Source organism: Natronobacterium haloterrestre, from assembly GCF_900112205.1.
Classification (GTDB): Archaea; Halobacteriota; Halobacteria; order Halobacteriales; family Natrialbaceae; genus Natronobacterium; species Natronobacterium haloterrestre.
The window spans coordinates 170,361-225,484 of record NZ_FOKW01000001.1 but is presented as its reverse complement, the minus strand read 5'-3'; the positions used below and the strand labels follow the sequence as shown (position 1 = coordinate 225,484).

The following is a 55,124-nucleotide window of genomic DNA, read 5'->3' as shown; positions in this document are numbered from 1 at the left end:
GATCATACAGGCCGTAAAGTTGACGTTGAGGTCGCCGGTCAACGCACCGAGGGCGTCGGCCTCCGCAATGCCGGCCTCCTCGAGGGAGTGCTCCCGGGAGCCGTCACCCTCGACGACGGTAAACGCCTCGTTTCGGGCCCGCTGGACGCGTGGCTCGTCGCGTTCGACGAGCGTTACCTCGTGGCCTTCGTCGCGGAGAACGCGCGCCGTTCGCAGCCCGACCCGACCGGCGCCGATAATCACGAACCGCATGGCGAGGGATACGCTCCCACCCTCCAATAAGTTTGCCCCAGTGTACCACACCACAGGATCGGGCAAAGTCTTTAGTTATGTCAGAGAGTACCACACCCTCGAGATGGTACACGCGTTCATCATGGTGAAGACGACCGCCGGGAAATCCGAGGGGCTGCTCGCCGATATCAGGGGCCTCGAGAACGTCGCCGAGGCCCACATCGTCGCCGGGAATTACGATATCATCGCGGAGGTCAACGCGCCCGAGGTCTACGACATCCTGGAAACCGTCTCCTCGAGCATGCAGGCCCTCGACGGCGTGACGGATACGAAGACGTACATCGCGATGGACTAGTACCGTTCCAACCGTCGACTGATGGGTCGAACCGGCCCGCACGAGCGGATTCGACCCATCAGTTCAGGCTTGGGCCGCCACTAGTACTTTCCCAAGTGTTGAGTGACTAGTTCTCAGCCTCCTCGATAGCCGGATAGAGGCGGTGTAGTTTCGTTCGAGCGTCCTGATTTGTGAATTGCCAGTTGACCGTGACATCTAACTCATTGCGCTCGGCTTCCCACGCAGCGACCTCCGAACGGAGGCTCGCTGCGTCGGGAACGCGTCGGTTGAGACATTGGGTCTGGAGAGAACTCCAGACGAGTTCGGCCATATTCAGCCAACTGCCGTGCGTGGGCGTGTAGTAGAACTCCAGCCGATCGAGATACTCGCGTGCTTTCTCGGGCGGGAAGAATCGATAGAAAGCAGCGGGATTGTGCGTGCTGAGGTTGTCCAAGACTACCCGGATGCGGACTGCATCCGGGTAGTCGTCAGCGATCGCCTGCATACAGTCGACCCATTCACAGGTCCGCCGTCGTTCCGTCACATGGAGGCGACACCGACCAGTAACGGCTCAGTCGCTAGGTGAAGCATTCGCTTCCCATTGCGTTCGTAGTGGTGATCTGTTCGAGCGACCGCTCCCGGTGTCGCCGGGAGTGGGTCGCGGACGTGCTTGCGGAGTTCCTTGCTTAACTCGTCGAAACAGACGACTGGACGAGTCTGGTCGTATGGTTCTTCGTACAGAGAAAGGATCGTCGCTCATCCCGAGACATTGTAACATAGAAGTTTCTCGAACCAGCTGTCTGGTTCGTGGATCTTCAATACAACCAGATATATTCTGTACTTCCCAACTGGCGTTTTCGGCCGTGTTATCTTAGACATCCACCAGACGGCGTGATGTATATCGCTCAGGTGGTTTTGAGAACCAACGGTGACCTTACACGAATTGGATTTTTCGCTCATGATGACTATCACAGCATTCCCGATCGCACTTGGAGGATTCGCTGCTGGAACTGACCTATTCCTCGACTGAAATCGTAGGGTCCCGCATTGTGATGTTATAGTCACACGAACTGTTCTTGGCGGGGCTATCCTGCCCGTTAATCCAATTCTATTTTCCTCACTTAGTGAACATCCACTCATTCATTGAGTACAATATCAATATTCAAGGTATACACTCAACAATTAAATTAAAGTATACATGTATCTCATTGTTTAATGCAATGTCCGACCAAAATGATAATGGGCTCAATCGTCGAAGTGCATTGGCTTCCATTGCAGCTAGTACAGTGACTCTCCCTAGTTTAGCAGCCGCGGATGCAGAAACAAAAAGTGATTGGGACTGTAATTCAGATTGTCCACAAGAAGAGATAAAGGTAAAAGAGCTTTATCTTCCAGATCCTACTGGCAGCAACAAAGAACGTGAGGGATCAGTTGCTATCCATTGGAAATCATCTGGATACTCGACTGAACAAAGTGCGTGGATACACGTATTCTCTGTATCAGGAGGGGCAGCATCAACAAGCGAACTGGTCAGTGGTGGTTATATTTATGGACAACAGTATCGTCTAGAGTCATCTGGTGGCGATATTCAACCATCAACACAATCTAATCGACACGGTCAGTACCCATGTGACGATAATGACGAAACCATCCCTGGGTGGGGGCAACCCCTAGTAGAAGCAGCTATTGGGACGATAAGTGTCGGTGCGTCATGGTTCCTTGCTGTTAACGAAAGTCTCCGCGAAAAAATGGGGCACCGACCAGACGGTTTTGATATCTTCGCAGATGGATTTGAATACGGTGATATGGCCACTAGCCTGACTTCTCCAAGAGCATGGAGTGAATGTTCGTTCTTCCACCGTGCTGAATTTCAGACAACATCTCTAAGTTCATCTATAGACGTTACATTAGGGATCTGTACGCACGATAGTGCTGCGGCAACTACGTGGAAAAATCTCGAAGGTAGTCTGGAATTCTTTGCAGATGATGAACCAGAGTACACTCCAGACTCCGATCCGGACCCCCATCCAGAAGATCTCCCTCCAGAACTCGTGAGAAAGTATGGAATCAAAGAGGTGTCAGATAAAAACGTAACAATCAACGGAAGAGGGGAAGATGGTCAAGAAGAATATTCAATCGACTATGTCGCTACTAATTCACCCCTCTCAACAGCTGATTTCGAAGTAGTCACTAAAGAAGAGAAAGATATGGATGATCCAAACAGTGAACGCTACCGAGATAATCAAGGTGAAGATCCCCCTTCAGATTATTAATCAAAATCACTAAGAGAATTTAGAAATAGACATCACAAAAAGTACATGATTTCACTATTTAATCCAAAATAATGCACAAGGTATCTCGCCGGAAATGTATTTCAGTACTTTCAATCCCACTATTGACCGGATGTCTAAGTAATAACAAATCTCAACCAGGTTTAGGAGAAGTCTATATTCGGAATGAACAACTAACTGAATCAAATGTAGCGGTGACAATCTCAAAAAATGGAGAGGTTTTACATGAGAAAGAATACAAGCTATCCGGGACTGATAACGGATCATGGGGCGAAACCAGTATCAGAGAAAATTGGATGGGAGAATATGTCCCATATGAGGTAACCATAGAAGTCGATAACATAGGTGAAACATCCTACCATACAGAAGATTTTCTAAATATGGCTGGTGAAACTCAGAATATTGATTGTTTTGAACTTACTATTGTGATTGGTAAGGGAATAGTTGATTTTCGTCCTAATGCAGAAGAATCCTGCACTATTTAACCTCTCTATAGCTTTCAGCCGTTATTAACACCCCCTAACAGTAGTCGCTCATCCCGAGACATTGTAACATAGGAGTTTCTCGAACCAGCTGTCTGGTTCGTTGAGTTTCAGCTCAAGGAAATTGAGATATCGTTGGAGATGATGTTTTGAGACACCTCTGAACTTCGCCAGCCACTGGCGAAGGTAGCTGTGGCGGTTCTCACAGGTGTTCGTGTGGGCATCGGCAATGACGTAGGTATCGGAGTGGGTGACGGCCAGATGGCCGTCCACCCCCCCTCTCCTCGATCTCGTCGTAGATTGTGTAATCATCGGTACAGAGGATGACGCTTCCATCACCGTATTCAGCGATGTCTTCGTCGGCGTCTTGGAGATCCTTGCAGACGAGAAACCGAACTCGTCCGTTATCCCGACGGGCGAGTGTCAACACCGGTGGTTTGTCTGATTCGAATCGTCCTCATCCTTTTTTTGAGTCCGCGCTCGCGCGGACTCTCATCCTCGTCTTCGATCCCTTTCTCACCAGCTGTCACGTAGATTTCGTCAGCTTCACAAACATCGTACAGCTCAAATTTATCGATCTCCCCGCTCACGTCCTGGACTTTGTGAACGAAGTTGAGAACAGCTTCGTAGTCTCGGCCAAGGTCACGAGCGATCTGAGCGGTCGGCTCAGATCGCATCTCCTTGACGATGTAGAACATCTCTTCCAGTTCGAAGCGATGTTGCCCGAAGATCGTGTTCGTGAGGTCGTTGAAGTACGTCTTACACCTCTTGCACCAGTACCGCTGGGCGTCTTTTCCGGTTGTTCCGCGCTTGACACGTCGTCACTCTCGCAATGGATACACGTCACCGTCTCGCCGAAGCGGGCGAGACGGAGACGTTCGAAGCACCGCTCACGTGGTGGAAGGAACACTTGCGCAGACTTCTCGTCCATCTTGAAAGTCACTTGAAGAGGCACTGTCTAGATGAGAGTTTGAGGAATGAGCAGGTGGTGGCGGGAAGTGATCATGCAACTCGCCAACCTGCTCAGAGAGAGCTTAGACGTGGACTGTGATGAGGTTTGGGAGAACGAGCGCACCCCGACACCCGTCAGGGTGTTCGGGGTGCGGTTGCATTCGATGGGATTGTCGGTTCGGGAGGTCGTCTCGGTGCTCGAATTACTCGGCGTGGACCGCTCTCACGGCGCAATCTGGAACTGGACGCACGCGCTGTCAGAGGCCCAGAGCGACCCGCCGACGGTGAAGCCGTCGCGGGTCACGGTCGATGAGAAACAGATCGAAGTCGACGGCGAGAAAAAGTGGCTGTACGCCGCGATCGACACAGAATCGAAGCTCCTGCTAGAAATCGACGTTTTCGGCCGCCGCGGAACCGACCCCGCGGCGGCCTTCCTCTCGCGGCTTGAGGAGAAACACGATCTCGACGATGCAGCGTTTCTCGTCGATGCTGGTGGCTATCTGACTGCCCTTGCTCGTCGGAAATTGAGCGGTCAGCTCGACTACAGCGAGCGAAACATCGTCGAAAAGTGGTTTCAGACCGTTTCGATGCGGATTGACCGCTTTCACTCATTCTGGCGGGGCAGTCCAGCCAGCGCTCGCCGCTGGCTGAGGCGCTTCAGACACCATTACAACCACGATCGACCGAATCAGGCGCTAAATGGTCGAACTCCCGTTGAGGAAGTGCAGAACTAGACAGTGCTGAGATCGACAATGTACTTCTTCCGGTTCATTCCTATAGATAGGCGCTCAGAGGAAATAACCTAGCTGTCCACAATTGGAACGGTACTGAGTACCGTTTCAACCGTCGACTGATGAGTCGAACCGGCTCACACGAGCGGATTCGACCCCATCAGTTCAGGCTTGGACGGCCACTAGCGGCGAGCGCCGACCGTCGAACTCGGACTCGCTGCCCGACGTCGTCCCGTTTCGTTCGACAGCGGTCGACGGTCGATGGTCGACGGTCGACGGTCGACGGGTTCCCGCCCGAAAAATCACATCGGCATCCCGCCGCCTTCACCCGGCCCCTCGTCGGTCGCGCCCTCCGCGTTCTGCTGGGCGCTCTCGAGGAGCGTCGCCGCCGGGCCGCGGTAGTCGTAGCCGGGGATGATCCCCTGGGCGAATGTCCCTTCCACGAACTCGATGAGCGCCTTGGCGTCCTCGACCCCCTCCGTCGCGTTCCAGGCGACGTACTCGAGGTCGACGGTCACCTCGCGGGGGCCGCGTTCGACCGCCGGCTCCTCGTGGGTGCTCGTGTGGGCGACGGTGAACGCGTCCTCGAGTCGCCGCTCGAGGGTCTCGTACCAGCCGTCCTCGACGACCGGGGCGACCGTCTCGCCATCGACTGCCTCGTCGAGCGTCGGCAGCGTGACGGTGATCGAGAACCGGGCGTCGCGCTTTCCCTCGGCGTTCGTGGCGGTGACGACGGCGTCGAAGACCGTCGTCTCGAGTCGGTAGGCCGCGCTGTCGTCGCTCGCCTCGAACGCGTCGTGGGCCTCGAGGGCGCTCGCTGCGGCGTCGGGGATCTCGGTCATTATCGCCGTAAACGAGGGTGACGGAAAAGGATGTTACGTTGTCTCCTCTCGGCGATCGAACCGTTTCGCCCCGAAATCGGGTGCCGGCGACGGGATCGTTTCACGGTCGAAGTCGCTCGTTTCCCGCGGACACGCCCCGCATAACTACAACCGATATCGCCGTTTTCCGTCGGCATGACTCTCGACAGACACGCCGCCGAACGTCGCCGCTTCGCTCGCCTCCTCGGAACCGACGGAGAGGCCGGGTGCGGGCTTCCGATCGGCGAAGACTCGACGGGACGGTCGGAGCCGCGATCCGACACGGACGGCGACGCGAAACGAAGGGTAGAGGAGGAGCATCGCGGTGGATCGGTACGTGCGGACGAAGACGCCGCCCGCTCGCGCGGCACGGGTGACTCGAGCGCGGAGTAAGGGACGCGACGCTCCCGGGACGAAGGAGCCGACGCGAAACCGACGTCGACACGATCGCTTTCCTCGGGACCGTCAGGACACCGTTCGCTCCTCGAGGAACGAGTTGAGCGCCGTCGCGACTTCCTCGAAGTCCTTGACCGTGAGGCCGTCGGTCGTCGCGAAGACGCCTTCGCTCTCCGTCGTCACCCTGATCAGGAACCCGTTGTCGAAGACGCGGATCGTGTAGTTGTACTCGCCGAGTTCGGAACTCTCGTAGGCCGTCTGGGCCGTCTTGAACCCGCGCCACTCGTGGCCGATGAACGTCGAGAGATCGGCGTCGCGCTCGAGGTCCTCCCGCAGGTAGACCTGCTCGTAGTCGTCACGGGTGAAGTAGGTCACCGAGCGGAGGCTGTCGCCGATGGCCGTCCGGCAGGTGGTTACGATGCGATCCGCTGCCTCCGGGGTGAGCAACCCTGTTGCCATGTCGGCCGGTCGGACCGCGCCACCGTAACTTCAGGGGGCAGTTCTCAATCAGTTGAAGCGTCGCCCGACGCCCGACGGCTGATGGCCGACGGCGCGGCTCAGACCGCGTCGATCGCGCGATCCAGGTCCGCGATGACGTCCTCGACGTCCTCGATGCCGACCGAGAGGCGGACGAGGTCGTCGGTAACCCCGCTCGCGAGTTTCTCCTCCTCCGTGAGCTGCTGGTGGGTCGTGCTCGCCGGATGGATAATCAGCGTCTTCGCGTCGCCGACGTTCGCGAGCAGACTCGCGAGGTCGACCTCGTTACAGACGGTCTCGGCCGCGTCGTAGCCGCCCTCGAGGCCGAAGGTGATCATGCCGCCGAAACCGCCCTCGAGGTACTCCTTTGCGTTCTCGTGGGTCTCGTGGCTCTCGAGGCCGGGGTAGTTGACCCACTCGACCTCGGGGTGGTCCTCCAGATACTCCGCGACCGCCTGGGCGTTCTCGCAGTGTTTCTCCATGCGCAGCGGCAGGCTCTCGAGTTTCTGCAGCGTGACCCAGGCGTCGAACGGTGCCTGCTGGTTGCCCAGGTCGCGCAACCCGCGGGTGCGTGCGGCGATGGCGAACGCCTGCTCGCCGAACGTCTCGTAGAAGTTGACGCCGTGGTAGGCGGGGTTCGGCTCGGCGATCTCGGGGTAGTCGCCCTCGTCCCAGGGGAACGAACCGCCGTCGACGAGGACCCCGCCGACGGTCGAGCCCGCGCCGTGGATCCACTTCGTCGTCGAGTTCCAGACGAGGTCGGCGCCGTGCTCGAGCGGCCGGCAGAGGTACGGCGTCGCGAACGTGTTGTCGACGAACAGCGGGACGTCGTGGTCGTGGGCGATGTCCGCGATCCGTTCGATGTCCGGCGTCACCAGCGCGGGGTTGCCGATCGTCTCGAGGTGGACGAACGCGGTGTCGTCGTCGATGGCCTCCTCGTAGGCCTCGTAGTCGAGCGTGTCGACGAACTTCGTCTCGACGCCGCGTTTCTCGACGGTGTGGGTGAGGTAGGTGTAGGTCCCGCCGTACAGCGACGACGAGGAGACGATGTTGTCGCCCGCCTCGGCGAGGATGAACGTCGCGAGGTCGAACGCGGCCATCCCCGAGGAGGTCGCGAGCGCCCCGACGCCGCCCTCGAGCGTCGCGATACGCTCCTCGAGGGCGGCGTTCGTCGGGTTCATGATCCGCGAGTAGATGTTGCCGAACTGCTCGAGTCCGAACAGGTCGGCGGCGTGCTCGGTGTCCTCGAACTCGTAAGAAGTGGTCTGGTACAGCGGCGGCGCTCGCGCTCCCGTCGTCGGGTCGGGCTCGTACCCGGCGTGGATGCTGTCAGTGGCGAACCGGCGATCGTCGGTGTCCTCGCTCATACGTGCCGACACTCGCATCCGGGGAACCTAAAACCGCGAGTTGTCGCAAAAGACGCCGACGTCGAGGACGACGGCCGCTGAGCGCGACTGTCGAGAACTCGTCGGACCGTGACGCGGTCAGAGGAACGGGAACGGCGCGGTCAGCGCGAAGATCGACGCGAGCGGGTCCCGGAGCAGGACGAGCAACAGCCCCGCGCCGACCGCCGCGGCCGTCCAGACGATCATGATGAACAGCATCCGCTTGACCTCCGCTTTCCGTTCGCCGCCGGTCAACCCGTCGGATTCTCCGTGGCTCATTGGCGGCAGTCGTTCCGCCACGGACATAATTCTACCTCTCGAGACCGTCCCGGACGCGAAAACGACCGGCGGACGCTCACCGTCGACGCGTCCCCGGAACGAGCGCGACGACCGCGACCACAACCCCGAGCGCCACTGCGAGCGCGAGCAGGCCCGTGAATCCGGGCACCGGTTCCGAGTCGGTGTCGCCGGACTCCGACCCTGCTCCCGAACTGTTGGCCGGTGTCCCTTCGGAACCGGGATCGGTCGCATCCGAATCGGTTGCGGGCTCGCCGACCGTTACCGTCCCCGCACCGAACGTCGGATCGACTGCGCTGCCGCCGTCAGCGTCGACCTGCGCGTTCGACACCCGCAACTCCGTTTCCCCGGGGGCAACGCCGGTGACGGCGACTCGTGCCAGCGTGACGTTCGCCGCGCCGTCCGTAACCGCGTCGTCGAGGTCGACGGCCTCGAGGGTGACCGACCGCTCGTCCGCGCTCACGACCGGATCGGTGGTGATCCCGAACTGCTCCGGGTAGCTCGCGTCCGAAACCGTCGCGACCCCGGCCGACTCGAGTTCGAGTTCGAGCGTAAAGCCCGCGAGCCCGTTCGGCGCGTCGGTCAGCGCGACGCGGTGAATGCCTGGCTCCCCATCGGCGGGATCGCCGACCGTCGCGTCCGAGACGACGATTTCGGGGGCCTCGGTCGCGCTCGCCGCGGGTCCGACCGCGAGCGTCGCCACGAGCGCGAGGCAGGCCCCGGCCATGCCGAGCCCGACGAGAACGCTCCCGATCGACGGCCGCCGGAATCGCGACACGACTGCACGCCGGCAGGTTCGGATCGACGGTGTCCCGGTCACAGTTCGTCGTACAGCGCGACGACGTCGTCGTAGTCGATGCGGCCGTTCTCGTTGAAGTCGAACGCCTCGTCGTTTAGCTGCACGGCGTCGTCCTCGAGGTGCTCGAACAGGACGACGACGTCGTCGTAGTCGAGCCGGCCGTTGCCGTTGACGTCCTCGAACCTGCCGTCGCCGTCGGGATCGGTCGGCGCGTCGGTCGGCCCCGATCCGCCACCGCCGATCGGCGGCGGGCCGGTCACGACGACGCTCGGCCGGGACTGCGGGTCGATTGAGGCGGCATCATCGTCGTCCAGAGCGTGGACGTCGATCGTCAGATCGGTCGTTCCCGGTCCGGTTCCCTCGAGTTCGAGCGTCGCCAGCGTGACCTGCCGCCCGGAGCCGATCTCGTCCTCGAGGTCAGCGAAGCGGAACTCGACGCTCGAGCCGTCTCCGACGGTCGGACCGCTGGTGAGTTCGAGCCTGTCGTGGTAGCTGGCGTCGACGATTTCGGCAACCGCTGGGTGTTCGACGGACACCGTAACCCGACCGCCCGCGATGCCGTCCGGCACCGACGAAACCGTGAGATCGACCTCGCCCGTCGCGCCGTGGCTGACGGCGAGCGAGTCGACGGTGATCGTCGTCGGTGGCTCGTACACCCACAGCGCGTCGTTGGGATACGAGCGGCCGAAGCGACCCTTGTCCTCACAGAGGAGAACGCGGCCGTCGTCCATCACCATCACGTTGTCGAGGTTGATGAGCGAGACGTCCTGCAGCGATTCGGGATCGCTGGGATTCGGGCCGACGATGACCGGCTCGAGCCGGGAGACGTCGTAGTGCTCGTCGAGTTCACCCCGGTAGAGGAGGCCGGTGTCGACCTCGTCGAACTGAAGGTCACCCTGCTCGTCGGTCATCGAACCGCCCAGCGAGGAGATAGCGAAGTAGATGAAGTCGCCGGGTTCGGCCTCGTCGTGGGCGTCGATCCCTTCGGCCTTGTTGAACTCGACGGTAGCGCCGATCTCCTTCGCGGCCGCGCGAGTCTCGAGGAAGGGGACGCGACGAAGTTCCTCGTCGACGCCGTCGGGGCCGTACTCCTCGTACTGCCGGGCCCACTCGACGATCTCCTCGTCGGTGATGTAGTCCTGGTTGCCGTTGATCGCGACTTCCTCGTCGGCCTCGAGAAGCGCCTGCTCGAGGTCTTCCGCCCAGTCGGTTTCGGCGTGGGTCTCGAGGTAGTCGACCTGCGTGACGTCGTCGTACTCGGCGATCCAGGACTCGACCTCGGCGTTGCTGGCGGTTCCCAGCGGCAGCCACTCGACGTCGAGGTCGACCTCACCGACGGTTCCCGTGCCGACCTCGGTCGCTGCGATGGCATACAGGGTTCCGCGGACGTCCATCGGATCGTCGTACTCGGTGATCGGCTCGTCGGCCACGAACTTGTAGATGCCCTTCGCACCGCCGTCGGAGGCGCCGTAGACCGTCTTCTCGTCGGGCATGAACTCCGGACACTCCCAGGCTGCACGGCCCATAACCCAGTGTTTCACTGGCTGCTGGTTCTCGGGATCGTCAGCCGTGGGATTGGTGATCTCGACGAAGTACCCGTAGCGGTACCGGTTGGGGAAGACATCCCCGATGGGCCGCCTCGTGTTCTCCCCTTCCTCGCGGTCGACCGGTTCGGCCCCGAGATAGTACGCGAGTTTCTCGTTGCCGGAGAGCGCCCAGGCCCCCGATGGGTACCAGGCGTCGTCGCCGAAGTGCTCCTCGAGAGCGTCGGTCACGTTCGGTGCGTTCGGTCGGTTCCAGAACTCGCTGCCGCCGCGGATACCGACGCCGCTACCTTCCTCGGTGATATCGCTGACCGTGTGGGTGCCGCTGACCCTCGGATGGCCGTACTCTTCCTCGGCGGAGACCGGGGTCTCCCAGGGGGTCAGGTCGCCGTAACAGTTGATTTTCGTCCCGCCGAGTGCGCGGAAGGCGTCGGTGTTCTCGACCTGCAGCGCCCGCTCCAGATCGGCTTGCCAGTACCCGTCCTCGTCGCGGTATAGCGGCGTCCGGGAGATGCCGCCGGGGCGCGTCTCGTGGTTCGTGAAGAGATAGCCCTCCGTGCCGTCCTCGGTCGTCGACACGAAGAAGTTCATGTCGGTGACGTCGCCGACGCCGACGTAGCTCTCGTCGACGAGGTCCGCGACGTCTTCGCCGTCGGGCGTCTCCTGGTGCCCCCAGCGTTCGGTCCCGCCGTTGATCTCGTCACCAGCCCGGGCGAGCAACCGATACTCGCCCGTTGCGGTCTTGACTTTCCGCTGCTCTTCTTCGGTTCGCGGGGGTTCCATCTCCTCGAACTCGTCGTTTTTCCCGTTGAACGTGAACTGGAAGTCGTCGATGACGCCGACGCCACCCTCGTTCCACGGCTCCGGGTTGTCGGTGCTCGGGGCCTGGAGGCTGTACACCATTTCGCCGGTCTCGAAGACGAACGGGCCGGTGACCTCCGCGCCGAACGCCGTCGTCGAGAGTCGCTTCATCGACCCCTCGACGTACGGTGCTGCAGGCGTGTCGTGTTCGTCCGGCCGCTCCTGTGCACTTGCGCTCCCGACCGCGCTGACGCCGACCGCGGCGGCGACGGACGAGGCCATCAGGTTTCGCCTGGTAAATTCGACCATGCAGCCGGAGAATGCTGAAATTATCAAATAGCGCTTTATAATATGGGCCTATACGAATGAATAGATGACCTTTTGGCCGATAGAATTATATATTCCGCCAGGACGGCCGATAGAGTTATGTGCGTTGCTAGCCGCCTCATTCCGATCTCGAGTCCTATATAGCGATCCCTACGCCCGCAGTCGCGTCTCGTGAAGTGGGACCGGAGTTTGAACGCACCGTCGCGGCCCCGACTGGCCGGCGCCACGACGGCTGTCAGCGAAAAAGGAGTCGGTCAGCGGTTCTGCGGTCGCTCGCTACTCGAGGCCCTGATCCGCCGCCTCGCTTCGAATCTCGTCGGCGCGGCGCCGGACCCACGAGAGATACCGCTCGATTTCGGACGGATCCGCGCCGTAGAAGGAGCCGACCCAGTTCACGTCGCCCCAGGGGCAGGCGACGAGGTACGCAGCGAGCGTATCCTTCCCCCCTTGGACGACCTCCGGCGGAATCCCGCGGTCGCCGGTCCCTTCCTCGACGAAGCCGTTCACGTCGAAGTAGACGTCGGCGTAGAGCCGGGCATCCTCGAGGGAATCGAACGCGGTTTCGGCGTGATCGGGTGCCTCGAACCGGTAGCGCGGTTCGGCGTCGGCATCGGCATCGGCATCGGCGTCGGCGTCGGCGTCGGCGGATTCGGCTTCGGTTTCGACGATTCGAACGCCGAGGATGTACTCCTCGACGACTGCGTCGGCGGGTTCGGGGGAAGCATCGGAGGTTGACATGACCGGTCCTATCAGTACCCGAACTCGTCACGGTATTGAACGTATATATGAGGACTATATTCCGCTCGTGAACGACTTGGAACGCTACGTCGACATCGACACGCGAGCGATGACGCCCTCGCTACGAACCGGCCTTGACATCCTCCCACCCCTGAAGGGGTGGGCTTTCGCTCGCTATCTGTCAGTGGTTCCGCCGCCATCGGCACCCGATCCCTGCTCCGTGGCGGTGTCGCCACCGCTGCCGGTCGTCATCTCGAGGACTGCCTCGGCCTCGACCGGAAGCGTCGGCGACACGGATCAGGAACCGGTCTCCGTCGACGTGTCCCCCGCGACTCGAGGGAGGCAGCCGTGGAGCCGAACGAAAAGACGCCGTCCCTACTCGGACGGCGGACAGAGAGCGACGCCCCTACTCCAACAGCGGTTCGCCGGTCATCTCCGGCGGCCGCTCCAGGTCGATCAACTCGAGCAGCGTCGGCGCGATGTCGGCGAGCGTGCCGCCGTCGCGGACCGTTCTGCCGGCGTCGGTCCCGTCCGGTGCGAGGTAGATCAGCGGGACGTCGTTGTACGTGTGTGCCGTGTGGGGGTCGTCCTCGGTCCCCATGTTATCGGCGTTGCCGTGATCCGCCGTGATCAGAACGTGGGCGCCGTACTCCTCGAGGGTCGCCACCAGCCGCCCGAGCTGTTCGTCGACGGCCTCGACGGCCTCGATCGCGGCCTCGTAGTCGCCCGTGTGGCCGACCATGTCGGGGTTGGCGTAGTTGAGCACGAGCGTGTCCGGATCCTCGGACTCGATGACGTCGACGGCGGTGTCTGTCACCTCGGGCGCGCTCATCTCGGGCTGTTCGTCGTAGGTCGGCACGTCGGGGCTCTCGACGATCTCGCGGATCTCGCCGTCGAACTCGACCTCGCGGCCACCGTTCAGGAAGTAGGTGACGTGGGCGTACTTCTCGGACTCGGCGATCCGCAGTTGCGTCCGGCCCGCGTCGGCGAGCACCTCGCCCAGCACGTTCTCCGGCTGGGACGGCGGGTACGCGACGGGTAGGTCGAACGTCTTGTCGTACTGGGTCATCATGACGACCTCGGCGTCCGGCGGACTGGTCGCGACCTCGCCGGCCCAGTCCTCGGGCCGGATGTCGGCGAGCATCCGCGTCAACTGGCGGGCGCGGTCCGAGCGGAAGTTGAACCAGACGACCGAATCGCCGTCCTCGAGCGCCGGACGGTCGGACACGAGCGTCGGTTCGACGAACTCGTCGGTCACGTCCCGCTCGTAGGACTCCTCGACCGCCTCGAGGGCCGACTCGGCCTCGTGCTCGGCCCGACGGTTCACGATGGCGTCGTAGGCCCGCTTCGTCCGCTCCCAGTTCTGGTCGCGGTCCATCGCGTAGTAGCGGCCCGAGACCGTCGCGACGTGGCCCGTCCCGTGCTCGTCGATCACGTCCTCGAGGGTCGCGAGGTACTCCCGGCCGCCGGTCGGCGAGGTGTCCCGGCCGTCGGTGATCGCGTGGGTGACTGCCTCCACGTCCCGGTCGCCGGCCAGTTCGATCAGCGCGTGCAGGTGCTCGTGGTCGGAGTGGACGCCACCGTCGCTGACGAGACCGACGAAGTGGATCTTGCCATCGTTTGCGAGGGCGTTGTCGAACGCCGCGTTGATCGCGTCGTTTTCCCGGAAAGAGCCGTCCTCGATCGAATCGGAGATGCGCGTGTACTCCTGGTAGACGACCCGTCCCGCGCCGATGTTCAGGTGGCCGACCTCGCTGTTGCCCATCTGGCCCTCCGGGAGGCCGACCCGTCGCCCGGAGACCTCGAGGGTGCCGTACGCGCCGCTCTCGGCGAGTCGATCGAACGTCGGCGTCTCGGCGGCGGCGACGGCGTCGCGCCCCTCGTCGGTTCCGAGACCCCAGCCGTCGAGTACGATCAACGCAGCGTCCATGTGCGACGGATGTCCACCCTCGCGTAACTAGCTGTCGTTGTCCCCGACGTTTGCGTCGTGGCGATCCGGTGACCTGTCGGCGAGACACAAAGTATTTGTCGAGAAATTATATACAGTTGAAAGGACCCAGGCTCGAGTTCGCCGAACGGTCCGCTTCGGGCCCGATGCCGACCCTCCCCCCATGATACGCGACCGACTCCCCCTCCGACTCCCGCCGGCCGACGCCGTCCGCGCCGCGCTCGATCGACGGTTCGGAATCGATGCCCGCGCGCTGGCGGCGTTTCGCATCGCCCTCGGACTGACGCTGCTGTTCGACGCCCTCCATCGCTCGCGTAACCTGGTCGCCTTCTACACGGACCGGGGGGTCCTCCCCCGGGATCTGCACGCGACCCGGTCGTGGACGGCCGACTACTCGCTGCACATGCTGTCGGGAGAACCCTGGGCCCAGGCACTGCTGTTCGCCTGCACGGCCGTACTCGCCGTCGCGGTGATCGTCGGCTACCGGTCGCGATTTGCCCTCCTGCTGTCGCTCGTTCTCGTCGTCTCCGTCCAGTTTCGCAACCCGCTGGTGTTGAACGGGGCGGATCGACTCTTCCGCGAGATGCTGGTGCTCGCGCTGTTCCTGCCGCTCGGCTCGCGGTGGGGGATCGACGCCTGCGGTCGGGGTCGCGAATCAGGGGACACGGCCTCGAGGGACGAGCACAGCGGACCTGACGGAACCGACGGCCTCGTCCCCGATACCCTGATCGCGACCCCCGCGACCGCCGCCGCCCTCGTCTACGCCGTCACGCTGTTCGCCAACAACGCCTCGCTCAAACACGAGGGCGACACGTGGATGACCGGCGAGGCCCTGCTGTACGCGCTCCGGCAGGACCACATGACGATCCTCGTGGGTAACCACCTCGCGAACTACCCGCCGCTGCTCGAGGTCGGGGGCTACGTCTGGTTCTGGTTGCTGACGGCCTCGCCGCTGTTGCTCGTCGTCGCCGGCTGGGCCCGCCTCCTCTATGCCGGCGTCTTCCTCGCCACCGTCGCCGGGATGAGCGTGAGCGTGGCGGTCGGCCTCTTCCCCGCGTTGCTCGCAACGTTGCTCCTGTCGTTCCTCCCGACGCCGGTCTGGGACGGTCTCGAGCGCGGTGGCGGGGCCGTTCTCGAGCGGCTGGGCGTCCGCGACGGCCTTCGTCGGGCGGTTCGCCGGATCGACGCTCCCCCACGGCTCCGCTCGAGGCTGCCCGACTCGGCGCGTCGAACCTGGGCGGAACTCCGGTCGGTCGTGCTCGGGGCGGTCCTGATCTTCGTCGTCCTCTGGAGCATCGGCATGCTGGGCTACGTCGACACGTTCGAGCCGGTCGACTCGCTGGACCCCCGGGACCACCAGTGGGGGATGTTCGCGCCCGATCCCTCGACGAGTTACGGCTGGTACACCGTCGCCGCCGAAACCGGCGAAGGGCGGAAGGACGTCCTGCAGGACGCCGAACTGCAGTCCGGCACGCCGCCCGACGCCTCGGAGACGCTGCCGGACTTCCGGTGGCGGCGGTACATGAACTCGCTGTCGGAAAGCGACGAGCGCGCGGACCGGTTCGCCGAGTACATGTGCTCGCGGGCCGACGCGCAGTTCGACGCCGACGTCGAGCGGATCGACGTCACCTACACCCACCACCCGATCGAACTCGAGGGCGAGGCCTCGACGAGCGAGTACGACATCGCGGAGGCCTCTTGTACGTGAGAGAGTCGAACCGAGTCCGACCGGCGCTCGTCTCACCCCTCGAGGTTCACAATCGTGAACGCGACCGCGAACGCCGGCGAGCGCAACCCTGAACACCGTTCCGTCCCGCAACCCTGAACACCGTTCCGTCCCAATCGACCCTAATGAGCGACTCCGACGCCGACCCCGATCCCGATCCGGAGCCCACCCTCGAGGACCTTCCCGAGGACGCGCCGGTCGTGCTCTTCGACGGCGTCTGCAACCTCTGTAACGGGTTCGTCCAGTTTCTCGTTCCGAGGGATACCGAGGGCATGCTCTACTTCGCCTCGCTCCAGTCGGACGCGGCGACGGCGCTGCTGGCCGATCACGAACCCTCCCCCCACGACCTCGAGTCGGTCGTCCTCGTCGAGGGCGACGACTGTTACGTCAAATCCGATGCCGTCATCCGGATCGCCCGCCACCTCGGGGGGATCTACGCGCTCGCGGCGGTCGGCCGCCTCGTCCCGCGACGGCTCCGGGACTGGCTCTACGATTTCGTCGCGGCCAACCGCTACGACTGGTTCGGCAAGAGAGAGCAGTGCATGGTGCCGACCGGCGACGTACGGGAGCGGTTTCTCGGGTGAGGCCGCCGGTCGAGCGTCGTGGTCGAGGGTCACGCTGCATCGCCCGAGACGCCGTCCGCCCCGGGGTCGCTGCGTGAGGAACCGAGTAAACGACGGCTAGTCGGTAACGACGGTCTCGAGGGCGAGTGAAGCGACCTATTACGGCTCGAGAAACGGTCAGCGACGACGAGAATCGCCGACCACTAGACTTTTGCGGGTAGACCGGAAGCCAACTGTCATGACGCTCGATCCGGTCCACTTCGACGGCATCGCGCGGCTCGCGCGGCGGATCGACCACGGAGCCGACGAGCGCGACCGCCGTGCGTTCGCCGAAACCGTCTGGGAGGAGTTCCTCGACCCCTTGCGGGGGAACGACGGGCGGGCCGTCCTCGAGCCGGTCGACGAGCAGGCGCGTCGTCTCGTCGACTGCGAGGCCGTCGCGCTGCGGGAGCGGGAGTTCCCGACCGAACACGGACTCGACGCGGGGACGATCAACCCGACGACGTTCAAGAACGGCCTCGTCGTCGACATCGCCCAGGCCGCGATGAGTGCGACGCCGACCGACCTCGACCTGCACCGTTCCCGGACCGTCGTCGCCACGGTCCACTCGAACGACGAGACGATGACCGTCGACGACGCCTGGCGGAAGTTCGACGAGGGGTTCAGCCGGAGCCGCGTCGTGAAGGTCCCACCCCTGCCGCGGTTCGCCGAGGGCGTCGTCCACGCGCTGGCGCTGTACCTCGCCGAGAGCACCCACGCCCGTACCCACGCCGAGGACGTCGAGGACCTGCTGGTGCTGGACGGTCCGATCTACCCGCGCGGGCTGCTCCGATGGGCCGACCAGCACCCCGACCTCGCGGACTTCCTGCTCGAGGACCCCCGGCCGACGACGGTCCTGGAGAACTACGTCCGGCTGGTCGAGGAGTTCGTCGACCGGGACCGGCCGCTCGTGGGCTTCGTCAAGAATCCGGCGACACGGGCCATCACACGGACGCTGAAGCGCAACCGGGACGCCGACGTCAGCACGCCCTGGAACGACGACGCGGCGCTTTTCACGCGGCTCCTCGAGCGCGGCGAGTACGTCGACGACGTCGAGGGGACGCGGTGGAAACGGGACACGTCGGCGCTCTCTTACACGAACTGGTTTCGCTCCCGCGGGGGCGTCGACGCGCCGCTGTCGGCCGACGGCGACGCGCTCGGCGTCGACCGAAACCTCCCGCTCGAGAACTACGAGGTGACCTTCTTCGTCGTCTACGACCCGCGGGACGACCTGGTCTACCGGGTCGAGGCCCCCTACGCGTTCACCAGGGACCCCGACCGGCGCGAGCGGCTGACGATGCAGGTACTCCAGGACGTCGCAGTGGCACACGGCCCGCCGACGATCGTCGAGAAAGCCGACGAGTTGGCCCGGATCGACCGCTCGGAGAAGCGATCGCTGCGCGAATCCTTCGAGGAGGAGTTCGAGACGAGCCAGGACAGGACCTACGACGATCACCGCTGGGACGAGCCGGCGGGCTACTGACCGCTGTGGTTCAGGTTCGATCCGATCGTTCGACTTTCTCGACCTCGAGTTCGACGGCCTCCGGATCGACCCCGATCCGGGCGAACTGCGTGCGGACGTGTTCCTTGGCCCCCTCGACGGCCTGCTGTCGGGTGTCGAACCCCCGCGGCATCGGCGACTCGAAGGCGACGTGGACCTCCCGGTCGTCGATCCGCTGGACCGTTCCGCCGCTGTCGACCTCGTAGAACTCGTCGCAGACCCAGACGTACGCGGCGTTCCCGTCGGGTGCACCGCTGAAGGAGGGCGGGCGTTCACCGCGTTCGTACAGCGTGCCGGTGAGTTCCGTCCCACCGGCGCTGCCGCGTACCAGAAGCATTGGTGAAGATATGCGCCCTGAGGCCAAAAAGGGCGTGGAGACGAGACGAGACGAGACGGGTTCCCTTCCCGACGCGGCCGGTCGGCAAGTACGTGTCCGTTAGCGGATACGATTCGGCTTCTCCGACCGTCACGGAGCCGTGACTATTCCTCGTTCGTCCGTCTGTTGGCCGCTCGCTGAGTTATTCGATGATTACGGGAGTAATGCCCACATTCTTGACCCAAATCGTTTTGGAAACGGGCTTATCCCCCTAGCAGGGGTGTATCTCAGTAATGAGTTCGGACGCTCACCGCGGCGGCGCGACGGGGCACCACCCGCTGGACGACGTTCCGACGGAACACTACGAACTCCTTCGGGATCCACGGCGGGTTCGCCTCCTCGAGGTCCTCGAGGAGCGGTCCGAGGCGGGAGCGACGCCCTCGCCGACGGAACTCGCGGCGGCGCTGCTCGAGCGCGAGACCGACGAGACCGACGAGACCGACGAGACCGACGAGTCCGACGAGTCCGACGAACCCGTCGACGAGCGACGGCGAGACCTTCGCATCTCGCTCGTCCACGACCACCTGCCGCGGCTCGCCGACCACGGGATCGTCGACTGGGACCGCGACCGAAACGCCGTGGACCTCCGCGAAGAGACCCCGCTGCCGTCGGCGTCGCTGTCGGCGCTGGTCGAGACCGCCGAGGACGAGGCAGCCGTCCTCGAGCGTGTGACCGACCCGATCCGGCTCCGGCTGGTCGACGACCTCGCCGATAGCAGCCAGCCGCTGTCGGTCGAGCAACTCGCCGCTACCCTCGTCTCCCAGGACGGTACCGTCGGCATGGACCGTGCGAAGATCGCCCTGCACCACTCCCACCTGCCCGCCCTCGAGGAGGCCGGCGTCCTCGAGTACGACCTCGAGTCGGGTCTGGTATCGCTCGCGGACGACGTCCCGACGCTGTTCGGGTAGCGGCGATCCCGCCGCTCGGCGGTAGCCGTCCCGTTTTCTCCCCGACCGCCGCCCCCCGGTCTTCGGCGACCGGAGCTCGCGTCCACCCGTCTTCACGCCCGGCGGAGGGAAACGCGTTTTAGGAACCGGTCGGATGTAGTGAACATGACCGACCTGGGCGATTTCGGCGAGTTCGACGCCGACTCCGAGGCGAGCGACGGCGACTCGCAGGGGTCGACAGCCCCCGACGGGAGTCACGAACGGACGACCGAAAGCGGGACGACGACATCGACCTCGACCTCAAGCGCGAGCGCGAGCGCGAGTTCGGCGACCGACACGACCGACCAGGACGACGGGTTCGAAACTGCCGACGTCGAACCCCACGGCGAGGACGTCGGTATCGGCGCGATCTGTGTCTCACAGGGCTTGCGAATCGCCGAGGACGGCGACGAGACCACGCTCCGGGCGTACATCACCCGCGATAACCGCTCCGAGATCCGGATCGGAAGCTACCTCGTCGCCCCCTACCCCGACGGAGCGGCTGCCCCCGGCGGGAACGCGTCCGGCGAGACGCTGTTCTGTCGCATCACCGCCCTCGAGTACGCCCAGCAGTACCACGCCGACGACGCGACGGAGATCCACGCCCGACGGGCGATGCGCACCGACGAGGTCGAGGAGGCGGACTACAAGTTCGTGGCCGAACTCGAGCCGGTCGCGATCCTCTACGAGGACGGTGCGGAGCCACGCTCCGCAGAAGACGGTGCGGAGCCACGCTCCGCAGAAGACTCGAGCGGGCAAAGCCCGCGAGAGGGTGGAGAACTCAAACGCCGGATGACCGACCGCGTCCCGAAACCCCAGACCGTCGTCCGGCAGGCCACCGACTCCGAGCAGATCAAGACCGGCCTGAAGATGCCCGAGGAGGGCGTCTTCCTGGGACACCTCTCGGTCGGCGGCGAGAAGGTCAAGACCGCGGCCTCGCCGCCGACGATCGACTACCGGCTGAAAGACGACTACGACTCCGGCGACCCCCTCGTCTTCCGTCACACCCTGATCGCCGGCGGCACGGGGTCGGGGAAGACCCACGGCGCGAAGAACATCCTGCGCCAGTACCTCGCCGAAGAACGGACCTACCCGATGGAGGACGGCCGCTCCGTCCAGCCCGCGGTCGTCCAGTTCGACCCCCAGGACGAGTACGCCCAGATGCACGACGACAACCCGGACCTCGACGGCGAGTTCGCCCGCCGCCTCGAGCGCGAGGGCGTCGCCTACGGCGGGGTCGACGACACGACGGCGTTCGTGCCGAAGGTCGGGTCGGCGTCGTATTCGGCGGGCCACCACCGCGCGGAGCAGGTCGAGTTCACCATCCCGTTCTCGATGGTCCACGACAACCCCTGGCTGGTCGCCGGCAGCGGGCTGAACGACAACCAGTACGGCGCGCTGGTGAGCGTCCTCCTGCCGCGGTTCCGAAAGGAGTACGGCTCCGAGGCGACCTACGAGGAGTTCACCTCGTTCCTCGACGACCCGGCGCTGCGGGAGGAACTCGACGAGTCCGGCCGCGTTCACGAGGCGACGTTCGACGCCGTTCGCCGGCGCGTGCTCGGCTTCGATCACGTCTTCGACCAGGACGCGCGGCCGATCACCGACCTCGTTCACGATTTCGTCCGGCCGGGCGGGCTCTCGGTCGTCCCGACCTACCACATCACCGATACGCGGGCCGCCGAGACGGTCGTCCTCGCGCTCTCCTCGCTGCTGATCGACCAGAAGCTCTCGAACGATCCGACCTACGACCGGATCAAGGAGACGCCGCTCGTGCTCGGGATGGACGAGGCCCACAACTTCCTCACCGACGCCGACAGCGTCCAGGCCGGCAAGGTCATCACGAAGTTCACCGAGGCCGCAAAGCAGGGCCGCAAGGAGCGACTCGGCCTCTTCCTCATCACCCAGGACCCCCAGGACATCGACGACGCCGTCTTCAAGCAGATCAACACTACCGTCGTCCTCAACCTCGGCGACGAGGACGCCATCAAGAGCGTCAACATCCCCTCGAACCTCGAGTCGAAGGTCCCCTACATGGAGAAAGGGCAGATGGTCGTCTACTCGCCGGACAACTCCGAGCCCGTCGAGTTGATCGGCCTCCCGAAGTGTCTGACCCGACACGGGCGGGACTGACCCGTATTTTAGTTCCGAAACGCCGTCGACACACGATCCAACTCGAGACCTCGAAACCCCGAAAGCTCGAAGTTTCGATCGAGACGTCGAATTACCCCCGCGGATACCGCATCGCGAGGCTGTACATCTCGCCGACCGCCGCGTCGCCGATATCGGTCGCGAGCCGTTCGGCCCGGTCGAGAAGCGGCCCCGCGAGGTCGTCGGGCAGGCCCGCCGCGCGGTCCCGCACGACGTCGACGTGGGCCTCGAGGAGGTCCGACGTCCACGGCACGGGCTCGAGGATCGTCTCGGTCCGGTCGTGGGTCCAGCCGTGGCCGGTAAACAGCCGTCGCAGGCCCGTGGCAGGGTAGAACGTCAGTGCGGGGTCGCCGTCGGCCAGTTCCGCGACCGCGTTCTCGACGGCGAACAGTTCCCGGACCGGCGAATCGGGGATCGGCGCGTAGTCGTCGACGACGAGCGTCGCGCCGGGGGCGGCGACGCGGGTCAGTTCCCCGGCGATCGACTCGAGTTGCGCCGGCGCGAGGACGTTACACAGCGCGTGGGCGGTGACGACCTCGACGGAGTCGTCCGGGAGCGGGATCGACCGCAGGTCCGCCAGGTGGACCGTCGCGCGGTCGCCGTCGCCGCGGTCGGCGAGCCGGTCGCGGACCGCCGCCGCGTGGTCCGGATCGTTCGTGACGGCGTGGACCTCCCGTGCGCCGGCCTCGAGCAGTCCGGCTGTCGTGTTGCCGACGCCCGCGCCGGCCTCGAGGCAGCGCCGGCCGTCGATCGTCCGGTCCGCGAGCGCTCGCTCGACCGTACTCGGAGCTTCCATGAGACGGACTCTCGTGTCGCCCGTCCAATACGTTTCGGTACGCGTCTCGAGCGGTCACTCGAACAGCGTCGAGGCGAAGAACCCGGAGACGGCGTCGGCGATTTTCCGGTCCTGGCCGACGAAGAAGTGGTCTGCGGGGATCGCGACCACGTCGTCGCCGCGGTCGGTCGCGCGCTCGACGACCGGTTCCCAGTCGACGGTCTCGTCGCGCTCGCCGTACAGTACCTGGACCGGCCGGGAGGCCGACAGCGCATCCAGCGCCGCCGCGGCGTCGAGGTCGTCGGCCAACCGAACGGTCGGAGCCAGGGCAGCGACGGCGTCGACGGCCTCGAGTTCGCTCGCAACCACCAGTGAGAGCGTCGCGCCGAAGCTGTAGCCGAAGAGGCCGACGCGATCGTACCGCTCAGCGGCCCAGCGGACGGCGTTGCGCACGTCGGCCCGCTCACCGTCGCCTTCGTCCCAGTCGCCGTAGTCGAAGCGGAGACAGGCGATCCCCGCCTCGGCCGGGGCGTCGGCTGTCGACTCGAGATCCGTCAGCGCATCCGCGACGGCGACGAGACGGCCGTTGCTGCGCGAGCCGCCGTGTTGCGGGTGCGGCGGGCAGGCGACGACGACCGCGTCCGTCTCACCCTCGGGCTCCTCGAGCGTGCCACGGACGTCGCGTGCGCCGGGCACCAGAATATCGGTCATGCGCGTCCGTTGGGGGAGGCCGGTAACAGGCGTTGCGGAGGAGCGGCGGTCTCCCGGACCCTGCCACGGGACGGTCGGAACCGACCCTCGAGTCCGGGATATTTCGTCCGAAACCGGCTCACGGCGTCGATTCCGGCGGCGACTGTCGTCGAAGTGATGTTTTTAAGGATGCCGAGCGATACGTAGGAGTATGGGCATCCTCTCTCGGACCTCCTACGTCATCCGGTCGAAGATCAACTCGCTGCTCAACCGGGCGGAGGACCCGACCGAAACGCTGGACTACTCCTACGAGCAGATGCGCGACCAGCTCCAGGAGGTCAAACGTGGCATCGCCGACCTCACCACACAGAAGAAGCGCCTCGAGATGCAGAAACGTCGCCTCGAGGACAACGTCGAGAAGCACAACGAACAGGCCCGGACTGCCGTCCAGCAGGGCCGTGAGGACCTGGCGCGGCGCGCCCTCGAGAAGAAGAAGACGAAGATGAACCAGATCGAGGACCTCGAACGCCAGATTTCGGAACTACAGAGCCAGCAGGACAGCCTGATCGAGCAGAAAAACGACCTCCAGACCCGCATCGAGGAGTTCCGCACGAAGAAAGAGACGATGAAGGCCCGCTACGAGGCCGCCGAGGCGAGTTCGACCGTCTCCGAGGCGATGACCGCCACGGGCGAGGAGTTCGAGGACGTCGGCCGGGCAATCGAACGCGCCGAGGAACAGACCGAGGACATGGAGGCACGCGCCGCCGCGCTCGACGAACTCCACGAGTCCGGCGCGTTCGACGACGTCATGTCCGACAAGGACAGCATCGACCGCGAACTCGAGGAGATGACGGCCGACAGCGGCGTGGAGGCGGAACTCGAGACGCTCAAATCCGAGGTCGGCGAAGGCGAACCCGAACGCGAGAGGGCGGGGACCGAACCCGAACGCGAACGCGAACCCGAATCCGAACCGACCCCCGGAGCGAGCGACACGCCAGACGTCGACGAATCCGAACTCGAGGACCTCGAGGCCGACGTCGACGACGAGGAGATCGAGGCAGAACTGGCGGAACTCCAGGACGAGGAACGGGACTGAACCCCTCCTAGATCGGGTTTCGCGGAGATCCACGCGTTTTCGAACCGTCTGGCACGTTCCCCCGAGTGGCTGCCCCGACACTTCCTCCCCTCCCAGCCGGCCGGCTGGCGAACGTCGACGCGACAGCGATAGCGAGAGGGTGGGAATAGGGGTAACGATTACCAACCCCGACGTGGAAGCGGCGCGTATGGCCACCGAGCCAGCACCCGGGATCGACGCCATCTCCCAGCTCGAGCAGGCCGTTCTGCTCGGCGTCGTGATACTGCACCAGGCGGACGAAACGCCCGTCGACACCCACGAGATCGGACGTACCTGCCGGAAGGAGATCGCGGAGGGCTCCGACCGGCTCGGGACGATCCGCGAGGCGGACGTGATCCGATCGCTGTACCGCCTCGAGGACGAGGACCTGGTCGAGGAGATCGACGCGAACCGGACGTCGCCGACGGGGAAGGGACGGCCGGCGTACGAACTCGCCGTCGATCCGGACGCGGTGTACGAGGCGGTCGACGAGGCGCTACTCGGCGACTGACGCGCTACCCCGACCGGGAACTACGTCGGGGTACCGAGCGCCGTCACGTCGTAGCGAGCGATATCTCCGGGCGACTGCAGGACGACGACCTGGAACGACCAGCGAGCGCCGCCATCGAGGTCGCCGACGGTGGCGAGATAGCGGCCGAGTTGCGCGCCGGCGTCGTCGTAGACGCGAACCCGCACTTCGGCGAGTTCGATCCGATCGCTGCCCGTGTTTTCGACGGTTCCCTGGACGGTCGAGCCGCGATAGTCGTCCTCGAGGACGAACTCGTGATCGACGAGTTCGAGGACGTCGAGCGTCGTCACGCTCTCGGTGACCTCCTGTTCGGCGAGGGCCTCCGCCGCGGTCATCTCCTCGGCCGAACGGTTCTCCGCGTCGTCGCCGACGTCGACGGTTCCCTCCTCGTAGCGTGGATCGCCGTTGATCGCCAGGCCGTCGTCGCCGAGACAGCCGGCGATGGCGGTTGCGACGCCGGACCCGAGCGCGGCGAGCGCTCGGCGGCGGTCGAACGACGGTCGGCGCGCCATCGCGCCCCTGCGTCCGCGAGGACGACCGTCGTGGCTGTCCGAGCCGGTCATGGTGATATCGACAGCCCGGAGTCATTTCAGTGTGGACCCTGAACTGACTGACGAGACGGGTTCCGGACCACGCGATGGCGAGCTCGCCACACCCTCTGGCCGCTCGCCCCGACTCAGCCCTCAATTCCTGGAATTCCGGTTCCATGTGCAACGGAGGGGCTTATTGTCGGGACCGGCGAAGGGGTCCGCATGTCGTCCGAGAGCGACGAGGCGCTCGAGTCTCACGGGCCCGATATCGGGGATCCGGGCGGCCCCGTCGCGCGGTTCCGGGAGTGGGTGGTGGTCGAGGGCGACCGATTGACCGTCGCGACGGGCATCTCCGCGATCGTCTTCCTGCTCCTGCTTGCACTGAACGAAATCGGGTTCGTCGCGTTCGTCAACGACGACTCGATCACCCGCCTGGCCGGCGGGATGATCGCCGGGACGTTCTCGCTCGTCACGCTCGTCGTCTCGATCAACCAGCTGATCCTCTCACAGGAGTTCGCGTCCGCAGACGACGCACGCACGCAACTCGAGGGAGTGATTGATTTTCGCAACAACGTCGCGGACACGGCGAAGGTGCCGGCGTCGCCGGCCTCGCCCGCGGAACTGCTCGAACTCATCGTCGAATCGATCCGCCACAACGCTCGCACCCTCGAAGAGGAGGTGGCCCCGCGCGGCACCGACGACGAGTTCGGACGGCTGGTCGACGCGTACACGAACCGCGTCGAGGCGAGCACGGATCGGATCGACGACACCCTGGAGAAGACGAAGTTCGGTACCTTCGAGGCGGTGTCGGCCGCCGTCGCGTACAACTCCGCCTGGCAGCTATACGTCGCCAAGCAACTGCGGGGCCGCTACGGGGACGCCGAGTCGCCGTCGGAGGACGTGACCGCGGCCTTCGACGACCTGATCGACGCCCTGGAGCAGATGACGGTCGCCCAGGAACACTTCAAGACGACGTACCTCCAGCGGGAACTCACGCGGTTCTCGCAGTTGACCATCTACACCGGCGTCCCGGCGATCCTCTCGGCGATGCTCCTTGGGTTCGTGTACGCGGACCTCGGCGGGCCGACGATAAGCGCGATCTACCTCCCGTTTTTCGTGAGCGGGCTCATCGCAGTCGTCGTTTCCCCGCTCGCGTTGCTCGTATCGTACATCCTGCGGACCGCGACGGTGACCCGCCGGACGGCATCGGTCGGACCGATGATCCCCCAGAAGGAGCCGGAAGCCGGGCCGTTCGACGTGTCCTACGGGGAGACCGAGTCGACCGCCCAGGATTGACGCCGGCCGGCGGCCGGGCGGATCATTCCCACTCGATGTCCGACCCGCGATCCGTTTCCCGGAGGATGAACGGCCCCATCGACAGCGTCCACTTCGCGACGGTGACGATCCGGAGGATGTACGCCAGGAAGATCGAAAACGGCGTCACCCCGACCGCGAGCCCCAGGCCGACGACCAGCAGCCCGGTGTCGACGCCGGCGACCGAGCCCGCGACGTCGCCCGTCTCGAAGACCAGGATCATGTACGCGACGACGGACAGCGCGGGGAGCGAGACGTACACCAGCGCCCGCGAGATGTCGATGATCTCCCACCGGAAGTACAGCGTCTTGAAGTGTTCGCGGGCGGGCCCGAAGAACTCGAGGTCGGCGACGAGGTTCTCGAGGGCCTCGAGCGTCTCCTCGGAGAGTTCCGACGCGTGGCGGTTGCGAACGCGCCGGCCCGCGTAGATTTTCCAGGAGTAGTTGTACTCGAGCACCGACGCGACCACGTCGAACGTGCCGAACTGGCGGCCCTCGATTTTCGGCGTGATGCGCTCGGCGTCCGCCGCGACGCCCTCGGCGTACTCGCGGACGTCCTCGCGTGCCGCCGCGTCGAGGTCGGACTCGGCCTCGAGTCGCTCGAGAACGGTCGCCGCGTGGGCTCCGGTCGCCTCGACGAGGCCGCGCAGGAACGTGGAGGGTTCGGGTGGACTCGTCTCCCGCCCGACGGCGTCCTCGACGTCCCGCCGGAACGCCATCGCCTCCGCCATCCGTTCGCGCTGATCCCCGATGGGGCCGAGTTCCGCCGAGAGGACGAGCTGGTTGAACGTCAGGACGAGGCTGACGCCCATGATGATGCCGATGATAACCGGGGTGAACAGCGCGAAGAGCGGGTCGGGCTCGAACAGCCGCGTGATCGAACCCGGTCCGAACTGTCCGAGAAAGACGAGCACCGCGTACGCGACCGCGAGCAACACGCCGGCGACGGCAAACCGGTTTCCCGAGACCAGGAACCACACGACCGGTTTCCCGCCACGAACCCGGTCCTGGATCGTGTTCGCGGTCTCACCGGTACCCCCGGACTCGCTCATACGGGAAGACCACACCGCCGGCGCTGGTACCACTGTTGCCGTCGTTTGCACGCAGCAACCGATCGATCTCGGGCGATGCTGTCCGTCGACACTCCGTCACACCGGGCTGTGGAGACGGAATCCGCGCTCGAGGTTGGCTACCGGCGGCGGTCGCTCCGTTCGTCGTTCCGGCTTCCGGGTTCGAGCGCCGTCGATTCGTTCGTTCCCGGTCTCCTGTCCTCTGTCCCCTGTCCCGCGGACGAGTTTCGAAGAATGGCGGGGATTCACTCCCGGGAGGAACGCGATGAGTCCGATGCCTCCTCGAAGGGGGCCTCGGCCTCCCTCGCTTTCGGGGCCGTATCGGCGACCGCCGAGAACAACCCGCCGAGCAACAGGCCGTAGAGGAGGTGACCGAGGAGGCTCTCGAAGGCCAACACCGGGAACCCTGGCTCCTCGATTCCCCCGATCCCGGCCCAGGCCGGCACCACGATCAGGGGGAGTAACGCCCAGATCGCGAGCCCGTAGACCATGCCCGCCAGCGCGAAGCGGAGGCCGTTGCCCATCGATGCGAGGAACCCGGTCTCGACGTCGGCCGTCACCGTCCCGAGGATCGGGTCACGACTGATGAGCGCGCCGAAGACGACGCCGAGGACGAGCCCGTGGGCCAGGTGGAAGGTCCACCCGGCGGTGCCGGCCGGTTCGATCCCGTATATCGCCGGAATCGCCTCGGTGACGATCGTCGGATCGACGAGCCAGAGCACCAGGCCGAACAGCAACGATCCGACCGCGCCGCCGATCGCCCCGCCGAGCAGCCAGTTTCCGGTGCCGATCCCGTCGGACCCGGGAGCACTCTCAGCGCTCATGTCGTACGGGACTACGGGGACCGTCGGCAAAAGGCTGCGTTGACAGTCACGCCCCCGAGACCGTCGTTTCGACCGACGAGATCGCCCGTATCCGCTTTCGGGGCCGTCACCTCCCGGGCCCGGTCTTTTACTCGCCGCCGTCGTCGGATCCGATAGCCGATGAACGACTCGGGCGACTCGGAGTCGAACGAGGGGGGACGCACCGACGGAACCGACGCCGGCGATCGGCTCGGCGGACCGCGGTACTGGGTGTTGCTCCAGGTGAACCGGTGGGTGTTCACCGGCGCAGTCCTGACCGTCGTGTTCCTCGTCCTCGTCGCGGCCAGTCGGCTCGGACTCACGCCGCTCCGGCTGATCATCGAGGACCAGAACGGCCTCGAGTACCTCTTCTCGGCGTTCATCGGGGCGATCATCACAGGCACGTCGATCGTCGTGACGATCAACCAGCTCGTCCTCTCGCAGGAACTGGGCGCAGTCGGCCAACAGCGCGAGCGCATGGCCGAGGCGATGGATTTCCGGCAGAGCGTCGAAGATGCGATCGAGGAGGACGCGAGCCCGCCCGAACCCGCCGCCTTCCTCTTCGAACTCGTCGAGGGCGTCCAGAACCGGGCGAGGGAACTCGAGGCGGAGATGGAGACCGAACGCGACGAGGAGTTGCGGGCGAAGGTCGCCGACTACGTCGAGGACGTGACCGGAAACGCCCGCAGCGTCAAGGAGGGCCTCCGGGAGTCCCAGTTCGGTACGTTCGCGGTGATCTGGCACGCGCTCAACTTCAATTACTCGCGGAAGATCTACGACGCACGGCAGATCCGTGCGGATCACGCCGACGCGCTCTCGGCGGACGCCGAGGAGAAACTCGACCGGACGATCGAGACGTTGAAGCTGTTCGGGCCGGCCCGCGAGCACTTCAAGACGCTGTACTTTCAGTGGGAACTGATCAACCTCTCGCGGGCGTTGCTCTACATTTCGGTACCGGCACTGACCGTGGTGGCGATCATGCTCATGTACGTCGACGGTCGGGCGTTGCCCGGTACCTTCCTCGGCATCGACAACCTCGTGTGGGTCACGAGCGTGGGATTCGTGATCGGGATCTCGCCGTTCGTCGTCTTCATCACCTACATCCTCCGGATCGCGACGGTCGCGAAGCGAACGCTGGCGATGGGCCCGTTCATCCTGCGGGAGTCGGAACGCGACGAGGATCTGGGCTGATCCGCTGTCGCGGATCGAGCGAGTTCGGTCCGTGCGTCGCCTGCCGTACTTATTTCCGAACCACCGTGGTACCTCCGTCCTCGAGCGATGAGCGGCGACGGCTCCCAGCCCGACGATACGATGGCCCGGCGCAGCGAGTCCCCGACCTGGGTCCACCGGTTCCTGCTGGACGCCAACCGGTGGCTCGTCACGGGCGTCCTCGTCGTCGTCGTCTTCGTCGGCCTGCTGGTCGTCGCCCGACTCAGCCCGGTCTCGCTCAGGGCACTCGTGGGAACGAGCGACCCGGTCGAGACCCTCTTTCAGGCCCTTACCACCGCGCTAATCACCGGCGTCACGCTCGTGGTCACGATCAACTCGCTCGTGCTCTCCCAGGAACTCGGCGCCGTCGAGGACCAGCGTGAACGGCTCGAGGGCGCACTCGAGTTCCGCGGGACCGTCGAGGAGTCGATCGACGCGCCGATCAGCCCGCCGGAGCCGGCGTCGTTCCTGCAGGCTATCGTCGCCGCCTCCGCGGAGCGCGCGAGCGATTTCCGCGAGGCCGTCTCCGACAGCCGGGACGAGGACCTGATCGACCGCGTCGACGACTTCGCCGACAACCTCGCCACGCACGCCGACTCGATCCGCGACGAACTCGAGGACGCCCAGTTCGGCACGTACGAGGTCCTCAAAGCCGCGCTCGATTACAACTACTCCTGGAAGATCTTCCGGGCGCGCCGGATCGCAAACGCCCACGCCGATTCGTTCACCGACGAGACGCGGGAGGCCTACGACGAACTGCTCGAGTCGCTGAAGCTGTTCGGCCTGGCCCGCGAGCACTTCAAGACGCTGTACTTCCAGTGGGAGTTGATCAACCTCTCGCGGGCGATGATGTACGTCGCGGTCCCCGCGCTCGTGGTGACGATGTCGATGCTACTCTTTTTCGACGCCGGCGCGGTGACCGGGACCGTTCTGGGAGTCGACGTCCTGGTGTGGATCGTCGCGGCCGCCGCGACGGTCGCGGTCACCCCGTTCCTGCTGTTGATCGCGTTCGTCCTGCGGATCGCGACGATGGCGAAGCGAACGCTGGCCATCGGGCCGTTCATCCTCCGGGAATCGAGCCGCGGGGAGGAGATCGACTGGGAGTGAGGGCCGGTGTCGGTGCCGGTGCCGGTGTGCCGGTGTCGATACCGGAGCCGGTGTCGATACCGGAGCCGAAGTCAGCCCGACGGCGACGGTCGAACGCCGTACGCTTCCTCGAGCAGCGCCGCCGCCTTCGGGAACAGGACGTTGTTCTCCCGGTGGACGTGCATGTGGGTGTCCCGCTCGAGTTCCTCGAGGCGGCGGAGCATCTCGCGATAGCTCATGCACGCGTCCTCCGGGGGCTCGTAGCCGTCGGTGAGGTCGTGCAGCCGCTCGAGTCGGGCGGCCGTCTCGTCGTGGTCGTCCTCGAGGCTCTCGATCTCCGCGAGGAGGTCGTCGCGCTCGTCGGCAGTGAGTTCGGCGCCGGTATCGAGCTTCTTGACGATCGGGAACGCGATCCGTTCCTCCTCGTCGACGTGCTCTAAGATGTCGGCTTTCAACTCGCGGAACTCGGCCTCGACCTCACGGAGTTCCGGGTGGGAGTCTCCGTGCACGCGGGCAACCTTCTCGACGAGCGCCTCGAGATCCGGGAGGTCGGTACGCAGGGGTCGGTGATGTTCCCAGACGATGACGTTCGCCAGCTGGGTCAGCGAGTTCCACTCGGGCGCGGTGTCGTTCGCGTCGTCCGTCAGCGCCCCCTCGAGGCGTTCGCGGACCGCCTCGATCTCGAGGTCGTTTGCCTCGCAGGCCGCCGAGAGGGATTGAGTGCCGCCACAGCAGTAGTCGATGCCGAGCGATTCGAAGACGGGAGCGAATTCGGGGTTCGATTCGACGAGATCGCCGAGCGATGCGTCCGAGTCGATGGAGACGTTCGTCATTGTTGTCACCTCTGGAGTCCCGGCCGGCCTCCTCGAGTCGACGACCGACGCGGGGTATTTAGGCCAGCCTAAACGCGTGGCAGGGGCTACTGGCGGACGAGAGTAAGCTCCTGTCCCGAACATCATCCCGTCGCGAGGTGCGGGGAATCGTTCGGCCACCGGTGCTCGGCCGCGGACCGCCCTCCGAGAAGTGCCAGTCGTGATCGGTCGGGTCGACTCGAGCATGTATCGACCGGAAAAGTCGATTCAGCCCCGGCCGCCGGACGGCGGAGGCGACCGATCGTCGAGCGCCTACAGCGGCGCGCCGACCAAAAGCAGTTTCGCGCGTTCGTCCCCTCCGTTGCGGATCTGGCGGCGCTCCTCGGGATCGAGCCGGATCGCCTCGTCGGCCTCGAGCGTCACCGTCTCGGCGACCTCACCGTCGTCGAAGACGTCCACCGCGACCTCGCCCTCGAGGACGTAGTAGACTTCTTCCTGGCCGGTCTCGGCCTCGTTGTGCGGTTTCCCCTCGCCGCTGGGGGCGAGCTCGAGTACCGTGACGCCGACGTGGTCCGCATCGAGTTCCTCCTTGAGGAACCACATGCCGCCGAATTCGTCGGGGACGACCGATTCCGGGTCGGTTTTGGCTACGGTGTCGTAACCCATGTTCGATCGATTATAGGTTGAGCCATAAATATGGGACGCTACCGGCGATTCGAAAGCGGCGACAGGTGCGCGAACGAGTCCGGCCTGCGGTCGGGGACGACCTCCTCGGGGAGGACGTCCCAGCCGAGGTCGTCTTCGCCCGGTTCCGCGTCGGTCTCGAACCCGGGGTCGTCGGCCGGCGGGCGCTCCCGGTACTCCGGCGGCGGCCCGTCGTGGGCGTAGACGCCCTCGGGGTGGTCGACGATCCAGACGTGCATCATGCACGGCGTCCGGCAGGGGAACTCGGCGTCCGTGTCGACGGTCACGTCCCCGTCGGCGTACTCGCGTTCGTAGACCTGCTGGTAGAACCACCACGCGAACCGGCCCGGTGCCCCGGCGTGATAGTGCCAGGGAGCACAGCGTGTCGGATCGTCCGCTGGGGGTTTCCCGTGTCCGTTACCGTGTCCGGAGCCGCCGTGCTCATCGCCGTCGCTAACCGTACCGTCCGCGTCGTATATCGTCGGCGGTTCGACCCGCTCGCCGTTCCGGGTCGCAATGAACATCACGCCGATCGAGCGCCAGGAGTGGTTGTCCACGAGGACCGCTTCGGGCCGCTCGGGGTCGACCACCCCCTCGTCGCCGATGTGTTCCGGGCTCAGCCAGTGGGACCACCCTTCGCCCCCGCCGAGCACGTCGAAGTAGGGCTTGAACCCCGCGTCGACCAACGCGCCGACGTCCGGATACCGGGTCTCGAGCGACGTGCGGACGGCTCGCTGCAGTTCCACGGTCTCCGGGTGGTCGTCAGTACAGCCCGCCGTACTCGAGTCCGCACAGTACCCCATACTCGGTTGCAGCGTCGCGTCGGGACAGCGCCGGTCGAACAGCGCCTGCGTTTCCCCCCGGGTCGCGGTTGCGGCTCCGGACGCCCCGACCCGACCGCTGCCCGCGACGGACAGCGTGACCGTGCCGGACGCGGCCCGTAGCACCGTTCGGCGCGACAGCCTCGACTCGTCGGTCTCGCCTGAGTCGTTCATGCCGGGGACGTCTCCACCGACCACCGTTGTAAACACTGTTGACGGTCGACCTGACAGTGTCCGGAACTGACGCTCTCGGTGCACTCGGCACGGAAACGAGGACGGAACCGGGCCGCGTCGGTTCTCGCCCGTTAGCTCACTCGAGGACGGCCCCAGTACCGGTCCGGTCGAGCGACTCGAGGTCGATTCGGCCGCCCGGCATCGGGACCCCGTCGTAGGGATCGTCGGCGAGCAGCAGGGAGCCGTCCAGGTCGGCGTAATCCAGCAGCGGCGCGAGGTGACAGGCCGCCGCGATCGAGGCGTTCGACTCGTTCATACAGCCACACATCACCTGCAGGCCGTGGGCGCGGGCGGTGTGGACGATCCGCTTTGCCTCCCGGAGGCCGCCACACTTCATCAGCTTCAGGTTCGCGATGTCACAGCGGTCCGCAATCCGTGGCACGTCCTCGACCGTGATACAGGATTCGTCGGCCGCGATCGGCAGCGCAGCGCGCTCGTAGACGAACTTCAGCCCCTCCGGATCCTCGGCCGGAACCGGTTGTTCGACGAACTCGAGGTCGTAGGCCGCGAGGGCGTCGATCTTGCGGACCGCTTCCCGCGGGGTCCAGGCTTCGTTGGCGTCGACGTACAGGCGGACCTCGTCGGCCGGCGCGACATCCCGGATCGTCTCGACGATCTCGAGGTCGCGGTCCGTGCCGAGTTTGACTTTCAGCGTGGTGTAGCCGCGCTCGAGGGCCGTCTCGGTCTTCTCCCGCATCGTCTCGGTGTCGTCGATCCCGATGGTGTAGGACGATTCGACGGTGTCGGCGGGATCGAGCCCCCAGTACTCGTACAGCGGCACCTCGAGTCGCTTCGCGACGAGGTCGTGGAGGGCGATGCTGACGGCACACCGGGCGGCCGGATTGCGTTCGACGGTCTCGCGTAGCCGGCGCTCGATGCGGTCGAGCCGGTGAGGGTCGCCGACCTCCTCGACGGCCGCGAGCAGGTCCGGGAGGACGGCCTCGATGGTGTCTGCGGTTTCCCCGTAGTGTGCGGAGGGGCCGGCTCCTCCGACGCCGACCGTCCCGTCCTCGTCCTCGATCCGGACGGTCACGACCTCCGTCTCCGTGGTCGTCCCCCGGGAGATCGTGAAGGGGAACTCCAGTGGGAGCCGCCGCCGGGTGAACGACGTCTCGAGGCTCATTCGAACAGCACCTCGAGCACCTCGTCGGTGTCGTACCGGATGACGTCCGTCGCCGGCGCGTCGAGTTCCGCGGCGAACTCGTCGACGGCACGCTCGGCGGCTTCATCCTCGAGGTCGGACGTGTTGAGCACCCCGGCGACGACGGCGGCGTCGCTGATCGGCGCGGCGAGGCTCTCGTAGAGGTCGACGTAGGTCGGGATCGACGGGAGGTCGAACGACTCGTAGCCGTGGACGACCTCGCGGCCGGCGTCGTGACAGAGCACGAGTCGGTCGGCCATCGAGCCGTGCAGGATGCCGCAGGTGACCGCCGAGTATGCGGGGTGGACGATGCTGCCCTGTCCCTCGACGAGCAGGTAGTCGTGCTCGTCGCCCTTTTCGAGGATCATCTCCTCGACCGCGCCGGCCGTGAAGTCGCTGACGACCCGGTCGATCGGGTTCCCCCAGCCCTCGATCATGATCCCGGTCTGACCCGTCGGGATGACGCCGACGTCGTAGCCCGCTTCCCGAGCGTCGCGGGCCAGTTCCATCGTCGTCGTCATCTTGCCGACCGAGCAGTCGGTGCCGACGGTCAGAACGATCTCCGCGTCGACGTCGCCCGCGACGCCCTCGGCGACCGTCAGGTCGTCGTCGGGCTTGCGGACGTCCCGGAGTTCACAGCCGTACTCGTCGGCCAGTTCGACGAACTCCTCGTCCTGGGAGAGGAAGTAGTGGAGACCGGAGATGACGTCACAGCCGTTCTCGAGCGCCGTTCGGACGTCGTCGCGCCAGCTCTCGTCGAAGCCGCCCCCGATCGGCGCGATACCGATCAGCAGGGCGTCGACGGCGTCCGCCTCGAGGTCGTCCATCCCCTCGACGATCGGTGCGTCCTGGACGTCGCCGACGTAGTCGGCAACGCGATCGCCGGCAGCGTCCCGGTCGAGAACCGCGACGACGTCGTCGTCGGCGTACCGGAGCACGCCGAGGGCCGTCTTGGCCCGGTCGGGGAACTTCTCGTGAGCGAGTATCGCGATACGCATATCGGGCACAAGGATCAGGGGGTACTTAACAGCGCCGTCCGCGGATCGAAAGACCCGACGGCGCCGCGACGAAGGGCCGACGAGAGGGGCGAGCGGCGACCGGTCCGCGGGCTACAGCACCCGCAGTTCCGTCGTCCAGAACGACCGGTAGGCGTCCTCGAGCGCCGCCTCCGGATCGCCGGTCGCATCGACCGCGGCGGTCGCCGCGGGCGCGGGGTCGACCGTCGTCTCCTCGGCGAGGGTCTCGACGACGCCGCGCTGGCCGGCGAGATACAGCCGGTCGACGGCCCCGTCGCCGACGCGCTCGCGGAGCGCCTCGCGGCACCGCTCGAGGTGGTCGTCGATCTGCTCGTCGCGGATCCGCTCGAACCGGGCCTGGGAGAAGCCGCCCTTGGAGTGGCTCCCCTTCACGTCGCTCTCGAACCCGTGGGTCTCGAGTCGCTCCTCGTCCTCGTAGATCCCGACCGCGAACAGGTCGGTGCGGACGAGCGCGAGCGCGTGACGGCCGGTCGGGCGAAACCACTCCCGCTCGAGGTCGAACCGGTCGTCCCAGACGGGCTCGCGGTCGGGCAATACGGGCGGATCGAGCGTAACCGAGACGAGGCCGGCGTCGTCGACACAGAGCAGGCACGGCGCGGCGTCGTCGACCAGCGCCAGCCGTTCGCGACCGAGCACGTCCTCGAGGTCGCCGTCGATGGCCCCCAGATCCTCGACACCGGGGCCGTCCGGGCTCCCGACGACGGCCGTCAGGGCACCCTCGGAGGCCGTCCGGAGCGAACCCAGACGATCGAGTACCTCGGCGAGCCGAGCGCCCCGGAGCCGTTCCCGGCGTCGGACCTCGAGCCCGGAGCCGTCGCCGTCGCTCTCCAGGCGCTCGAGTTCGCCCTCGAGCTGGGCGATCCGGTCCTCGAGCCGGTTGACCCGCTGTTCGGCCTCCTGTCTGGCGGTCGCCGCCTCGGCGCGTCGGTCGGATTCGGCCTCGTACTGGGCCTGCAGCCGTTCGTTCTCCGCCTCGAGTTCGTCGATTCGCTCCTTCAACGACGCGCGTCCGAGCAACTCGTCGAGGTCGAGCATTCGGACGAAAAGGCGAAGCGCGACTACTTCTAGGTACCGGCGTTCGGGACGTCGTCGCCGCTCGACGGGTCGTCCGCCGATTCCACGCCCGGCGGCTGCCAGCCGCCGGCGAACGAGAGCAGTTGCTGTGCCCGCTCGCGACGCGCGAGGAAGACTTCGCGGAGGGAGGGCGGGTTCCGCACGTCCGTCTCCTCGAGCATCGACTCGGGGACGGCGAGCGTGTTCGCGGGGACGCTCTCGTCGCCGTGGACCGGGAAATGCCGGGACTCGAGTTTCATCACCAGCGGCGAATCGAGTCGCTCGAGTCCGTCGCCGGTGGCGTACACGTGCTCGTTGATGCGTTCGTGCTGGTCGCTGTGCATGAACGCACGGTCCTCGTCGGTCGGCGTCACGTAGAGGCGTCCGAGATAGTAGCTACGCGAGAACACCTCGAACATGGTAACTATACACATGGCCTCGAGCGGGATAACTATTTGCGAACAGATTTAAGCCGTATTGCATTCAGCGTCGTCCCGCGGCGCCCTCGCGCTCGAGTTTCGCAGTCATCGACGACGGGAACTCACGACCGACCCTCGACCCGAATCTGGACGAGCAGCGGGCGATTGTGAGGGAGGGTTAAACGCTCGGAACGGATCTCATACCGTAACGGATCGGAGTAAACTGTGCGAACGAATATTCGCATTTTTAGTGGGTTCGGGCGAAAGGACACGTGATGATCCCGACTCGGACGGTCGTCCTTCTCGCGGTCACCGTCGTCGGCCTCTCGATCGCCCCGGTTGCAGCCGGTGCGGTCGCGGGGGCGTTCGCCGACGTCGAGACCGAAACGGGGGCGGATGCGGCGCTGGCGTCGACGGATTCCGATACCGACCAGGCCGCCAATACGACAGTTGCGACGTTCATGCAGTCGAGCGCCGCCGACACCCAGCGGTCGGTCGAGGCCGAGATGTTCGACGCCGAGTACGAACGCTCCGACGACGAGGAGCGAGCCGAACTGATCGCCAACCGTACCGACGACCTCGAGGATCGTCTCGCCCAACTCGAGGCCGAGCGGGCCGAACTGCGAAACGGGAGCGACGAGAACCTCTCGACCGGCGAGTATCAGGCCCGGATGGGGGAACTGACGGCGGAAATCGCGGCGCTCGAGCGGGAGATCGAGCGCACGAAACCACGAGCCGAGGCGGCCGGCCTGGGAAGTGACCGTCTCGAGACCCTCGAGAAGAACGCCTCGGAACTCGCCGGCCCCGACGTCAACGCGACGGCACGGGGTCTCGGTCTGGGAGCGTCCGGCGATGCACCGGGTGGGGGGCCGTCCGGGACCACGGGTGAAGGGAACGGGACGCCACCGGGCCAGGCGGATAACTCGACGCCTGGTGCGGATCCTGGCGGCCCACAGAACGGGACGGACGACGGCTCGCCGCCGGGTCAATCCGGCGATGCCGGCGATGCTCCGGGCCAGAACGCAGCCGGAGGAACAGATCAGGACGGTCAGAACGAGGGCGATAATGGCAACGAAAACGGCCAGCCCGCTGCTCCGCCGGGACAGAGCGGCGACGAAGACGACAGCGACGGGTCCAATTCTGCTCCCGGACAGGGCGGCGGAGACGGCAGCGACGAGTCCGATTCTGCTCCCGGACAGAGCGGTGGAGGCGACAGCGACGAGTCCGATTCTGCTCCCGGACAGAGCGGTGGAGGCGACAGCGACGGGTCCGATTCTGCTCCCGGACAGAGCGGTGGAGGCGACAGCGACGGGTCCGATTCTTCACCCGGACAGAACGACGGCGGAGACGACAGCGAAGACGACAGCGACGACCAGTCCGGCTCTGCTCCCGGACAGAACGACGGCGGAAACGGCGGTACTCCCGGACAATAGCCGCTCCGCTCGCTCCCAGGACGTCGACACCGAACCGACCGGGTCGACCGCGACCGCGCTGTACGATCGGTCCTGATTCTCGAACACGACGGTAGACGAGCCGACGGTTGCCGGAACCCGCCGCGAACATTACCACCGACCCGGCTGCGTCGGGCGGGCCGTTTTAATCGATTCCCGGGACGAGCAGACACCCTTTTCAGCGCCGATACCATACCCGCTATCGATGGACTCCGCCGCGTTGCTGGACTTGTTGGGAAACGAGAACCGGAGACGGATCCTCCGACTGCTCGCCCGGAAGCCCTGTTACGTTACCGAGATTTCCGACTACCTCGGCGTGAGTCCAAAGGCGGTCATCGAACACCTGCGGAAACTCGAGGAGGCGGGCCTGATCGAGAGCCGGATCGACGACCAGCGTCGGAAGTACTTCCACATCGCGCGCAACGTCCGGCTCGAGGTCACCGTCTCTCCGTACGGGTTCGCAAGCAAGAGTGCCTATCCGGCAAACAGTAGCTTCGACATCACGACCTGTCGGCACCTCTCGCTGGACGTCTCCCTCGAGCAGACCGACGACCTCGACGAGTTGCTCGAGGTGCTCGACGACCTCGAACAGCTCGAGAACGAACTCTCGCTCGCCCAGCGGTGGGTCCAGGGGCGGCTCTGTGACGTCCTCGACCGGATCTCCGAGGCGGTCGACGCCGGCCCGGAGAGCCGAATCTACGCGGACCTGCTGGCGAGCGTTCGCTCGGAGCCCAAATCGGTCGGCGAGCTGAGCGAGGACATCGATGCGCCCCGCGAGGTCGTCGCGGAACTGCTCGAGGCGATGGCCGACAACGGCGTCGTTCGGCGGACCGAGCGGGGCTGGGAGCTGACCCGGGAGGGGACACGGTCCCAGCAGTCGTAAGCCCGGGTCGGCCGTCACTCCGTTCTCGAGTCCTCAGTCGACATCACGGGAGAGTCCTGCCCGCAGATCCCGCCCGAAGTAGTAGCCGACGACGGTCGTCGCCAGACCGGCCGTCGCGCCGACCGCGAGGAGGATTTGCGTGTTGCCAGCCACCGCGAGCAACGGGTCGGTCACGAGCGTTACCAGCCCGCTCGAGAGGACGCCGGCGGCGGCCATCTCGAGGTAGCGTCGCTTCGACGCTAGGAGGCCGACGAGGAACGCGACGGCGAACATCCCGATCAGCCGGCCGGCGACGGGAATAACCGTGCCGCCGGCGAGGAGGCCGGCCCCGATCAGGAGGACCAGAGCGAGAAAGGCCTTCGGCGAGAAGAGGTCGCCACGCGAGACCAGTCCCGGACGCGGGAGGCTCGGGACGAAACGGGAGAGGGTCGACGAATCGTCGGGATCGGAGTCGGAGTCAGCGTCGGTCTCCGCGGCCGACGGTCCGGGATCGAGTTCGGGGTCGGGTTGGGGTTCGGACCCGACTTCGGGTGTCGAGCCGAGCCCGGCAGTCGAGGAGTCGTCGACGCCGCTCGCGCCGCCCAGTTCCGTCTCGGCTCCCGTCCCCGATCCCGCCTCCGTCTCCTCGAGCAATCGTTCCGTTTCCTCGAGGAGGTCCTCCGTCGAGCGGGAATCCCCGGACTCCCGCTCGCGGCTCTCGGTCAGTTCGTCCGAGCGGTCGCTCATGATCGAACGGACGCCCGCCGGGATCATGGGCCTTTCCCCGGGGAGCCACTGCACGGGCCGTAGCCGCCGCGACGCTGGCCTCCTTCGCGTCGTGACGACGCGACCGGCGTTTTATGCCCGGTGGGCTGGTACGACCGACAGTGAGTACGGAACTGATCGTGTTGGGGGCCATCGTGAGCGCCATCGCCATCGGGATTCTCACCGGCGCACGACACCTCTACTCCCGGCTCGATCTCCACGAGGAATCGCTCACTTCCATCCGACTGCTGACGGCGCTGATCGCCGGATTACTGCTCCTGACCGGCCTCGGTCTCATCGTCGTCGGCTTCGCGACGTAGCCGCCCGGCGGACGGCGGCGAAAGCGTGCCTTCAAGTCCGATGGCGCGCAACCCTCGCGCATGCAACCAGGCGATCGCGTTCGCGTCGACCGGGACGATCGCACGTACGAAGGCGTCTTGCTGCCCTCGAGTTCGGACGATCACCTCGTGGTCAAACTCGAAGGAGGGTACAACGTCGGCATCGATCGCGACGAGGCCGACGCGACGGTGCTCGAGGAGGACGTCTACGAGATCGACGGCGCGAGCGGCGACGACGGCGCCTCGGAGATCGAGTTCGACGACGACCTGCCGACGATCTCGCTGATCTCGACGGGCGGCACGATCGCCTCGACGGTCGACTACCGGACCGGCGCGGTGACGGCCCAGTTCGACGCCGAGGACGTCCTGCGTGCAGTGCCGGACCTCGCGGGCCGGGCGAACTACCGCGGCCGCGTCGTCGCGAACATCCTCTCGGAGAACATGGAGCCGCCGATCTGGCAGGACCTCGCGGAGGCGGTCCGCGAGGAGATCGAAGCGGGCGCGGACGGCGTCGTCGTCATGCACGGCACCGACACGATGCAGTACTCCGCCTCGGCGCTCGCGTTCATGCTCGAGACGCCGGTCCCGATCGTCTTTACCGGGTCCCAGCGGTCCGCCGATCGCCCCTCCTCGGACAACGTGATGAACGCCGTCTGTGCCGTCGAGGCCGCGAAAAGCGATTGTGCGGAAGTGCTCGTCTGTATGCACGGCTCCGAGAGCGACGACCGCTGTGCCCTCCACCGGGGTACCCGCGTCCGGAAGAACCACACCTCGCGACGCGACGCCTTCGAGACGATCGGCGCGGACCCGCTCGGCGAGGTCGACTACGAGTCCGAGGACGTCAGGTTCCACCGGGAGCACCGAACCCGAGACGACGGCGACCTCGCGCTCGAGGCCGACCTCGCGGAGGACGTCGAACTGCTCAAGTTCACGCCGGGGATGGACCCCGCGTTCCTCGACGTCGTCGAGGGGGCCGACGGGCTGGTCCTCGAGGGGACCGGGCTCGGCCACATTCACACCGACCTCATCCCGCGGATCGAGGAACTCGTCGACGACGGGACGACCGTCGTGATGACCAGCCAGTGTCTCGAGGGTCGGGTCTGTGACCGCGTCTACGATACGGGCCGGGACCTGCTCGAGGCCGGCGTCATCGAGGCCGGCGACACCCTGCCCGGGACGGCGAAGGTCAAACTCATGTGGGCGCTCGAGAACGCCGACGACGTCGAGGAGGCGATGAGCACGTCCCTGGCGGGCGAACTGCAGGAACGATCCGTCCCCTGGGAGTGAGCGATCGATGAGTCCGAACCCTTCGATCGAAGCGGATAGCGTGACGGATAGCGACGCCGACGAAATCCGGATCCGGCGGGCGACCCACGACGACTACGAGGGCGTCCGCGCGTTCACCGAGGACATCTGGGACGACCGCGGCGGCGACTACATCCCCGAGATCTACCACGACTGGCTCGAGGACGAGGACGAACGCGACGAGAAGAAGACCTTCCTCGCGACGGTCGAGGAGACGCCGGTCGGCATCGTCCAGGCCGTGCTGCTCTCGCCCGACGAGGCCTGGTTCCAGGGGATCCGGGTGGCGGCCGACTACCGCGGACGGGGGATCAGCCGCCGGCTCAACGAGGCCTGCTTCGAGTGGGCCCGCGAGCGCGGGGCGACGGTCGGACGGATCCTGATCCACTCCTGGAACACCGCCTCCTTCGCGGCGGCCCGCTCGAGCGGGTTCGAGCCGGTCACGCAGTTCCGCTTTGCCGAACCGGACCCCGACCCGGACGCGGGCGTCGACCCCGGCGCGGGGCCGGCGCGGGTCACGAGCGACCCCCACGCCGCGTGGCGCTACTGGACCCACAGCGACGCCCGCGAGCGCCTCGAGGGCCTCGGAATGGCACCGGAAGAGACGTGGGCGCTGCGGGAACTGACGCGGGCCGACTTCGAACGACTCGCAGACGAAACTGCCGTCTTCGCCCTCGAGCGCGGGGACGGGCTGGCGGCGACGGCCTACCGGAACCGCACTTACGACCGCGAGAACGACGATGACGACGGCACCGAGACGACGTGGGCCGAGTACGGCGTCGCCGGCTGGGAGGACGCCGACGCGGCCCGGGCGCTGTTCGCGGCGATCTCTCGCGACGCCGCGGCGGTCGGCGCCGACGAGACCCGCGTGTTGATCCCCGAGACGACCCGCTTCGTCACGGACGCCGCCTACGCCGGGGCCGGTCTGGCGGAGGAGCCGGACTTCGTGCTCGGTATCGACCTGACAGCCCGTTAGCGTCTCCGGGTTTCGGCCGCCGGCGCCTCGAGCGCGAGTAGTTCTCCCCTTCTCGACGTTCCGTCCCGGTTCGTCGGCTACCGTCGGCAGGCAACGATACTTACCGCCAGCCGTGGTGGAGCGGGTATGGTCGCCGAGCACCCACGAGAAACCCGACACGAAGAGATCGACGCGATCGTGGAGGCGAAAGCCGGCGGTGTCAGTCCGGTTCGCGACGAGGCGGACAAGTACACCGTCGTCGGCGCCGCCGACCGGAGCACGTTCGCGGACTGGCTGACGCCGATAGAGGAACACTTCGTCTGCCACCGGAACGATATCCCGGATGTCGACGAGACTGCGTGGACCGTCTCGCTGGCCGGCCAGCTCGAGGGCAGCCTCACCATGTCGGCCCTCCGCGAGGAGTACCCGACCGTGGCGGTCGCCCATACGATGGAGTGTGCCGGCAACGGGCGCGGCCAGCACGAGCCCGAAACGGGCAGCGTCCAGTGGGGCTTCGACGCGGCGGCGACCGCAATCTGGACCGGCACGCCGGTCCGTTCGATCCTCCGGGACTTCGGGGTCGACGACGTCGAGGGCCGCTGGCTGACTGCCGTCGGCGGCGACCGGTCCGACGGCGACGACGTGTTCGCCCGGTCGATTCCGCTCGAGAAGGCATTCGAGGACGCCGTCCTCGCCTACGGGATGAACGGCGAGGCACTGCCCCGGGAGCACGGCTATCCGGTTCGGTTGATCGTCCCCGGCTGGTACGGCGTCAACAACGTCAAGTGGGTCGAAGAGCTGCGAGTCGCGGACGGGATGGTCGTCGACGGAGCGCTCGACCGTCCGGGCGATCACGCCGTCTGGCACCAGGAGTCCTATCGCATCCACCCCGAAGGAGTCGACCCGGAGGAGCGCGAGACAGTGCCCACGACCGACACCTGGGAGCAACTCGAGGGCGCGGTCGACCATCCCTACACCTTCGACGCGAACGTGATGTCGGTGATCGGCGCGCCGGACGGACGGTCAGCGGTGGCGCCGGACCCGGACGGGCGGGTCGAGATCGGGGGCGTCGCCTGGGCCGGCGACGACGCCGTCGAACGGGTCGAGGTGTCGACCGACGGCGGCGGGACGTGGGACGACGCGGAGCTGTTCGGTCCCGACTACGCCGGCGCGTGGCGACTGTTCCGGTACGACTGGGTGGCCGAACCCGGACCCGGTACTCACACGCTGCTGTCGCGGGCGACCGACGCGGAGGGGCGCAGACAGCCGGCTCGCATCTCCGAGCCTGACGCCTGGCGTGACGCGCTCGAGGACGACGCGTTCCCGTGGAACGAGGGCGGGTACGCCGCGAACGCGTACGAGCCGAACGGCCTGACGGTCGAGGTCCTTGCCCCGGAGGAGTGAGCCGTAGAGGGTTAGCCGCCGCTGACCGGCGGGAACAGCGCCAGTTCGTCGCCGTCCTCGAGTTCCGTCTCCAGCCCTTCCTCCTCGATCAGGACGTTCGTCCCGTTGCGGAGGACGTTGATCTGGGAGCGCAGGTCGCCCTCCTCGTCCAGGACGCGGTCCTCGAGGTCGGATCGATCCGCGAGCAGTTCCTCGAGGGCGTCGCCGACGGTGTCGCCGGCGGCGGCCTCGACGGTGACGCGTTTCTCCCCTGCGCGTTCGGCGAGGTCGGCGAACAGTTTCCACTCCGTGGCCATGAGTGGCGGTATCCGTGCCGGAGGCAAGTAGCTACCGCTCCCGGCGGATCGCTTCGTTCGCGTCCCCGATGCGATCCAGCGTTTCGGGTCGACCCAGCACGTAGACCGTATCGCCGGTCTGGAGCCTGGTTTCGTCGGACGGAACCGGAACGATAGGCCCGGATTCGGCTTCGCCTTCGTTCGTCGCCTCGCCGCCCCGCTGGAGGACCAGTACGAACCCCGGCAGGGAGCCGACGGTCGTCCCCGAAAGGGGATCGGTCGCGTCGACGGTGCGGGTCGTCACCGCCTCCTCGGCCGCCCGGAGCAGCGAGACGAGTTCCCGCTCGCCGCCGGGGGTACCGGGAAGCGTCACGAGCCGATAGTCGGCGTCGGCCTCGAGGGCGGCGGCGTCCTCCGCGTCGAGGGCGACGGTGGCAGTGTCGCCCGCGACTCCCCTGAGTTCCCCTTCGGCGAGCGGCCGTGTCGACCCGCCGTCCTGCGACCAGATTCCGACGGCATCGCCGGGGCTCGCGTCGGGCGCGGGGTCACCGCGGAGCGCGACCGCGACCGTCTCCGGGCCGAGCGTCGGCCCGATTCCCGTGGGCCGGCCGCCGACCGCCAGCGACGCGACGGTTCCGTCGTCGCCGATCTCGACCTCGACGTGTCCGACCCCGTAATCGTGCTCGAGACGGGCGATCAGGCGTTCGCGCAACTGCTCGGTCGAGAGACGGCGCGGGAGCAGAAACGTCTGCCCGGCCAGTTCGTCCGCCGTGGCGGGGTCGATCGGGTCGTAGCCGTCGACGTCGTCGATCTCGGCCGGGAGTTCGACGGCGACGACCCGCCCAGCCGTCCGGACGAGTTGTCCGACGTCGTCGATCGTCCGCGAACCGGCCATCCAGCGGACGTCCCGGGCGAGGTAGTCGCCGAGTCGGCGGCCGCCGTCGGCGGCGATCGCGCTGGCGACGAACGCGACGATCGTAAAGACGGCGGTCTCGGCGTCGAGCAGCGACGTCGACCCGATGATCGCGTCCTGCAACGCGCTCTGGGTGTTCAGCCAGATCGCAACCGGCGCGATGCCGACCAGGATCGCCACGCCCTCCGGGAGCGAATCCGCGCTGTACCACCGGAACGCGGCCGCCGCAGAAGTCGCCGTTGCGCCGGCCAGCAGCGTAAACGAGAACAGCCTGACGAGCGCATCGAACAGCACTTCCGAAGGGACCTGTCCCGGTATCGACGCGGCCTGCACGGCGATCATGGCTTCGTCGCCTCCTCGAACGTCGCTATCGAGTCCGACGGCCCCGTAACGAAGACCTCGTCCCCGGGATCGAGCCCGGACTCGAGGTCGGGCGCGAACGTCCACCCGCTCCTGTGACCGTCGGCAGTGACGTTCTGGCGACGAACCGCGAGGATCGTCACGTCGGTCGGAGTGGACTCGACGGTTTCGTCCGCAGTCGTCCCCGTGATTCTGCCGGCCGTGTCGACGGTGAGCCGGCGGATCGCGTACCCGGCCCGCTTGACCAGCGCGAGGGCCTCGAACTCCCGGCTCGTGCCCCGCGAACGGACGATCAGGCGCGGTCGATCCGCTTCGAGGAGTGGCCTGACGTCCCAGCGAGGGACGGCGACGGCCACCCGTCCGGGGCCGCCGACGGCTCCAGTCGACCGGCTCGGCTTCGTGGCCGGCGCGATCTCGCCCGTTTCCGTCTCCGTTCCACCGTCCCCGTCCGTCGCGGTCGCCTCGATCGCGTCCCCCGTTCCGACCGCCTCCGCCCCGTCCGCGTCCCCGTCGCTTCGGACGCTCAGAACGGTCCCCGTGATCGACCGACTGTCGAGGCGGATCGCAACCGAGTCGCCGCGAGCCAGGCCGGTCGGGACGAGCGTCGTCAGCGAGACCGCTTGCGCTCGCTCCGGGACCCGCCGCGAGAGGGTTCCCGTGGGGGGAGCCGCGGCGATCGTCGCCCCGGCCCGTTCGTCGATCCTCACCTCGACGTCCGTGAGGTCGTACTCGGTCCGCAACCGTTCCTCGAGTCGAACCTCGAGTTCCGACAGCGGAAGGTCGGCCGGAAGCCGCCAGGACCCGCTCTCGAGCGAGCGCCGAAGTTCGGGCGACAACGGCGGGTAGCCTTCCATGTCCCGGATCTCGCCGGTCGGTCGAACGGTCACTTGCCCCATCGAACCGACGAGTTCGACGACGTCGGCCGAAAGCGTCCGCTGGCGGAGCGCGGTCAGCGAGACCCGGTGGGGGAGTTCCGCGCCGAGTTTGTCGCCCTGGTTGTGGGCGTAGAGCGCGAGCATGAGTACGACGAGGACCGCGACCAGCAACCGCGGCGACTGCGCGATCGTCGGTTCCACGAGTCCGAGGAGGCCGCCCTGGATGCTGGCGATCGACAGCGCGAGCACGACGACGCCGAACCCGGGGAGTGTCACCCCGGTGAAATATCGGACCAGAAACCCGAGCGATCCGGAGACGAACGCCGGAACGATACCGGTGAGCAGGCCGAGATAGAGCCCGAGCAGTACTTCGACCGGAAGCGCCATTGTCGACGGGTCGTGCGGGATCCGTAAACGTGTACCGGAAGGAAGGTTCGAGCGGGAACGGCCGAAGAACGAAGACGTTTATAACGACGAGGCGGAGCGGAGAGTATGGCCGATTCCCGGTCGCCTCGAGCGGGAGCGGGGCTCCCCCGACGGATCCTCTCGGCACGTGCAGCCGTGCTGCTCGCGATGACGGTCGCCTTGCTCTCGGTCGCGACGGCCATCGTCAACATCGGGACCGATACCGTCTACGGGCCGCTCGCCCCGCTCCTGCCGGACGCCGTCCGGAACGCCGCGGGCTTTACCGGCGCGCTGACGGGCTTTCTGATGGTCGGGAGCGCGCTCGCGCTCCGGCGCGGGCTGCGGGCCGGCTGGTGGGCGACGCTGCTGTTGTTGCCCCTGACCGCGGCCCAGGGGCTGCTCCAGGCCAGCCCGTACTCGTTCCCGCTCGTGGTCGTCTCGCTGGTCGCGATTCCCCTCCTGCTGGTCACCCGAAACCGGTTCACCAGCTCGCTGTCGCTGTCGACCACCCAGGTAGCCGCCGGAGCCGCGCTGGTCGGCGTCCAGTTCTACGGCACCATCGGCGGCTACGCCCTGCGGGAGCACTTCGACGCCATCGATACCGTCCTCGATGCCTTCTACTTCACGCTGATCACCTCGAGCACGGTCGGTTACGGCGACGTAACGCCGAACCCGGACTCGACGGAGGCGATGCTGTTTACCATGTCGGTGCTGGTACTGGGGGTGGCCAGTTTCGGTATCGCGATCGGGGCGCTCGTCGGCCCCGCGATCCAGGCGAGAATCACGAAGACACTGGGAAAGATGACCGACTCCGAACTCGAACTGCTCGAGGATCACCTCCTCGTGCTGGGCTATAGCAAACTGACGGAACCGATCGTCGACGAACTCGCCGCGAGCGGTCGGCAGTTCGTCGTCGTAACGAACGATCACGACACGGCGGAGAAACTCGGCGAGCGCGATGTATCGGTGGTCACGGGCGATCCGAGCGACGAAGGGCCGCTCGAGCGTGCGAAGATCACCCGCGCGTCGGGGATCGTCGTCGCGACCGAGGAGGACGCACAGGACGCGCTGGCGATCCTGACGGCCCGGCAACTCGCGCCGGACGCACGAATCGTCGCGGCCGCGACCGACCGGGAGAACACGAAGAAACTCGAGCACGCGGGCGCGGACACCGTGATCAGTCCGTCGGTGCTGGGGGGACACCTGCTGATCCGTTCGGCGCTCGGCGACCACGACTCGGAACTGATCGAGCGGATCCTCGAGGGTGAAAAGAAGTAGCCGCGGTCCGATCGTTACCAGTAGATAGCAGCACGATTTCTGTATTCAGAATTCTATTCGAAACTGACTCGGGCCGTTCGGTCACTACGCAGGTGTAGTGAGCGGCTGGTTCAGCGATTCCGGCGCGAAAGAAACAGGGTTGCGGTGCTGCACTCCTGATTTAGATTCAGCACGCAGTTTCTGACAGATTCTGAGTACGACGTTCAATGTCTGCTGAATAGAGCGCGCGAATGCAGCACGAACCGAGTACCGATCTGCGAGAGTCCGAATCAGTCAGTACAGAGAACAAGTGAATATAAACGAATATTAAAACTTCATAGGCTAATCCCTATCCGTATTTTCGATGTTTTCGATGTTTTCGATATGCTCCGCAGCAACTCCAACACCCCCAAGCAATAATGCCAAAAACATTATTACTCCACTAGCCTCGTATGAGAAACCGGACAACTGCGGACGAACCGTATTGCTTACTTCGTGAAAACCGCCATACAGCATTAAAATTATAGCAAGACGCTGTACGGACGTACCAGTGACCATGATTCTCAGTATTCATTAAGCCGTAGACATAAATCTTCGGAGACTCTGTTCGCAGGTCAATTGGTTGTCTGATTCATCAAAGTTTGATTGGAATATAGAGGGGGCGGTTTACTGCATCCATGCTCTCTATTCAGCAGGTAGATTCTGATAGAATTGAAGTAGAACGTTCAGTCTCTGCTGAATATAGGGCGCGAATGTTGCACTCGGTAGAGCGCGATCCGCATAAAGGGTCGAAAGCTCAGTACAGAGCGCGAATGTGGCACGAACCGAAGGTGATCAACACCAAAGATCGGAAGTCAGTACAGCCGGTCCAACCGTCAATTTGCAGGGAGCCGTCTTGACAGCCAAGAAATAGTGGTTCCGATAATGTACCCCCCGGTTCCAAGGATGAGCGAATAGACGAAGCCAGATGTAACGCCCTGCTCGATTCCCCCAGTTAATTCTGCATATGCAGATGTATTTCCATAATCCAAGAGCCGGGGATACGTATATCGAGACGCCATTTCCCAGTTGCCAGTGAGATAGCCGATGAGCGGTGGAAAGACGAAATACCAGAAGGCGAACAGCCACAGCGCACCGATAGTCGGGAAGAGCCCCGCCTTCAGTACTCCCCCTGCAACGGCGATGACGAGTGCCACTCCGATCCAGCCAGGGGAGATATCGATGTCCAGCAATCCGAGGACGAACCCGGCTGAGAAGAGTAGTGCGAGGCCGATCACGGCCAGTAGGAGAAGACCTCTCTTCCGCTGTCTCCCAACAACGTGCGGCCAGAACTGGCCGAGATCACTCATTATAAGATGAGAGGAGATTGCCATCAATAATCTTTCTGGAGACGAGGGCTATCTCTCACTTCCAGCCTGTGGCTGGTTCCAATTCTGCGTGAAACAAACGCTGTTGCCAGGCTGTACTCTACTCTCTATTCAGCAGGCGGCTTTTAGCATAGTTCGGATAGATCGGTAACCGCTTCGATAACTGCTTGGCCTATACTTCCCCACGAGTTTCATGACCTACTCCGAATAACGAAACCGTATTACCAACTACTGTTACTCGTTCCCCGGCGCGGGCGCACCCTCGAGGATCGCGACCCCGCTCGAGGCTCCGATGCGTTCGGCCCCGGCGTCGATCATGGCCATCGCCTCGTCGTAGCTGCCGACGCCGCCGCTTGCCTTGACGGGGAGGTACTCGCTCATGAGTTCGACGTCCGGGACGGTCGCGCCGCCGTCGGCGAAGCCCGTGGCGGTCTTGACCATCGCGGCGTCCGCTTCTTCGGCGGCCTCGCAGGCCAGATGTTTCTCCTCGTCGGAGAGCAGCGCGGTCTCGATGATGACCTTGACGGGGATCGGCACGGCTGCGACGAGTTCGGCGAGTTCGTCCCTGACCGCGTCGGTGTCGCCCGCCTTGAGGCGGCCGACGTTGATCACCACGTCGAGTTCGTCCGCGCCGGCCTTCCAGGCCGCGACCCCTTCCCGTCGCTTGATCTCCGGGGCGTGCTGGCCGTGGGGGAAGCCGACGACGGTTGCAAGCGTCACGTCGGGGGCGTAGTCGGCCGCCTCCTCGATCGCGTAGGGCGGGATACAGGCGTTCATCCCGTGTTCCGCGGCCTCGTCGAGGAGCGAACGGACGTCCTCGAGGGTCGTTTCGGGGCCGAGTACCGTGTGATCGATCAGGGGCGCGAGTTCGCTGCGGTCCATAGCGGACCGATTCGCCGGATCGTGAAAAAGCCGTCCGATCCCTTTTGGTTCGGGGGCACCAACCGCTCCCCATGAACGAGAACCACCCCTCCGACGGGACCGTAGACGTCGACGCCGCGGTCGTCGATACCGCGGACGACATCGCCGAGATGCGGATCCGCGGGGCCGCGACCATCGCGGACGCGGCCGCCGAGGCGCTCGCGATCCAGGCCGAGCGCAGCGACGCCGACTCGCCCGGGGCGTTCCAGCGACAGCTTCGGACCGCCGCGAAGACCCTCTACGAGACGCGGCCGACCGCAGTCAGTCTCCCGAACGCGCTCCGGTACGTCCTCCGGGGGATGGAGGGCGAGACCGTCGCCGACCTGCGGGAGACGACGATCGCCCGCGCCGAGGAGTTCCGCACCGACCTCGAGCAGGCTCAGGTGACACTCGGCGAGATCGGCGCGAACCGGCTCCGGGACGGCGACGTGGTGATGACCCACTGCCACTCGACGGACGCCCTGTCCTGTATCGAGGCCGCGCTCGAGGACGGCAAGGAGATCGAGGCGATCGTCAAGGAGACCCGGCCACGAAAGCAGGGCCACATCACGGCCCGTCAGCTCCGCGAGTGGGGCGTCCCGGTGACCCTGGTCGTCGACAACGCGGCGCGGCGCTACCTCGACGAGGCCGACCACGTGCTGGTGGGCGCGGACAGCATCGCTGCCGACGGGAGCGTCATCAACAAGATCGGCACGAGCGGCCTCGCGGTCAATGCCCGAGAACGGGGCGTGCCAGTGATGGTCGCGGCCCAGACGATCAAGCTCCACCCGGACACGATGACGGGTCAGACGGTCGAGATCGAGATGCGCGCCGAAGAGGAGGTGTTGCCGCCGGAGGAGCGCGCGGACATCGTCGCCGACGCGCCGAACGACGACGGACTCTCCGTCGAGAACCCGGCGTTCGACGTCACCCCGCCCCGACACGTCGATGCGATCGTCACCGAGCGCGGCCAGTTCCCGCCGGAGAGCATCGTCACGCTGATGCGGGAGTTGTTCGGCGAGACGACCGGCGAGCCCTGGGAAGTCTGAGCCGGTCGTTCGGGGCCTCGGAGCGTCTGACGCACGGCTGACGAACACCGCATACGGACGCCCAACGGCCGGGTTCCCGACGGGTTCGATCGGAAAGTGTTTGTGACTGGTACGTACCAGTACGCATATGGTGTTACCAGAGGGGTTCGTGCTCCCGCCGTGGTACTTCCTCGTGGCGATCCTGGTGGTCCTCGGCGGCGTGCTGGCGATGCTGTGGGCGCTCGAGCCGCCGGTAACCGACCGGACGGTGGTCGCGTTCGTTCCCTGGATGATGTTCGGGTCGGCCCTGCACGTGCTGCACCAACTGGGCGCCTATCCGGACAGCATCTCGGTGCTGTTTACCTCGCCCGGCGTCTACCTGGTGACGGCGATCGTCGGGGGGCTTGCGTGGATCCTCGGGATTTTCCTCGAGGCAGCGGGGCTCCAGCGGTCGACCGAGCGGTTCGTCGGCGTCGTGGGGACCGGCTTTTTCGTCGTCTTCGCGATGTTCGCACTCCGGTTGGGGTGGGCTGCCGGTACCTTCGAGCCGTTCTGGCCCGTCATCGCCGTCGTCGTCTCGGGGATCGTCACCGCGCTCGCGTGGCTCGCCCTCGGGCTCTGGTTTACCGACGTCGCGGCGATCACCGGCATGACCGGCGTCGTCGTCGTCTTCGGGCACGTACTCGACGGCGTCTCCACTGCGGTCGGCTACGACGTCCTCGGCGCGGGCGAGAACGTTCCCCTCTCGCAACTGCTGCTCGAGGCGGGCGAGGCGCTCCCGACCGCCGAGTACGTCGGCGGCGGGTGGGTGTTCGTCGTGGTGAAGGCCGCCCTCGCGCTGGCGATCCTGGGCCTGTTCACGGAGTACGTCGAGGAACGTCCCGGAGAGGCGCGGACGATCCTCGCGCTCGTCGCTGCCGTCGGTCTCGGCCCGGGCACCCACAACGTCCTGCTGTTCCTCGTCGCCTAGACTTTTCCCCGCGGGCACCGACGTTCTACCGTCTACTATGGTCAAGGTCCTTACTGCCGGTCACGTCAACTGGGACGTGACGCTCCGTATCGACGATTTTCCCCGCCCTGACGGCGAAGCTGCGATCCGTTCTCAGCGCCAGTCCGGCGGCGGCAGCGCCGCCAACGTCGCCGCCGCGCTCTCCGGTCTCGAGGTCGAGACCGGCCTCATCGGCAGCGTCGGCGACGACGAAAACGGCGTCCTCGCCCGCCGCGACCTCGAGGACGCGGGCGTCTCCCTCGAGGGGGTGCGCGTGGTCGAGGACGCGGAGACGGCCGTCAAGTACCTGCTGGTCGACGACGACGGCGAGGTGGCGGTGCTTGGCAACGACGGCGTCAACGAGGCCGTCGGCCCGGACGACCTCGACCGCGACCGGATCCGGGCGGCCGACCACGTCCACCTGACCAGCCAGCGACCCGATACCGCAGCGGCGATCGCGACGACGGCGCGGGAAGGCGGTGCGACGGTCAGTTTCGACCCCGGCCGACGACTCGAGGAGCGCAGGCGCGAGTACGGCGACGCGCTCGCGGCCGCGGACGTCCTCTTCGCGAACGACCGGGAGATCGCCGCCCTGCTGGAGGACGAGTACGAGTACGTCGGCTCCGAGTTCGACGACCGGATCGTCGTCGTCAAATACGGCGGCGACGGGGCGAAGGTCCACACGCCCGAGGCGACCTACGAACACCCGGGGTTCGACGTCGACCCGGTCGACACCGCCGGCGCGGGCGACGCCTTCGCCGCAGGGTTCCTGGCGGTCGTACTCGAGGACGAGGGCCGGGGGGACGTCGAACGCGCCCTCGAGTACGCAAACGCCTGCGGCGCGATCACGGCGAGTCGGGAGGGAGCCCGTAGCGCACCGACTGCGGCGGAAGTGTCCGACTTCTTCGCGACCCGTTACTGAACGAGTCGCTTGCCGTGACCGTCGCGTTCTCATGAAATGTCGTCTGACGGAAACTATATACCCGGAGACGTTGGGGTATCCAGTAGAAGTCACGGTGACGTGACGGAGAGACATGACGGAAGGAAGGATACGCGAGTCCGGCGGCCGACAGTACCGTCGGTGCGTCCGCTACGAGCGAACGGAGGGGGAACCGCCGAGCGTCGCGACGGCGACGGCGTTGGCACGCTTTCGCGACGAAGACGTAACCAACACCAGCACCCGGCTCTACGACTACGTCGATCCGGAGGCGCTCGACGCGCTGTTCCGGACCGACGACGGCCTCGAGCGCGACCGGGGCGTGTCGCTCGTCTCGTTCGACGTCGACGGGGCGACCGTCCGCGTGTGGCCCGACCGGGTCGAGGTGTCGCCGCCGAACTGATGGTCCCGCGCTGACGAGCGATCGTGGGCAAGTCGATTCGTCACAGCGGTCGGTCCCGCCAGCCCGACCCGCCCGCGGGTCCGCTCTCGAACCTTTTTTCTCGTCACCGGGGGAAAGCGACGGTATGGCAACGCAACCGCACCTGCTAGTCGAGGAGGGCGACCTGAACGACGTCGCGCTGATCCCGGGCGATCCCGGCCGCGTCGATCGAATCGCGGACCACTGCGACGAGAGCGAGACGATCGCCAGGAACCGCGAGTACAAGGTCGTCAACGCCACCTACGAGGGGCGGGAGCTGACGATCTGTTCGACGGGAATCGGCTGTCCCTCCGCGGCGATCGCCATCGAGGAGATGGCGAACGTCGGGGTCGAGACGTTCATCCGCGTCGGGACGACCGGCGCGCTCCAGTCGGAGATCGAGATCGGCGACATGATCGTCGCGACCGGCGCGGCGAAAAACGAGGGGACCACGAAACGGTACGAGGCCGTCGAGTACCCCGCCGTTCCGGATTACGAGGTGCTCTCAGCGCTTGTCGATTCCGCGGAAGCGAACGATGAAGACGTTCACGTCGGCCCGATCGCCTCCGACGACGCCTACTACGCAGAGACCGACGAACACGTCCACGACTGGGAGGCCGCCGGGCTGCTCGCTGTCGAGATGGAGGCCGCCGCCGTCTTCTCGCTGGCCCGCCGCAAGGGACTGCGCGCCGGCGCGATCTGTACCGTCGACGGCAACCTCGTCGAGGGGACCCAGAAGGGCACTGACACCGAGGACGACGAACTCCCCGAGAAAGCCAAGAACAACGTCGGCCGCGCGATCGACATCTCCCTCGAGGCGACGACCGACCTGTAACGGGGTCCCTTTTGGGACTGATTCCGGGCCCCCCATCCGAGTTCACTCAGTTCCCCTCCCGTTCGGATCCGGTCCTCGTTCCGTCCCTATCGAACGCCGAGCGGAGCCGCCACTCGCGGGGATCGGTCGCAAGCGAGTACGAGACCACCCCGGCGAAGACGACGAGGTAGTACGCCGTCACGGGCAACTCGAGCGCCCTGAACGCGAGCGTCGCCACGATAATCCAGACGACGACGACCGCGACGTCGACGAGCAG

At 65.8% G+C, this 55,124-nt stretch carries 58 protein-coding genes and 1 pseudogene (2 of these 59 cut by a window edge); 27 read left to right on the top strand and 32 right to left on the bottom strand.

Annotated features, from left to right (window positions below):
• A protein-coding gene (locus BM113_RS01080; RefSeq protein ID WP_089784606.1) for a potassium channel family protein crosses the window boundary here: on the bottom strand, window positions 1-252 show its beginning. Its footprint begins 456 nt before the window's first position; the window shows 252 of its 708 coding nt (coding positions 1-252); its start codon is at window positions 250-252; its stop codon lies off the left edge, out of view.
• Window positions 253-355: 103 nt separating this feature from the next.
• Here BM113_RS01080 and BM113_RS01075 point away from each other — a divergent pair, with 103 nt between their 5' ends.
• The gene (locus BM113_RS01075; RefSeq protein WP_089784604.1) at window positions 356-586 is read left to right on the top strand and encodes an Lrp/AsnC family transcriptional regulator; all 231 of its coding nucleotides are present in this window, start codon (window positions 356-358) and stop codon (window positions 584-586) included.
• 106 nt (window positions 587-692) lie between these two features.
• On the opposite strand, the gene BM113_RS01070 is transcribed toward BM113_RS01075, so the two are convergent.
• A complete protein-coding gene (locus tag BM113_RS01070; protein WP_143095793.1) occupies window positions 693-1,109 on the bottom strand; it encodes a transposase in 417 nt (138 codons plus the stop codon).
• Between the two features lie 676 nt (window positions 1,110-1,785).
• Between BM113_RS01070 and BM113_RS21730 the strand changes: the two genes are divergently transcribed.
• Both BM113_RS21730 and BM113_RS21725 read left to right on the top strand, forming a co-directional pair.
• Window positions 1,786-2,838, top strand: coding sequence for a hypothetical protein (locus BM113_RS21730; RefSeq protein ID WP_143095792.1), 1,053 nt, complete (start codon window positions 1,786-1,788; stop codon window positions 2,836-2,838).
• A 71-nt stretch (window positions 2,839-2,909) separates the two neighbouring features.
• Entirely contained in the window at window positions 2,910-3,341 is a 432-nt protein-coding gene (locus BM113_RS21725; RefSeq protein WP_143095791.1) for a hypothetical protein, read from the top strand.
• Window positions 3,342-3,389: 48 nt separating this feature from the next.
• On the opposite strand, the pseudogene BM113_RS01065 reads toward BM113_RS21725, so the two are convergent.
• Window positions 3,390-4,269: pseudogene (locus BM113_RS01065) on the bottom strand (IS1595 family transposase).
• 73 nt (window positions 4,270-4,342) lie between these two features.
• Here BM113_RS01065 and BM113_RS01060 point away from each other — a divergent pair.
• Entirely contained in the window at window positions 4,343-5,023 is a 681-nt protein-coding gene (locus BM113_RS01060) for an IS6 family transposase (protein WP_089785538.1), read from the top strand.
• Window positions 5,024-5,322: 299 nt separating this feature from the next.
• Here BM113_RS01060 and BM113_RS01055 read toward each other — a convergent pair whose 3' ends face one another.
• Entirely contained in the window at window positions 5,323-5,862 is a 540-nt protein-coding gene (locus BM113_RS01055; protein ID WP_089784600.1) for a DUF5813 family protein, read from the bottom strand.
• Between the two features lie 174 nt (window positions 5,863-6,036).
• On the opposite strand from BM113_RS01055, the gene BM113_RS01050 reads away from it, so the two are divergent.
• The gene (locus BM113_RS01050; RefSeq protein WP_089784598.1) at window positions 6,037-6,273 is read left to right on the top strand and encodes a hypothetical protein; all 237 of its coding nucleotides are present in this window, start codon (window positions 6,037-6,039) and stop codon (window positions 6,271-6,273) included.
• Between the two features lie 72 nt (window positions 6,274-6,345).
• Here the strand turns inward: BM113_RS01050 and BM113_RS01045 are convergent, their stop codons facing one another.
• The 7 genes from BM113_RS01045 to gpmI form a co-directional block, all read right to left on the bottom strand.
• Entirely contained in the window at window positions 6,346-6,735 is a 390-nt protein-coding gene (locus BM113_RS01045) for a DUF7522 family protein (protein WP_010546474.1), read from the bottom strand.
• Between the two features lie 98 nt (window positions 6,736-6,833).
• Entirely contained in the window at window positions 6,834-8,120 is a 1,287-nt protein-coding gene (locus BM113_RS01040) for an O-acetylhomoserine aminocarboxypropyltransferase/cysteine synthase family protein (RefSeq protein WP_089784596.1), read from the bottom strand.
• Window positions 8,121-8,237: 117 nt separating this feature from the next.
• The gene (locus tag BM113_RS01035) at window positions 8,238-8,417 is read right to left on the bottom strand and encodes a hypothetical protein (RefSeq protein ID WP_029601465.1); all 180 of its coding nucleotides are present in this window, start codon (window positions 8,415-8,417) and stop codon (window positions 8,238-8,240) included.
• A gap of 76 nt (window positions 8,418-8,493) precedes the next feature.
• Window positions 8,494-9,213: a hypothetical protein gene (locus BM113_RS01030; RefSeq protein WP_089784593.1), complete on the bottom strand. Its 720-nt coding sequence runs from the start codon at window positions 9,211-9,213 to the stop codon at window positions 8,494-8,496.
• 38 nt (window positions 9,214-9,251) lie between these two features.
• Window positions 9,252-11,888 carry an alkaline phosphatase PhoX gene (locus BM113_RS01025; RefSeq protein WP_177209072.1) on the bottom strand — a complete coding sequence of 879 codons (2,637 nt, stop codon included), beginning with the start codon at window positions 11,886-11,888 and terminating at the stop codon, window positions 9,252-9,254.
• 294 nt (window positions 11,889-12,182) lie between these two features.
• A complete protein-coding gene (locus tag BM113_RS01020) occupies window positions 12,183-12,644 on the bottom strand; it encodes a hypothetical protein (RefSeq protein ID WP_089784589.1) in 462 nt (153 codons plus the stop codon).
• Between the two features lie 406 nt (window positions 12,645-13,050).
• Window positions 13,051-14,574 (bottom strand): 2,3-bisphosphoglycerate-independent phosphoglycerate mutase, encoded by a 1,524-nt coding sequence (gpmI, locus tag BM113_RS01015; protein WP_007142204.1) that lies wholly within the window; start codon window positions 14,572-14,574, stop codon window positions 13,051-13,053.
• Window positions 14,575-14,755: 181 nt separating this feature from the next.
• Between gpmI and BM113_RS01010 the strand changes: the two genes are divergently transcribed.
• From BM113_RS01010 to BM113_RS01000, 3 genes are all read left to right on the top strand, one after another.
• On the top strand, window positions 14,756-16,300 hold the full coding sequence (locus BM113_RS01010) for a hypothetical protein (RefSeq protein WP_089784587.1): 1,545 nt from the start codon (window positions 14,756-14,758) through the stop codon (window positions 16,298-16,300).
• Window positions 16,301-16,443: 143 nt separating this feature from the next.
• On the top strand, window positions 16,444-16,902 hold the full coding sequence (locus BM113_RS01005) for a thiol-disulfide oxidoreductase DCC family protein (RefSeq protein ID WP_089784585.1): 459 nt from the start codon (window positions 16,444-16,446) through the stop codon (window positions 16,900-16,902).
• 217 nt (window positions 16,903-17,119) lie between these two features.
• On the top strand, window positions 17,120-18,403 hold the full coding sequence (locus BM113_RS01000; RefSeq protein ID WP_089784584.1) for a DNA double-strand break repair nuclease NurA: 1,284 nt from the start codon (window positions 17,120-17,122) through the stop codon (window positions 18,401-18,403).
• Between the two features lie 10 nt (window positions 18,404-18,413).
• Here BM113_RS01000 and BM113_RS00995 read toward each other — a convergent pair whose 3' ends face one another.
• On the bottom strand, window positions 18,414-18,758 hold the full coding sequence (locus BM113_RS00995; protein WP_089784582.1) for a DUF7113 family protein: 345 nt from the start codon (window positions 18,756-18,758) through the stop codon (window positions 18,414-18,416).
• A gap of 272 nt (window positions 18,759-19,030) precedes the next feature.
• On the opposite strand from BM113_RS00995, the gene BM113_RS00990 reads away from it, so the two are divergent.
• Both BM113_RS00990 and BM113_RS00985 read left to right on the top strand, forming a co-directional pair.
• The gene (locus BM113_RS00990; RefSeq protein WP_089784580.1) at window positions 19,031-19,705 is read left to right on the top strand and encodes a DUF7344 domain-containing protein; all 675 of its coding nucleotides are present in this window, start codon (window positions 19,031-19,033) and stop codon (window positions 19,703-19,705) included.
• 144 nt (window positions 19,706-19,849) lie between these two features.
• A complete protein-coding gene (locus BM113_RS00985; protein WP_089784578.1) occupies window positions 19,850-21,853 on the top strand; it encodes an ATP-binding protein in 2,004 nt (667 codons plus the stop codon).
• A 91-nt stretch (window positions 21,854-21,944) separates the two neighbouring features.
• Here the strand turns inward: BM113_RS00985 and BM113_RS00980 are convergent, their stop codons facing one another.
• The gene (locus BM113_RS00980; RefSeq protein ID WP_089784577.1) at window positions 21,945-22,667 is read right to left on the bottom strand and encodes a class I SAM-dependent methyltransferase; all 723 of its coding nucleotides are present in this window, start codon (window positions 22,665-22,667) and stop codon (window positions 21,945-21,947) included.
• 54 nt (window positions 22,668-22,721) lie between these two features.
• Window positions 22,722-23,357 (bottom strand): alpha/beta hydrolase, encoded by a 636-nt coding sequence (locus BM113_RS00975; RefSeq protein ID WP_089784575.1) that lies wholly within the window; start codon window positions 23,355-23,357, stop codon window positions 22,722-22,724.
• Between the two features lie 190 nt (window positions 23,358-23,547).
• Here BM113_RS00975 and BM113_RS00970 point away from each other — a divergent pair, with 190 nt between their 5' ends.
• A complete protein-coding gene (locus BM113_RS00970; RefSeq protein WP_089784573.1) occupies window positions 23,548-24,432 on the top strand; it encodes a PspA/IM30 family protein in 885 nt (294 codons plus the stop codon).
• Window positions 24,433-24,619: 187 nt separating this feature from the next.
• Window positions 24,620-24,961, top strand: coding sequence for a Cdc6/Cdc18 family protein (locus tag BM113_RS00965; protein ID WP_089784572.1), 342 nt, complete (start codon window positions 24,620-24,622; stop codon window positions 24,959-24,961).
• Between the two features lie 20 nt (window positions 24,962-24,981).
• Here the strand turns inward: BM113_RS00965 and BM113_RS00960 are convergent, their stop codons facing one another.
• Window positions 24,982-25,491: an FxLYD domain-containing protein gene (locus BM113_RS00960; protein ID WP_089784570.1), complete on the bottom strand. Its 510-nt coding sequence runs from the start codon at window positions 25,489-25,491 to the stop codon at window positions 24,982-24,984.
• A 240-nt stretch (window positions 25,492-25,731) separates the two neighbouring features.
• Here BM113_RS00960 and BM113_RS00955 point away from each other — a divergent pair, with 240 nt between their 5' ends.
• Window positions 25,732-26,805, top strand: a complete 1,074-nt coding sequence (locus BM113_RS00955) for a DUF7972 family membrane protein (protein ID WP_089784569.1) — start codon at window positions 25,732-25,734, stop codon at window positions 26,803-26,805.
• Window positions 26,806-26,827: 22 nt separating this feature from the next.
• On the opposite strand, the gene BM113_RS00950 is transcribed toward BM113_RS00955, so the two are convergent.
• On the bottom strand, window positions 26,828-27,874 hold the full coding sequence (locus BM113_RS00950) for a DUF7972 family membrane protein (RefSeq protein WP_089784567.1): 1,047 nt from the start codon (window positions 27,872-27,874) through the stop codon (window positions 26,828-26,830).
• Window positions 27,875-28,137: 263 nt separating this feature from the next.
• A complete protein-coding gene (locus BM113_RS00945) occupies window positions 28,138-28,716 on the bottom strand; it encodes a hypothetical protein (protein ID WP_089784566.1) in 579 nt (192 codons plus the stop codon).
• A gap of 159 nt (window positions 28,717-28,875) precedes the next feature.
• Here BM113_RS00945 and BM113_RS00940 point away from each other — a divergent pair, with 159 nt between their 5' ends.
• Together BM113_RS00940 and BM113_RS00935 are read left to right on the top strand one after the other, a co-directional pair.
• On the top strand, window positions 28,876-29,925 hold the full coding sequence (locus BM113_RS00940) for a DUF7972 family membrane protein (protein WP_089784564.1): 1,050 nt from the start codon (window positions 28,876-28,878) through the stop codon (window positions 29,923-29,925).
• A gap of 87 nt (window positions 29,926-30,012) precedes the next feature.
• On the top strand, window positions 30,013-31,050 hold the full coding sequence (locus BM113_RS00935; protein WP_089784563.1) for a DUF7972 family membrane protein: 1,038 nt from the start codon (window positions 30,013-30,015) through the stop codon (window positions 31,048-31,050).
• A gap of 71 nt (window positions 31,051-31,121) precedes the next feature.
• Here BM113_RS00935 and ric read toward each other — a convergent pair whose 3' ends face one another.
• The 7 genes from ric to BM113_RS00900 form a co-directional block, all read right to left on the bottom strand.
• Window positions 31,122-31,862 (bottom strand): iron-sulfur cluster repair di-iron protein, encoded by a 741-nt coding sequence (gene ric / locus BM113_RS00930; protein ID WP_089784561.1) that lies wholly within the window; start codon window positions 31,860-31,862, stop codon window positions 31,122-31,124.
• Between the two features lie 291 nt (window positions 31,863-32,153).
• Window positions 32,154-32,507 (bottom strand): cupin domain-containing protein, encoded by a 354-nt coding sequence (locus BM113_RS00925; RefSeq protein WP_089784559.1) that lies wholly within the window; start codon window positions 32,505-32,507, stop codon window positions 32,154-32,156.
• Window positions 32,508-32,545: 38 nt separating this feature from the next.
• Complete coding sequence (locus BM113_RS00920; protein ID WP_089784557.1) at window positions 32,546-33,520, bottom strand: hypothetical protein; 975 nt, start codon at window positions 33,518-33,520, stop codon at window positions 32,546-32,548.
• Window positions 33,521-33,656: 136 nt separating this feature from the next.
• Complete coding sequence (locus BM113_RS00915) at window positions 33,657-34,703, bottom strand: dipeptide epimerase (RefSeq protein ID WP_089784556.1); 1,047 nt, start codon at window positions 34,701-34,703, stop codon at window positions 33,657-33,659.
• Complete coding sequence (locus tag BM113_RS00910) at window positions 34,700-35,719, bottom strand: N-acetyltransferase DgcN family protein (RefSeq protein WP_089784554.1); 1,020 nt, start codon at window positions 35,717-35,719, stop codon at window positions 34,700-34,702. The genes BM113_RS00915 and BM113_RS00910 overlap by 4 nt, the downstream gene beginning before the upstream one ends.
• Before the next feature lie 111 nt (window positions 35,720-35,830).
• Window positions 35,831-36,793, bottom strand: coding sequence for a Vms1/Ankzf1 family peptidyl-tRNA hydrolase (locus BM113_RS00905; RefSeq protein WP_089784552.1), 963 nt, complete (start codon window positions 36,791-36,793; stop codon window positions 35,831-35,833).
• A gap of 29 nt (window positions 36,794-36,822) precedes the next feature.
• Window positions 36,823-37,230, bottom strand: a complete 408-nt coding sequence (locus tag BM113_RS00900; protein WP_089784551.1) for a DUF5802 family protein — start codon at window positions 37,228-37,230, stop codon at window positions 36,823-36,825.
• Between the two features lie 275 nt (window positions 37,231-37,505).
• On the opposite strand from BM113_RS00900, the gene BM113_RS00895 reads away from it, so the two are divergent.
• Both BM113_RS00895 and BM113_RS00890 read left to right on the top strand, forming a co-directional pair.
• A complete protein-coding gene (locus BM113_RS00895) occupies window positions 37,506-38,663 on the top strand; it encodes a hypothetical protein (protein ID WP_089784549.1) in 1,158 nt (385 codons plus the stop codon).
• 223 nt (window positions 38,664-38,886) lie between these two features.
• Complete coding sequence (locus BM113_RS00890) at window positions 38,887-39,564, top strand: ArsR family transcriptional regulator (protein ID WP_089784548.1); 678 nt, start codon at window positions 38,887-38,889, stop codon at window positions 39,562-39,564.
• A gap of 33 nt (window positions 39,565-39,597) precedes the next feature.
• On the opposite strand, the gene BM113_RS00885 is transcribed toward BM113_RS00890, so the two are convergent.
• Window positions 39,598-40,290, bottom strand: a complete 693-nt coding sequence (locus BM113_RS00885) for a hypothetical protein (RefSeq protein ID WP_245757946.1) — start codon at window positions 40,288-40,290, stop codon at window positions 39,598-39,600.
• Window positions 40,291-40,430: 140 nt separating this feature from the next.
• Here BM113_RS00885 and BM113_RS00880 point away from each other — a divergent pair, with 140 nt between their 5' ends.
• The 4 genes from BM113_RS00880 to BM113_RS00865 all read left to right on the top strand — a co-directional run bounded on the left by BM113_RS00880 (window position 40,431) and on the right by BM113_RS00865 (window position 44,307).
• Window positions 40,431-40,628 carry a hypothetical protein gene (locus BM113_RS00880; protein WP_007142177.1) on the top strand — a complete coding sequence of 66 codons (198 nt, stop codon included), beginning with the start codon at window positions 40,431-40,433 and terminating at the stop codon, window positions 40,626-40,628.
• Window positions 40,629-40,688: 60 nt separating this feature from the next.
• Window positions 40,689-41,933, top strand: coding sequence for a Glu-tRNA(Gln) amidotransferase subunit GatD (gene gatD, locus BM113_RS00875; protein WP_089784544.1), 1,245 nt, complete (start codon window positions 40,689-40,691; stop codon window positions 41,931-41,933).
• Window positions 41,934-41,940: 7 nt separating this feature from the next.
• Window positions 41,941-42,924 carry a GNAT family N-acetyltransferase gene (locus BM113_RS00870; RefSeq protein WP_089784542.1) on the top strand — a complete coding sequence of 328 codons (984 nt, stop codon included), beginning with the start codon at window positions 41,941-41,943 and terminating at the stop codon, window positions 42,922-42,924.
• 126 nt (window positions 42,925-43,050) lie between these two features.
• Complete coding sequence (locus BM113_RS00865; RefSeq protein ID WP_089784540.1) at window positions 43,051-44,307, top strand: sulfite oxidase; 1,257 nt, start codon at window positions 43,051-43,053, stop codon at window positions 44,305-44,307.
• An 11-nt stretch (window positions 44,308-44,318) separates the two neighbouring features.
• Here BM113_RS00865 and BM113_RS00860 read toward each other — a convergent pair whose 3' ends face one another.
• The 3 genes from BM113_RS00860 to BM113_RS00850 are packed head-to-tail and all read right to left on the bottom strand — an operon-like array spanning window position 44,319 to window position 47,117.
• Window positions 44,319-44,603, bottom strand: a complete 285-nt coding sequence (locus tag BM113_RS00860) for a ubiquitin-like small modifier protein 1 (RefSeq protein ID WP_089784539.1) — start codon at window positions 44,601-44,603, stop codon at window positions 44,319-44,321.
• A 31-nt stretch (window positions 44,604-44,634) separates the two neighbouring features.
• A complete protein-coding gene (locus BM113_RS00855) occupies window positions 44,635-45,837 on the bottom strand; it encodes a TrkA C-terminal domain-containing protein (protein ID WP_089784537.1) in 1,203 nt (400 codons plus the stop codon).
• Window positions 45,834-47,117 (bottom strand): TrkA C-terminal domain-containing protein, encoded by a 1,284-nt coding sequence (locus BM113_RS00850; RefSeq protein WP_089784535.1) that lies wholly within the window; start codon window positions 47,115-47,117, stop codon window positions 45,834-45,836. The genes BM113_RS00855 and BM113_RS00850 overlap by 4 nt, the downstream gene beginning before the upstream one ends.
• A gap of 105 nt (window positions 47,118-47,222) precedes the next feature.
• Between BM113_RS00850 and BM113_RS00845 the strand changes: the two genes are divergently transcribed.
• Window positions 47,223-48,413 (top strand): NAD-binding protein, encoded by a 1,191-nt coding sequence (locus BM113_RS00845; protein WP_177209071.1) that lies wholly within the window; start codon window positions 47,223-47,225, stop codon window positions 48,411-48,413.
• Between the two features lie 321 nt (window positions 48,414-48,734).
• Here BM113_RS00845 and BM113_RS21720 read toward each other — a convergent pair whose 3' ends face one another.
• The 3 genes from BM113_RS21720 to deoC form a co-directional block, all read right to left on the bottom strand.
• Window positions 48,735-48,950 carry a hypothetical protein gene (locus tag BM113_RS21720; protein WP_143095790.1) on the bottom strand — a complete coding sequence of 72 codons (216 nt, stop codon included), beginning with the start codon at window positions 48,948-48,950 and terminating at the stop codon, window positions 48,735-48,737.
• A 317-nt stretch (window positions 48,951-49,267) separates the two neighbouring features.
• Window positions 49,268-49,741: a hypothetical protein gene (locus tag BM113_RS00840; protein ID WP_089785534.1), complete on the bottom strand. Its 474-nt coding sequence runs from the start codon at window positions 49,739-49,741 to the stop codon at window positions 49,268-49,270.
• A 252-nt stretch (window positions 49,742-49,993) separates the two neighbouring features.
• The gene (deoC, locus tag BM113_RS00835) at window positions 49,994-50,641 is read right to left on the bottom strand and encodes a deoxyribose-phosphate aldolase (protein WP_089784533.1); all 648 of its coding nucleotides are present in this window, start codon (window positions 50,639-50,641) and stop codon (window positions 49,994-49,996) included.
• A 71-nt stretch (window positions 50,642-50,712) separates the two neighbouring features.
• Between deoC and BM113_RS00830 the strand changes: the two genes are divergently transcribed.
• The 5 genes from BM113_RS00830 (at window position 50,713) to BM113_RS00810 (ending at window position 54,868) form a co-directional block, all read left to right on the top strand.
• Window positions 50,713-51,708, top strand: a complete 996-nt coding sequence (locus tag BM113_RS00830) for a ribose 1,5-bisphosphate isomerase (RefSeq protein WP_089784531.1) — start codon at window positions 50,713-50,715, stop codon at window positions 51,706-51,708.
• A 127-nt stretch (window positions 51,709-51,835) separates the two neighbouring features.
• Window positions 51,836-52,657, top strand: a complete 822-nt coding sequence (locus BM113_RS00825; RefSeq protein ID WP_089784529.1) for a DUF63 family protein — start codon at window positions 51,836-51,838, stop codon at window positions 52,655-52,657.
• A gap of 37 nt (window positions 52,658-52,694) precedes the next feature.
• Complete coding sequence (locus tag BM113_RS00820) at window positions 52,695-53,597, top strand: ATP-dependent ribose-1-phosphate kinase (protein ID WP_089784527.1); 903 nt, start codon at window positions 52,695-52,697, stop codon at window positions 53,595-53,597.
• Window positions 53,598-53,709: 112 nt separating this feature from the next.
• A complete protein-coding gene (locus tag BM113_RS00815) occupies window positions 53,710-54,015 on the top strand; it encodes a HalOD1 output domain-containing protein (RefSeq protein WP_089784525.1) in 306 nt (101 codons plus the stop codon).
• Between the two features lie 124 nt (window positions 54,016-54,139).
• Window positions 54,140-54,868: a nucleoside phosphorylase gene (locus tag BM113_RS00810; RefSeq protein WP_089784523.1), complete on the top strand. Its 729-nt coding sequence runs from the start codon at window positions 54,140-54,142 to the stop codon at window positions 54,866-54,868.
• A 46-nt stretch (window positions 54,869-54,914) separates the two neighbouring features.
• Here the strand turns inward: BM113_RS00810 and BM113_RS00805 are convergent, their stop codons facing one another.
• On the bottom strand, window positions 54,915-55,124 hold the 3' portion of the coding sequence (locus BM113_RS00805; RefSeq protein WP_089784521.1) for a DUF8119 family protein. It continues 45 nt past the right edge of the window; 210 of the gene's 255 nt are visible here — the last part of the coding sequence; the start codon falls outside the window, past its right edge; it ends in the stop codon at window positions 54,915-54,917.

Bases quoted from the DNA above. Each gene is read 5' to 3' on its own strand.
- BM113_RS01075 (WP_089784604.1), top strand. From the start codon at position 356: ATGGTACACGCGTTCATCATGGTGAAGACGACCGCCGGGAAATCCGAG.
- BM113_RS21730 (WP_143095792.1), top strand. From the start codon at position 1,786: ATGTCCGACCAAAATGATAATGGGCTCAATCGTCGAAGTGCATTGGCT.
- BM113_RS21725 (WP_143095791.1), top strand. From the start codon at position 2,910: ATGCACAAGGTATCTCGCCGGAAATGTATTTCAGTACTTTCAATCCCA.
- BM113_RS01060 (WP_089785538.1), top strand. From the start codon at position 4,343: ATGCAACTCGCCAACCTGCTCAGAGAGAGCTTAGACGTGGACTGTGAT.
- BM113_RS01055 (WP_089784600.1), bottom strand. From the start codon at position 5,862: ATGACCGAGATCCCCGACGCCGCAGCGAGCGCCCTCGAGGCCCACGAC.
- BM113_RS01050 (WP_089784598.1), top strand. From the start codon at position 6,037: ATGACTCTCGACAGACACGCCGCCGAACGTCGCCGCTTCGCTCGCCTC.
- BM113_RS01045 (WP_010546474.1), bottom strand. From the start codon at position 6,735: ATGGCAACAGGGTTGCTCACCCCGGAGGCAGCGGATCGCATCGTAACC.
- BM113_RS01040 (WP_089784596.1), bottom strand. From the start codon at position 8,120: ATGAGCGAGGACACCGACGATCGCCGGTTCGCCACTGACAGCATCCAC.
- BM113_RS01035 (WP_029601465.1), bottom strand. From the start codon at position 8,417: ATGAGCCACGGAGAATCCGACGGGTTGACCGGCGGCGAACGGAAAGCG.
- BM113_RS01025 (WP_177209072.1), bottom strand. From the start codon at position 11,888: ATGGTCGAATTTACCAGGCGAAACCTGATGGCCTCGTCCGTCGCCGCC.
- BM113_RS01020 (WP_089784589.1), bottom strand. From the start codon at position 12,644: ATGTCAACCTCCGATGCTTCCCCCGAACCCGCCGACGCAGTCGTCGAG.
- gpmI (WP_007142204.1), bottom strand. From the start codon at position 14,574: ATGGACGCTGCGTTGATCGTACTCGACGGCTGGGGTCTCGGAACCGAC.
- BM113_RS01010 (WP_089784587.1), top strand. From the start codon at position 14,756: ATGATACGCGACCGACTCCCCCTCCGACTCCCGCCGGCCGACGCCGTC.
- BM113_RS01005 (WP_089784585.1), top strand. From the start codon at position 16,444: ATGAGCGACTCCGACGCCGACCCCGATCCCGATCCGGAGCCCACCCTC.
- BM113_RS01000 (WP_089784584.1), top strand. From the start codon at position 17,120: ATGACGCTCGATCCGGTCCACTTCGACGGCATCGCGCGGCTCGCGCGG.
- BM113_RS00995 (WP_089784582.1), bottom strand. From the start codon at position 18,758: ATGCTTCTGGTACGCGGCAGCGCCGGTGGGACGGAACTCACCGGCACG.
- BM113_RS00990 (WP_089784580.1), top strand. From the start codon at position 19,031: ATGAGTTCGGACGCTCACCGCGGCGGCGCGACGGGGCACCACCCGCTG.
- BM113_RS00985 (WP_089784578.1), top strand. From the start codon at position 19,850: ATGACCGACCTGGGCGATTTCGGCGAGTTCGACGCCGACTCCGAGGCG.
- BM113_RS00980 (WP_089784577.1), bottom strand. From the start codon at position 22,667: ATGGAAGCTCCGAGTACGGTCGAGCGAGCGCTCGCGGACCGGACGATC.
- BM113_RS00975 (WP_089784575.1), bottom strand. From the start codon at position 23,357: ATGACCGATATTCTGGTGCCCGGCGCACGCGACGTCCGTGGCACGCTC.
- BM113_RS00970 (WP_089784573.1), top strand. From the start codon at position 23,548: ATGGGCATCCTCTCTCGGACCTCCTACGTCATCCGGTCGAAGATCAAC.
- BM113_RS00965 (WP_089784572.1), top strand. From the start codon at position 24,620: ATGGCCACCGAGCCAGCACCCGGGATCGACGCCATCTCCCAGCTCGAG.
- BM113_RS00960 (WP_089784570.1), bottom strand. From the start codon at position 25,491: ATGGCGCGCCGACCGTCGTTCGACCGCCGCCGAGCGCTCGCCGCGCTC.
- BM113_RS00955 (WP_089784569.1), top strand. From the start codon at position 25,732: ATGTCGTCCGAGAGCGACGAGGCGCTCGAGTCTCACGGGCCCGATATC.
- BM113_RS00950 (WP_089784567.1), bottom strand. From the start codon at position 27,874: ATGAGCGAGTCCGGGGGTACCGGTGAGACCGCGAACACGATCCAGGAC.
- BM113_RS00945 (WP_089784566.1), bottom strand. From the start codon at position 28,716: ATGAGCGCTGAGAGTGCTCCCGGGTCCGACGGGATCGGCACCGGAAAC.
- BM113_RS00940 (WP_089784564.1), top strand. From the start codon at position 28,876: ATGAACGACTCGGGCGACTCGGAGTCGAACGAGGGGGGACGCACCGAC.
- BM113_RS00935 (WP_089784563.1), top strand. From the start codon at position 30,013: ATGAGCGGCGACGGCTCCCAGCCCGACGATACGATGGCCCGGCGCAGC.
- ric (WP_089784561.1), bottom strand. From the start codon at position 31,862: ATGACGAACGTCTCCATCGACTCGGACGCATCGCTCGGCGATCTCGTC.
- BM113_RS00925 (WP_089784559.1), bottom strand. From the start codon at position 32,507: ATGGGTTACGACACCGTAGCCAAAACCGACCCGGAATCGGTCGTCCCC.
- BM113_RS00920 (WP_089784557.1), bottom strand. From the start codon at position 33,520: ATGAACGACTCAGGCGAGACCGACGAGTCGAGGCTGTCGCGCCGAACG.
- BM113_RS00915 (WP_089784556.1), bottom strand. From the start codon at position 34,703: ATGAGCCTCGAGACGTCGTTCACCCGGCGGCGGCTCCCACTGGAGTTC.
- BM113_RS00910 (WP_089784554.1), bottom strand. From the start codon at position 35,719: ATGCGTATCGCGATACTCGCTCACGAGAAGTTCCCCGACCGGGCCAAG.
- BM113_RS00905 (WP_089784552.1), bottom strand. From the start codon at position 36,793: ATGCTCGACCTCGACGAGTTGCTCGGACGCGCGTCGTTGAAGGAGCGA.
- BM113_RS00900 (WP_089784551.1), bottom strand. From the start codon at position 37,230: ATGTTCGAGGTGTTCTCGCGTAGCTACTATCTCGGACGCCTCTACGTG.
- BM113_RS00895 (WP_089784549.1), top strand. From the start codon at position 37,506: ATGATCCCGACTCGGACGGTCGTCCTTCTCGCGGTCACCGTCGTCGGC.
- BM113_RS00890 (WP_089784548.1), top strand. From the start codon at position 38,887: ATGGACTCCGCCGCGTTGCTGGACTTGTTGGGAAACGAGAACCGGAGA.
- BM113_RS00885 (WP_245757946.1), bottom strand. From the start codon at position 40,290: ATGAGCGACCGCTCGGACGAACTGACCGAGAGCCGCGAGCGGGAGTCC.
- gatD (WP_089784544.1), top strand. From the start codon at position 40,689: ATGCAACCAGGCGATCGCGTTCGCGTCGACCGGGACGATCGCACGTAC.
- BM113_RS00870 (WP_089784542.1), top strand. From the start codon at position 41,941: ATGAGTCCGAACCCTTCGATCGAAGCGGATAGCGTGACGGATAGCGAC.
- BM113_RS00865 (WP_089784540.1), top strand. From the start codon at position 43,051: ATGGTCGCCGAGCACCCACGAGAAACCCGACACGAAGAGATCGACGCG.
- BM113_RS00860 (WP_089784539.1), bottom strand. From the start codon at position 44,603: ATGGCCACGGAGTGGAAACTGTTCGCCGACCTCGCCGAACGCGCAGGG.
- BM113_RS00855 (WP_089784537.1), bottom strand. From the start codon at position 45,837: ATGATCGCCGTGCAGGCCGCGTCGATACCGGGACAGGTCCCTTCGGAA.
- BM113_RS00850 (WP_089784535.1), bottom strand. From the start codon at position 47,117: ATGGCGCTTCCGGTCGAAGTACTGCTCGGGCTCTATCTCGGCCTGCTC.
- BM113_RS00845 (WP_177209071.1), top strand. From the start codon at position 47,223: ATGGCCGATTCCCGGTCGCCTCGAGCGGGAGCGGGGCTCCCCCGACGG.
- BM113_RS21720 (WP_143095790.1), bottom strand. From the start codon at position 48,950: ATGGTCACTGGTACGTCCGTACAGCGTCTTGCTATAATTTTAATGCTG.
- BM113_RS00840 (WP_089785534.1), bottom strand. From the start codon at position 49,741: ATGAGTGATCTCGGCCAGTTCTGGCCGCACGTTGTTGGGAGACAGCGG.
- deoC (WP_089784533.1), bottom strand. From the start codon at position 50,641: ATGGACCGCAGCGAACTCGCGCCCCTGATCGATCACACGGTACTCGGC.
- BM113_RS00830 (WP_089784531.1), top strand. From the start codon at position 50,713: ATGAACGAGAACCACCCCTCCGACGGGACCGTAGACGTCGACGCCGCG.
- BM113_RS00825 (WP_089784529.1), top strand. From the start codon at position 51,836: ATGGTGTTACCAGAGGGGTTCGTGCTCCCGCCGTGGTACTTCCTCGTG.
- BM113_RS00820 (WP_089784527.1), top strand. From the start codon at position 52,695: ATGGTCAAGGTCCTTACTGCCGGTCACGTCAACTGGGACGTGACGCTC.
- BM113_RS00815 (WP_089784525.1), top strand. From the start codon at position 53,710: ATGACGGAAGGAAGGATACGCGAGTCCGGCGGCCGACAGTACCGTCGG.
- BM113_RS00810 (WP_089784523.1), top strand. From the start codon at position 54,140: ATGGCAACGCAACCGCACCTGCTAGTCGAGGAGGGCGACCTGAACGAC.